The organism is Microcoleus sp. B5-D4, from assembly GCF_036705145.1.
Lineage (GTDB): Bacteria > Cyanobacteriota > Cyanobacteriia > Cyanobacteriales > Microcoleaceae > Microcoleus.
Map to the genome: position 1 here is coordinate 1 of NZ_JAUBTV010000034.1, position 57,671 is coordinate 57,671.

Here is a 57,671-nt window from a genome sequence, read left to right on the forward strand (position 1 = left end):
ACCCGTTCATCGTAACGATGGTTATAACTACTCGTTTGCATGAGATTGTCATAAAATGTCTAAAAAAGCAGTAAGAGATTTTCGATATGAAACTGCAAGCAAATTTAGTCGTTTTGAGTGCTTGCAATACTGGAGAAGGCAGAATTACCGGGGATGGCGTGATTGGCTTGTCGCGCGCTTTGATTTCAGCAGGAGTGCCGAGTGTAATTGTTTCTTTATGGGCGGTTCCCGATGCGCCGACATCGGAATTGATGCAGTCGTTTTACCAAAACTTGCAAAATAATCCCGACAAAGCACAGGCATTGCGGCAAGCGATGTTAACCACGATGAAAACTCATCCCCAGCCGCGAAATTGGGCGGCATTTACTCTTATTGGGGAATCAGAGTAAGTTTTTATCAATAGCGAATCAGCTCAATGTTTTTCTACTAAATTTTAATCGCAATCGTTTGTTTTTACAGCACTTTTGCAGGTTTATCTGAAGCTGTCATCTGCCCAGTCCTCCCGCCCACCCGGTAGTCCTTAGCGGGAATGAATTCCACGGGGCTTATAGCGAAAGTCCTCGCTATGAGGACTAATACCAAATCTAACTTAAATACCCTCTTTATTTCTTAGTCTGCGGAGGCAGACTTCGTGTGTGTAGTAGCGGTTTCAACCGCCGAATCATCAAGGGGGTGGAAAACCCGGACTTTTCTTCTGGGTCCTCATAGCGAGGACTTTCGCTTTGAGGCAGGGGTTAAAACCCCTGCCGGACTATCGGTTTAACTTTTTCTAGGGCTGGAGATTCTTCGTTTCACTCAGAAGGACAGAACTACGTCCCAATGCGTAAGTCCTGATATTCACATACGTTGCACTTTCCCGCAATCAAGTTTGCACCTGATACTTCATCAACTCTGTGGGTAGAACGAATGATTTTTTGATCTGAGCTGCTTAAGATTTAAGTAAAGAATGAATCTAATTAGAACAGAGTTTGAACCTACAATTCCTAACTTGGCACCATTAACTAACAAGAGAGTCGAACATTATGACAAGATCTGCTGGTCAAAATCACAAAATTCTGCTTGTAGAAGATGACGCCCCCGTCCGCACTCTCGTCTACCGCTTTTTGAACCAGACATATCAAGTACAAGTTGCGGCAGACGGCAAAACAGCTCTCGAAATTTTTGAGGAATTCAACCCAGTTCTGGTGATCTTGGATTGGAATTTACCTGACACAACTGGGTATAAACTCTGCCAAGAAATGCAGAGTCAAACTAATGTTTTAGTCGCGATTCTGAGCAGCCGCACCGGCCAAGAAGATCGGATTAAAATCATGAAAGCAGGTGCCGATGATTTTATTTGCAAACCGTTTACTCTTGAAGAATTGGCAGTGAGAGTAGAAGTCTTGTTGAGGCGGGCGAGATCCGTTAGTCCGCGCCGCCTTGTCTTCGGTCAACTAGCGATCGATTTAGTGAGTAGGGAGGTGAGATTGCAGGAGAAAACTTTGACTCTAACAGCCTTAGAATTTAAGCTATTAAATTTTTTGGCAACTCATGCGGGTGAATCTTGGAGCCGCCAACAGCTAATCGAAAAAGTTTGGGGCTGGAAATCTAATTATGCAGCAGAAGAACGAGTGGTGGACGTGCATATCGGCCACATTCGCAGGAAAATGGCTAAAGTCGATGGGGCTGTTCCGAATTTTATTAAAACTATTCGGGGATACGGTTACACTTTCGCTCCGAGCGCTCGGAGTAACAAGGTAGTTTGTAATTGAAACAGTCCTGCCTTAAGAAGGAGGACTTTGAACCATCTTCCCCTCTTTATTAAGGGGGCAAGGGGAGATATAAGGGCTAATTAAAAGACAGTTACTCGCTTTCTTGAACTTTGAAATATTCGCAATAGAGTCAAAAATTATGACGATATCTACCGCTCGAACTTCCAAAATTCTGGTTGTAGAGGATGACGCCCCCGTCTACAATCTTGTCTTCGGTGAACTAGCGATCGATTTAATGAGTAGAGAGGTGAGATTGAAAGAGAAAACTTTAGCTCTCACACCTTTAGAATTTCAGCTATTGCATTTTTTAGCCATTCATTCGGGTAAAGCCTGGAGTCGCCAACAGCTAATCGAAAAAGTTTGGGGATGGAAATGCAATGACGCACGAGACGAGCAAGTGGTGGACGTGTATATCCGTCTGATTCGCAGGAAAATGGCTAAAGTCGATGCCGCAGTGCCGAATTTCATTAAAACTACTCAAGGATACGGTTACATTTTCAATCCGATCGCTCGGAATCACACGGTAGTTTCTAATTGAAGAATCATCATTATGAGATCATGTAAATTGAACACCGCTATAGTCTGGTCAATTTACCTACTGTATTTTTATGCCGACCGATGAAAGCAAAGCCACGATCGCGACAAGCAGATTACAGAGTACGATCGGGATACTAACCCTTACCGCGAAACTGGCGGCTGCAAAACTTTAGCATCCTTTGCTATTTCCGCTGACTCCAAAACCTCCTCTAAAACCGGAGAAGGAATCGGCACTTCTTCAACTACCTGATGCTTTTCCAAAGTCAAGCGAGACTGCGACGAACCAGACAATCTTTTCAACAATTTCGGTGTCGGATCGTACAGCAAATAAATAATTCGATCGCCTGCTTGCCAAATCTGGGTTGCCGACACTACTTGCAAATACCCCTGCCTTTCCAGCAGCAGCGGCACCAACTCCCCGGCTTGAACCAAAGCTTGCAAGTGAGCAATCTGAAACTGCAATCCCTCACTTTTTAACTCAGTTTCCCCCAATTTTACTTCGCCGTCGCTCAAATATTCGTTCCAATCCTTCAGCGACAAATCGGAGACAAAAGCTTGATTGATTTTAGCCTGATTTGCAGGCGTATTTGTTTGCGGATCTTTGGGGAATATTGCCAAAACTCTCGGCGGTGCAAACTCTTCGGCTGCTCGCTGAGCTAACACTAAGTTTACCTCGCCATTGTTAGTCATTGCCAAAAAAGTTCCCATCGATTCCAGTCCGGCTTCTTCTAACACGCTGTGGTCGAGAGCACTGCTCAAAAACACCCGCAAACCCTCTCGTTCTGCTTGTTCGCAAGCTTCGGGATTTGTGTCGATAATTGCCACCGATTCTCCGCGTTCTTGAAACAAGCGAGCAATTAATCTGCTCAAAGGATTTGACCCTACAATTGCTGCACCAGTTGCCGATTTTGAGGTGATGCCCAACAGTTGAGCGATCCGGCCGGCGGTTAGTCCCTGGACGAAAACTGTCATAATAATTGTTAGGAAAACTAAGGCTTTAATCGAGTCGCCACCGTTGATTCCCCGCTGGGTGAGCAAAATTGCAAATAAAGATGCGATCGACGCTGAGACAATTCCCCTCGGCGCTACCCAACAAACAAATAATTTCTGTCGCCAATTTAGTCCGCTGTTCCAAGTACACAACCAAACATTGATCGGCCGCACTACCCACATTAAAGCTAAAACTGTAAACAAACTTCCCCAACCGAGGGCGACCACACTAGCGAGGGATAAATCGGCCGCCAGCAGCACGAACAGCATGGAAATAGCCAGGACTGTGAGTTGCCCTTTAAACCTCCTCAGCAGCCTTTCTTCGGGCACAGCAGCGGCTCTGAGGACGATGCCGGAGAGGACTGTTGCCATCAGTCCCGATTCGCTGCGGATTTCTTCTGCTAAGCCGAAAAATCCCCACAAACCGGCTAAAACTACTAAGTTTTTGAGGTCTTCTGAGAGAAATTGCGATCGCTTGAGAATGAATCCCAGCAGCCAACCTCCCGTAACTCCGATGACTGCGCCAACTAATAGTCGCACGATTAAATCTCGGAACAAAACCAGCAAATCAGCATTGCCGTTCAAAATAATATTCAGCACCAATACTGCCAGAATTGCCCCGACAGGATCGATTAAAACGCCTTCTGCTTCTAGCAAGGCGGCAACTTGTTTGTCAACGGATACTTGTTTGAGCAAAGGGCCGATTACTGTCGGGCCTGTGACGACTACTAGAGAAGCATACAGAAATGCGATCGGCCAGGGAAATTCTCCCAACCAGTGTGCGGCCATTCCGCCGCCTATGAGCGTAATTAAAGTGCCTACCGTAACTAAATTGCGGATGCTGCCGGAAAGTTTGCCTAAATCTCGCAATTCCAAATTCAAGCCGCCTTCAAAGAGAATTAAAGCTACGCAAAGGGATACCATAACTTCCAAACCGCTGCCCAGCAGATTCGGGTGCAGCACTCCCAAGCAGTCTGGGCCGGCTAAAATGCCAAACAACAGCAAAAAGACGATCGCCGGAACTTTCAGATAAGCGGCCAGAACTTGAGCGCTGATGCCACAGATGACGGTCATGACCATCAACAGGGTGATGTTAAAGGAGATTTCCATAGATATAATTGTTACAGGCTGCCCGCTTAGTTTTAAATGTGCGATCGCGGGTAATTTGAGTGCAGGCGCTATTTTCGGCGCAGCTTACAAACTCGGCACGGCCCTGGATTTTTCCCAATAAGATTAAAAAACCTTGATAGTCGCTATAACTTTATCAGATAATTCTCTTGGCGTCAAAGATGGCAGCTAGCTGTAGCTAAGCCAGAAATTGTCTGTTATTTTCCAGAGTCCGATGGGGATGCGGGCACAGAGGGAGAGGATTTGACGAATTTTGATGGGGAGTCAATCGATTTTAGATTTTAGATTTTAGATTTTAGATTTTAGAATTGAAGTATTGACCCCACGGATAAATTCGGGGGGCAAGTTTCATCGGATAAGCTGTTGCGGCATTTAAATGGTATGTCAAAAATTTTTAAAGTCTTGTGGGGTGGGCGTCCCGCCCGCCCTCAATCTACAATTTAAATGCGCGACAGCTTACAGGTTTTTTATTTCACCGGTCCTGAGTCTGCTTTCGGAATGAATCCGGGGGCTTGTATCCTAGATGCTTGATTGTCAATCTCCAATCAAAAAGCTCACATCTCAAATCGATCGCCGCCAGACTCATCTTTAGAGTAGTTTCCATCTAAAAAACTCTAAAATCCCAAGATTCATCTGTAGAGTCAATCTAAAATCTAAAATCTAATCGATCGCCCTCAGACTCATCTTTAGAGTAGAGTTCCCATCTAATATTATGTCCGGTCGATTACCCCTAATAAGGTAGGGGCGGGTTCACCAACAATACCGGCCAATAATTGACCATCTCAAAAACCCGCCCTTTTAATCGCGGTCACTCGATCGGACATGATATAAAATCTAAAATCGCAAGATTCATCTGTAGAGTCAATCTAAAATTTCAAATCTATAATCGAGTGGCATTCTGCCACCTGCGAAAAAACTCCGATAGAATGGTCGGCGAAATTCGCCCTTCCAGCCAATCTAAAGCCTGGTTTTGGTTTGGTGCTGCCCGATAAAATTTGCACGCATCTATCAGCCGAATCGGAGAATTAGTGACTATAGATTGAGAGCGCCATTTTTGTGCAAACTCGTTAATAATAGCCGGAGAAATTTGTTTTTGCAGCCAATCTAAAGCTTGGTCTTGTTGTGCTAAACCGCGATAAAATTTGCCCACATCTATCAATCGCAAATTACTGTCTTGAGGTAAGGTAGTTGCCCGCCATTTTTGAGCAAAGTCCGCTAAAACAGAGGTAGGAACCTGACTTTGCAGCCAAATTAAGGCAGTATCTTGGGTAGCCTTAGCTTGATAAGACGAAAATATCTGAGTCAGCCGCACGTCTGATATGGGAGTGGGAGTCGGAGTGGGAGTCGGCTGCGGAGTGGGTGTCGGCGCTGGAGGGGGGACAACTACTTTGGGAGATTTTCGCATCAAAGCGGCCCAGGTTTTGAGGCTGGCAATGCCGTCTGGATTCAGACCTTGAGATTTCTGAAACGAGATGAGCGCCGCTGTGGTGTTGGCTCCAAATTTACCGTCCATCGCGCCTTGATAGAAACCTTTAATTCTTAATTCCCTCTGGATGTCTGCAACTTTATAACTTACGGCGCCTTCTCGGACGCTTTCATAAATATTGGTGTCTACATTGCCCGATACGCCGGAGACGCTGCCGCTGTCGCTGTACTGCCAAAAAGTCCAAGTTTTCCAGCCGCCGGGAACCCAAGGTTCCTCAGCAGTGGTATAGTGAGCAATCCACAGCGGGTAATCGGCAAACCGTTTTGTCCCCAAGTTGTCCCAGAAAGCGGGGTAAGTGTAGATAATCGGCCGCATCAAGGTGGCTTTTTCGACTGCTTCTAACCAAATTGCGGCTCGATCGCACAATTGATCCACACTCAAACCGCCTGTAGTTTCGATATCCAAGACTGCGGGCAAATCCCCCGCTTCGAGTTTTACAGTTTTCAAGAACAAATCTATTTGTCCTTGAATGCTGCTTGCAGGTCGAAAAAAGTGGTAAGCACCGCGTTGAATCCCCGCCGCTTTCATCGCCGCCCAATTGCGAGCGAAAGTTTGGGCAACGAAGGTTGCACCTTCGGTCGATTTGACAAAACTGAAGGTAATACCATCCCTGGCAACTGCTTGCCAATTGACATTGGGCTGGTAGTCGGAAACATCTATACCGCGAATACTCATATTACAAAGAGTTGAGAAAAGCTGGTTTGCTCTGAAGCAGCGACTCGATTAAGGGTACATTAATTTGTAATGCTAAGTCGCTAATTGTTTTTTTTGGAGGGGAGATGGTGCACATGAACTTCGATCGAATAGAGCCCGGCCCTGGTCAAGAGTCTGTTTGGGATTACCCGCGTCCCCCTCGGCTTGAGGAATCGACCAAACACGTACAGATAATTTTTAATGGAGTGACGATCGCCGACACGCGCCGTCCTCAGCGGGTATTGGAGACCAGTCACCCTCCTGCCTACTATATCTGCCCCGATGACATCAAAATGGAATATTTGCACAAAACTTTACGGGGTTCTTGGTGCGAGTGGAAGGGACAAGCCGGTTATTACACTGTGACCGTAGAGTCGAAAGAAGTAGTCAATGCTGCTTGGTTTTATCCCAATCCTAATCAGGTTTTTGCAGCTATTAAAGATTATGTGGCTTTTTATCCGAGCAAGATGGATGCCTGTTATGTGGACGGGGAATTAGTGCAATCTCAACCAGGGGATTTTTACGGCGGCTGGATTACCAAAGATATTGTCGGCCCGTTTAAGGGAGGGCCAGGAACTTGGGGGTGGTGAGGGAGTTTTGAGTTTTGAGTTGAGGACAGGGGCAGACACCGAGTTTTTTTACCCAAAACCTCGTTACAGCCTCGACCCCGGTTTAAAAACCTGGTTTTTTGAGTTTTTGTGCCCCGTGAATGAGTTGAGGACTCGTGCAGAAACTGGTTTGTTTTACGGCGCAAAAAACCAAGAGTCAAAAATTGAGTAATAATTCAATAAATATAAATCTATAATTGAGTGAGGATGAATCAATACAATGCAGGCACGGCAGAAACTAACGCAGCTTAAATAAATAGTGTAGTAAAGAATACGGTCACTGGTAATAAATAAATAATTATATAATTTAATAGCTGACACTAGCTTTGTTGCTGGTTTATTGTTTATTCGGATCTGCGCTGTGTCTGTTGAATTTATTGAGCCGTCTAACTCGGCAGAAAACTCACCCCAAAATTTATCTTTAGAGTCTACCCTTAAGGATCTGGCTCTATTCAATTTTCAGGTTGACTCCTCATATCTCGCCAAAGAAGTAGCTCGGTTGTTTCAATCTCACCCGCTGCTTCCGGGAGTTATCTTGACCGTAAATGGGGAATTTTTAGGGATGATATCGCGTCGGCGATTTATGGAACGCATGAGCCGCCCTTACGGAGTAGATATATTTGCTTGCAGACCGATTATAGCCTTGTATCAAATAGCTCAAACCGATATTTTGATTTTACCAGGAGTAGCCTTAATTGTCATGGCCGCTCAGCGCTCCGTGCAGCGACCGCCGGAACTGCTTTACGAGCCGATTGTTGTGCAGTTAGAACCTCAAGTTTACCGACTTTTAGACGTGCATCAACTGTGGGTAGCTTTATCCCAAATTCACCAACAAGCTACTTGGTCTATGAGCGAACTTTATTACAATTTATCCCTCACGCAATCCGAGTTAGAAGCAGCTAACTCTCAATTAAAAGCAGCTAATTCCGAATTGTATCGCCTTGCCAACTTAGATGGCTTAACTCAGATTGCCAACCGCCACTGTTTTAACGAATACTTAGAGAAAAAATGGCAAGAATTGGGAGAAGCAGCAGCAGAACTATCTTTGATTTTATGCGATGTTGACTTTTTTAAGACATACAACGATACTTACGGGCATCAGGCGGGAGATGCTTGTTTGCAACAGGTAGCCAAAACTATTGTTGAGGCTGTACATTACTCAGCAGGGGCAGTTTCGGGGGAGACTCTGGTAGCTCGTTACGGAGGTGAAGAATTTGCGGTAATTTTACCCCGCACTTCGTCAGAAATAGCTGTTTGGATTGCAGAGCAAATTCGAGTTTGGGTAAAAGAACTAGAAATCGAACACCTTAATTCAGCGGTGTGTTCTTTCGTGACGCTGAGTTTGGGGGTAGCGAGCACGTTTCCTCAGCCCGAAACTTCCCCGGAAAAACTGCTTGCGGCGGCAGACCGTTCGCTTTATCAAGCTAAAGACCGAGGGCGCGATCGAGTGATTTTAGATTTTAGATTTTAGATTTTAGATTGGAAAAAGTGATCCACGGATTTATCCGTGGGCTGGTTTAATGGTTTCGATCACAGATTGTCTGGCAAATCCCCGATCGACCTGCCGATGCTAGCGAGCAATTTCTCCAAAGCTTTCATCTGCTTGACGGTGAACGTCGGCACATTCTTCCCCAACTCCCAACGGCTGATGGTTTGCGACGAAACGCCAAGCTCTCGGGCCAAATCTTCTTGACTCATCTCCAGTTCTTCCCTGAGCTTCTTCAAATGCGACTCTTCATCTTCAGGTCGCGGAACGGGCTTTTTCGGCATATCCTCGATCGCACATTTTTTATATAAGATGCTTAAGCATCTTGACTAAACAATAAATTGATTAGACAATATGTTTAATAGCCAGTCCAGAACCGTGGAAAGTACAAGGACTGGCTCTAATACCCCTTTGGAAAGGAGCATGAATCGATTATGCCTTACAAACAGCGTCTGAATTCCTGGATTATTGTTCGCCTGCTTCCCAATTTACAAAGAAGCGTCGTGGGTCGGTTTCGCAGTTGGTCGGATGCAGACGGTCAGATCCGCATTTTGCGACAGTTGTTGCCGGAAGCTCGCCTAATAGTCGTGTTCGATCCGGGCGATCGCTCGTAAATTAGTTTTGAGTTTGGAAGCGATCGCCCAACGGTAAGGCGCATAGCTCGAAAGGCGCGATCGCTCCTATTCTCATTTGAAATTTTATCGGACGATCGTCCCGTGCCTACAAAGACTCGCACCAAGCACGTTCTGCCGTCCAGTGTCTGTCCGAAGATTCATAAATCCTCAACCCATCCAACCCGGCATTTTGGATCATCTCCTCAACTTCATCCAGCGTAAATGCTGCTTGCAACGAATCGCTGAATAACTGTTTCTGATGCGCGTTGCAATCTCCTGCATACAGATTGACTAAATTATCCCTGATTTCCGCTTTTTCCGGTCGCAGCAAATCCCGCAAAAAAATTGCTCCCTGCGGCTTCAACACCCGCTTGATTTCCTGCAAAAACGGCAGCGGATCGGGCAAATGGTGGATAATGCTGTTGGAAATCACCATGTCAAAATAACTGTCTGGATACGGCATTGCCTTAGCATCAATTAATTCGAGACTGATTTGCGATCGCACGCCCGCCTTTTCCACATTTTGGGCCCCGACTTTCAGCATATTTGGCGACAAATCAATGCAAGTCAATTTCCATGCTGGCCGGAGTTGACAAAGGGCGATCGGAATTCTCGCCGTACCCGTCCCCGCATCCAAAACGTTTCCAAAAACCGGCCCCAACGCCGCAGCACTCTGAGCAAAAGCAGCATTAACGTCAGCAAAGTCCATCGAATCGTATTCGATCGCCTCTTCCAAGGAATCCATCACTTCCGGTTCCAAAACTCGCTGCATAAAATTTATCTCGTTCTCTGGCATTTCCATATAGAGGCTGAGCTTCGCCTGCAAAAGCTCGACTAACTCCGGTTCCATATATTTGTAATTGTCCGGGATTTGCAGGCAAATAACTTTCTTGCCTTCGAGACTTTCGGGAAATTTGCTGCGAAGTCGATCGCCATGCTTCTTCTCCATCACAAATATCAAATCCGCCCAGCCCAGCAAACCCTCAGTTACTCTAATTCTTGCACCTTTTTCCGTTCCCGCCGATCGCACACTGTAGCCACTAACATTCTCGCATATCTTCTCGGCAGTCAAACTTCTCCACTTATTCTGACTGCACACAAACAATATCTTGGTTTTATCCATCTAGACACAATTACAAAATTCTATGTTTATCGTGGCACGGGCGTCCCGCCTGTGCTTCCAAAGCGGTTAAAAATTTCCTTCTAATTTCCCCCCGCTTGCACCTTGCATACCACAAATACTGTATTTTGTCAAATCTGGCAAAATCTGCGTTACAATTCTTAAACCATAAAATACGGATTTTGCATAAATAATTGTACTTATTACATTTGCGAATTCGTTAATTTTACGATTTTAAAAGCTTTCAGCGTCAAAAAGTAAAATTAGTCATAATGCCCCTGGATTATGAAAATCGTACCACAAGCCTCAAAACAAGTAAATAGGTAAAATAATTGAGAATGAAGTCAATAATTTTGGTCGTCTTTAGATTTGCTTAACAATTGAGAGGTCAAAATAGATCGAACATTTAAAACTAAATCGACTTTTAGATTGTTTTTGCTTATTAAAGTAGCCGGAATTGCCCCGAAGACCGATCGACCCTCAACAATAGATACAGATGCTCGATCGCACAATGGCATCAAACCAAACTTGCTCGAACTCTGCTAGAATTAGTAAAACGAAGTCGTTATGAGTTTGAATAAATAGCTATGACCGAACAAACCGTAGAAAACTTAGTAATTATCGGCTCAGGCCCAGCAGGCTACACCGCAGCAATCTACGCCGGGAGGGCAAACCTGAAACCCGTAGTCTTTGAAGGCTACCAAGCGGGAGGCGTCCCCGGCGGTCAACTGATGACCACCACAGAAGTCGAAAACTTTCCCGGCTTTCCCGAAGGCATCACCGGGCCGCAACTGATGGATCGGATGAAAGCTCAAGCAGCGCGCTGGGGTGCCGAATTATACACAGAAGATGTAATTTCGGTGGATTTGACCAAGCGTCCGTTTACAGTGCGATCAGAAGATAGAGAAATCAAAACCCACACGATAGTAATCGCTACAGGCGCGACGGCGAAAAGGCTGGGGCTGCCTAGCGAACACGTATTTTGGAGTCACGGCATTTCTGCCTGTGCGATTTGCGACGGTGCTACCCCAATTTTTAAAGGAGTAGATTTAGCTGTCATCGGCGCGGGCGACACAGCAGCGGAAGAATCTATTTATTTGACAAAATACGGCTCTCACGTACATATGCTGGTGCGGCGCGATCAAATGCGCGCCAGCAAAGCCATGCAAGACCGAGTGCTGAGCAATCCCAAAATTACCGTGCACTGGAACACCGAAGCAGTGGATATTTTGGGCGAAGCGGGTGGCAAAATGGACGGGGTGAGACTTAGAAATATCGTGACCGGCACTGAGAGCGATTTGCTGGTGAAAGGATTGTTTTACGCGATCGGTCACACTCCCAACACTCAACTGTTCCAAGGTCAGTTAGAACTCGACGAAGTAGGCTATATCGTTACCAAACACGGTTCGGTAGAAACCAGCGTCGAGGGAGTTTACGCCGTCGGCGACGTGCAAGACCACGAGTTTCGCCAAGCAATCACCGCCGCCGGTAGCGGTTGTATGGGGGCGATGCTGGCAGAACGTTGGCTGTCAGTTAACGGTTTAACGCAGGAATTCCATCAAACCGAGGCATCCGAGCAACCCACAGCAGCGCCGGAAGCTCCAAAAGTACGCAAAACCAGCGAGAACTTTGATATCCAAGACACGCGCCACGAAGGAGGTTATGCTTTGCGGAAGTTGTTCCACGATAGCGATCGACTGATTGTGGTCAAATATTCCGCTCCGACTTGCGGCCCTTGCCACAGCCTTAAGCCGATTTTGAGCAAAGTAGTAGATGAGTTCGAGGGCAAAATCCACTACGTGGAAATTGACATCGAAGAAGATCCAGAAATTGCTGAAAATGCTGGCGTAATTGGTACGCCGACGATTCAGTATTTCAAAGACAAAGCTTTGGTGACTGAGCTCAAGGGAGTTAAGCCGAAAAGCCAGTACCGCGAGTTAATTGCTAGTAATTTGTAGAAAGGCAAATTAGTGAAGACTTTTTAACCGCAGATATCAGCGGATGAACACAGATAAACGCAGATAAGATTACATCTGCGTTTATCTGCGTTCATCTCCGGTTAAAAAGTCTTCCTATGGTTTTCGGTAAATATTGATATGCTGATGAAAACAAATCTGACGCACGAATTATCAATTATGGCTCAAAGCCGCCTCCGACTGCCGCGATTTCTCAACAGTGCCTCACCGTCAAGCCTGTCAATGAAAATGATGTGGGCAGGTTTGACAATAACTGCCGTGTTTATATTGGTAGCAACCTTGTCTCCAGCTATGCAAGCTTGGGGATGGCTGCAAAATCCTACCGAGGCTTTGAGTAACCCCATCCACGAACCGCCGTCGGCGAATTATTGGTTTGGTACTAGCCGCAGCGGCTACGATGTGTTTTCCCGCACGCTGTTTGCTTCTCGCGCTGCTTGGCAAGTGGTAATTTTAGCCACATCTTTGAGTTTGTTTATCGGTGTGCCGCTGGGTTTGGTTAGCGGTTATTTGGGCGGTAAGCTCGATCGAGTGTTGTTATTTTTAATGGATACAATTTATACTTTGCCGGGGCTGCTGCTGTCTTTGACGTTAGCGTTTGTAGTGGGAAAAGGAGTTTTGAATGCTGCGATCGCCCTGAGCATTTCCTACATCCCTCAATACTACCGCGTCGTCAGGAATCACACCGTCAGCGTCAAAACCGAATTGTTTGTCGAAGCCGCGCGAGCAATGGGTGCTGACACTTGGACAGTGCTTTCGCGCTACCTGTTTCTGAATGTGATTCAGAGCGTACCGGTGCTGTTTGCGCTCAACGCTGCCGATGCAATTTTAACATTAGGAGGTTTGGGATTTCTCGGATTAGGACTTCCAGAAGCAACTCCCGAATGGGGCCACGACTTGCGTTTAGCTTTAGATGCGCTACCTACTGGCATTTGGTGGACAGCTTTGTTTCCCGGTTTGGCGATGACTTTAATGGTAGTGGGATTGTCTTTGGTGGGAGAAGGATTAAACGAGTTTGTGAATCCTCGCCTGCGGAATCAGCAGTAATTTTTCTGTAGCACAATCTCAAAAAACCAAACACCCAGATTCCGGACTTCTTTGAGAAGTCGGGAATCTAACGAAAAAGCGTTTTAGGTTTAATGAAAACGACCTACTTATCCAAGAAACACCAAGTATAGTTAAGGAGGCGAAATCATGAAAAATGTTCCACGCATAGAATATCTAAAAGTCCAAAATTACCGAGCTTTACATAATCTAGAACTTAAAAATATTACTCCATTAACCGTCTTCTTAGGACCAAATGGCAGCGGAAAATCAACTATTTTTGATGTTTTCGCTTTCCTGTCCGAATGTTTCACCGAAAGCCTCAGAAAAGCATGGGATAGACGAGGCAGATTTCGAGAATTACGCACCAGAGATAGTACAGGCTGTATCATCATTGAATTAAAATATCGAGAGACATCAAAATCACCGTTAATCACCTATTATCTCGCCATAGATGAAGAAAATAATCGTCCTTTTATCGCTGAAGAATGGTTACAGTGGAGACGAGGAGGTCAAGGTAAACCTTTTCGCTTTTTAGATTTCAAAAAAGGCGAAGGACAAGTCATTAGTGGCGCAACTCCTGATGAAGAAGGCGAAAGGATAACCGAACAACTAGCATCATCTGAATTATTAGCAGTAAATACATTAGGACAATTTGCCAAACATCCTCGCGTCAGCGCATTAAGACGCTTTATTACAGGTTGGTATTTATCCTATTTAACCGCAGATAATACCCGCAGCCTTCCCGAAGCAGGTGCACAGGAAAGATTGTCCCCCACTGGTGACAATTTACCTAATGTTATCCAATACCTAAAAGAACAACATCCCCAACGGTTAGAACAAATACTAAAAACCCTTTCTGCTCGTATTCCACGCCTCGAAAAAGTCGAGGCTCTTGTCATGCAGGATGGCAGACTTTTGTTGGAAATTAAAGATGCTCCTTTTTCTCATCCCATTTTGGCAAAATATGCCTCCGATGGTACGTTAAAACTCTTAGCTTATTTGACAGTTTTATTCGATCCCAATCCCCCGCAATTAGTGGGAATAGAAGAACCAGAAAATCATTTGCATCCGCAATTATTACCTCAGCTTGCAGAAGAATGTCGTTCGGCTTCGGCGAATACTCAATTAATGATAACAACCCATTCTCCCTTTTTTGTAGATCGTTTAAAACCAGAAGAATTATGGGTATTATATAGAGATGAAAAAGGTTATACTCAAGCCAAAAAAACCGCCGATATGCCGGGAATCAAACAATTCATAGAAAACGGTTCGTTACTCGGATCGCTGTGGATGGAAGATTTCTTTGATGTGGGAAATCCCCTCAAAAATGCGGGTGTACCGCAATGATTTTAACCTGAAACTTATGAGGAGGCGAGCATTTTGCATCTTGAGTTTTTAGTGGAAGAAGCATCCCTAGAATCAGCTTTAACCCAGCTTTTGCCCAAAATTTTGCCATCGACTGTTACCTATAAAATTCATGCTTTTCGAGGGAAAACAGATTTACTGGCTAAATTGCCTAACCGTTTGAAAGGTTATCAAGCATGGCTTCCGCCTGATTGGAAAATTGTTATTTTAATAGATGAAGATCGAGAAGATTGTCTCAAATTAAAACAACAACTAGAAATAATGGCAATATCATCGGGATTAATCACTAAATCTTCCTGTCAAAAAGATAAATCATTCCAAGTCTTAAATCGAATTGTAGTTGAAGAATTAGAAGCGTGGTTTTTCGGCGATGTTGAAGCAATTCGCCAAGCTTACCCTAAAGTCTCTCCCAATTTAGCTAATCAAAAAAAATATCGAGAGCCTGATGCTATCAAAGGAGGCACCTGGGAGGCTTTAGAAAGAGTATTACGGAACGCTGGATACCATCAGGGAGGACTAGAAAAATATAAAGCCTCTAGCGAAATTTCTAAATATATGAATCCTGAATCAAATCTCTCTAAAAGCTTCAAAGTCTTTTATCAAGGTTTATTAGAAATCATCAATAGTAAGCAGGTATAATCAACTTTATAGACAATTTTCGCTCTCGTCATTGCTGACCTAGGAGGGCGATAAATAATTTAGAGCTCAAACCTAGATCCGCGCTTTCGGAGGACACGCTGTAAATAAATGTAACAAAAGTTTTAGCGATCGCACCAGCGTCCTACCCTTCCCTTGTTTAAGCCTCCTGCAGTTTATGCCCTCTCTAACAATAGCAAGCACATCGCTAACTGGATAAGTTTTTCTTCCCTGGGGGAGTTATCATCGGCCGACAGTTGCAGCAACGCCCGCTGTGGCTTTTGTTTCGTCTGCTTGAAATTATCCAGACAATTCGGGAATGCTATCTAAATTTAATTAAAGGGGTTTATCGAATCTTCACACTGTCACGATATATTTAAAGGAATCGTGAAGTTATACTTCCGGGAGATGGCTAATTGTATTGTTTGTGAGAGAAACGTGCGATCGCGCAAGTGCGAACCGAAAGCCAAAAAATTTAGAGAAGTCCGCAGCCGAGAGTGGCGCGGTGGCTTAACTCTCAGTAGAATTTATCCTGGTGGTTTTTGCCACTGACGCGACAAACTCGTGTCGAACTGCTTAAATAAGAATGTGACGTTAAGAACTTAATGTGATTTAACGTCAAAATTAAAGCCAATTTCTGAGATTTGAGCTAACTTAACAATTAAAGCCCCTGTTGCACTACTCAACCCGCAACGCTTCATAGGGGGTCAGAGTCGGTCTCTAATCCAGAGTGGCCGGCTTAAAACTAAAGCTACGAGCTTTATTCAATCGCAGATTGCGTATGATTCAATTCAGGGAAACAGGGTAATGATGGGTGTATCTACACGGATTGTATTGGTTCCAATTTGGGCAACTCAAAAATTGTCTGCTAACTGTCTGGCCAACTACGCCGCAGCCGTTCACCCAGATATACGCAGAAAACAGCGCCGTTCGATCGTGCCAAAGTTTTTGCGGGCCGTTCTCAGGATTTAGCAGAGCCGGACATGAGTTAGTATTGTCAAGCTAAGCTGACAGAGTTTTCCTAGTTCTTGATAAACAATGGAAAACAACTTCCATTTTTTGTGAGAAAGGCTACAATCGGGAAGGTCTTGGCAAGATCCGATTCTCCCCTTTTGGTGCTTCAACCCTCTGCTGTTGCATTTGAGGCAGCAGACCGACATCCAAGGTGGCGAAAATTTGCCGTGCAACTGTCATGTCTGACAACCAGAGTGAAAGCAAGGCGAATCAAAAGTTCGATACCTCCAATACAAAAGTTAGAGGGTTCCGTGCGGGAAAACTTGTACGGGTAAAAGCTCGAAGTACCGAGTAAAAAAGCCAGTATTTTTGGAAGTGCGATCGATCGCACTTCATGGTTTGCTTCTGTGGGCAAGGTATCGCAGATGATGTGGTAACTCGTTCCGAAAGAAAAAGCCGCTAGCTCAATTCAAGGTCGCGATGTTAAAATTTGCGATCGATTGAATGCGTTGCCTGCTTCAAGCCAGAACTCGAACTGTGACTCATAAAACAGGTGCTGTTTCGGTAACAGATTCAGCTAGCAGACCGAAAATCCCACTATTTTTTCCTGCGGGAATGTCAATACTGGCTAACTTGTCTAAACTACAAACAGACACTATTCCACTGTTATTTATTCTTTAATTCAGGAGCATGAGGAAGACGGCATGATCCAGGCTAACACCGTACTCGAAACCACAATTACACCGGAAATGGAAACAATCGAGTTGCTTCGGGGCGCCGAAAGCGTTCTACCTGAGAGCGAGTTAGAGCTCTTTATCGACGAAGAAGACGATCGAGAAGAATTCTTAGACTCTCAATCTGAGGAAGACCCTAAATCTGGCAAAGGCGCCAAAGCCCGCCGTCGGGCACAGGCAAAGAAAAAGCATTATACTGAAGACTCTATTCGTCTTTACCTGCAAGAAATCGGTCGGATTCGACTGCTGCGAGCTGACGAAGAGATTGAACTAGCGCGCAAAATTGCAGATTTGCTGGAATTAGAGCGAGTTCGAGAACAACTTCTCGAAGAGTATAACCGCGAACCCAAAGACAGCGAATGGGCTAATGCTGTAGATATGGCACTTCCTGCATTCCGTCACCGACTCCACGTCGGCCGTCGGGCCAAGGAGAAAATGGTGCAATCTAACCTGCGTTTGGTGGTGTCGATCGCCAAAAAATACATGAATCGCGGTTTGTCTTTCCAAGATTTGATTCAGGAAGGCTCTTTGGGTCTGATCCGGGCTGCTGAAAAATTCGATCACGAAAAAGGCTACAAGTTTTCTACCTACGCAACTTGGTGGATACGTCAAGCCATCACCCGGGCAATCGCCGACCAATCCCGCACTATCCGCCTACCGGTTCACCTTTACGAAACCATCTCGCGGATCAAGAAAACTACCAAACTCCTGTCTCAGGAAATGGGTCGCAAGCCTACGGAAGAAGAAATTGCTACCCGCATGGAAATGACGATCGAGAAGTTGCGGTTTATCGCTAAGTCCGCACAGTTGCCCATCTCTCTAGAAACTCCGATCGGCAAAGAGGAAGATTCGCGTCTGGGAGACTTTATTGAATCTGACGGGGAAACACCAGAAGATCAAGTCTCGAAAAACTTGCTCAGGGAAGACTTGGAAAGCGTTTTGGATACTCTCAGCCCCCGAGAACGAGATGTACTGCGGCTGCGTTACGGCTTAGATGACGGACGGATGAAGACCTTGGAGGAAATTGGTCAAATCTTTAACGTCACTCGTGAGCGGATTCGCCAAATCGAGGCTAAAGCTCTGCGGAAGTTGCGCCATCCCAACCGGAACAGCATCTTGAAAGAATATATCCGCTAGAGTAATTTGCTAGCATCACCCGAAAGAGTGATTATCACTCTTTTGGGGGGGGGGGAACCCCCCGACCCGGTTTGAGCTAGAGCTGTTAAATTTTGTGCTGCTAACTGCAGGGAGCAATTGGCTATTTGTGGCCCAAATCGCGCTGCCAAAATTTAGGGAGTCCGTTACGGAACTCCCAAGCTTTGCATTGTCACAAAAGTCTTAACTAGAAAATTACATCAGGCCCCAAAAGTGAAGCACGCCTTGACCGGAAACCAATTCGATGATGACAGCGGCAGAGAAACCAATCATCGCCAAACGACCGTTCCAATTTTCGGCTCCTTCGCTGAAGCCCCAGTTCCAAGCGTTGCGTTTTTGTTCTTGCATAGTGCGAACTCCTTTCGTTAACTTTTGTAAGGCTTATGTAAATAAATATAACAGTGACTTGAAAAAAGTGCAAGCTTGTGATGAGTGATATCGGTCACAACGGTCGATCGACCTTGATGATTTTGCCTAACGAGGAAAAATAGCCAACTCGGTATCAGGGTCAAACAAGTGAATCTTGTCGTGGGCGATAGCCAACCAAAGCTCCTCGCCAACTCGGATCGATCGCTCAGGAGGAACCCGCACTTGCATCCGCACGGCTGGAGCATCCGTCAAACAAACCCCCAAATAAGTTTCGTGTCCCAAAGCCTCTACAATTTCCACTTGTACCGAAATATTTTTGGTAGCCGGAGGGTTAATGCTCAGATGTTCCGGCCGAATGCCCAAAATCAGCCTTCGCCCGTCATATTGTTGTAGACTTTTTGCCCAAATATCGGGTAAAGTAAAGCGAAATTGCGGGTGAGAAATCAACAGCGGAGCACTAAATTCCACAGACAAAAAATTCATCGGCGGAGAACCGATAAACTCAGCCACAAACAGATTAGCCGGCTTGTTGTAAAGCTCTAGAGGTTGAGCTACTTGCTGAATCTGGCCGACCTTCATAATAGCAATGCGATCGCCCATAGTCATCGCCTCAGTTTGGTCGTGAGTTACATAAATAGTTGTAGTTCCCAACTGTCGCTGCAACTGCACAATTTGCGATCTCGTTTGGGCCCTCAATTTCGCATCCAGATTCGATAACGGTTCGTCCATCAAAAAAACTTCAGGATTTCTAGCCATCGCCCTACCCAAAGCTACCCGCTGCTTTTGCCCTCCCGAAAGTTGTTTTGGCAAGCGATTTAAAAGAGATTCTATTTGCAATAATTCAGCTACCTCCCGCACTCGTTTTCCTACAGCCTTTTCCCGTTCCGACAAATAGCGCAAACCGGGAGGCAACTTGCGAGTCGCTCCTACCAAAAAATCCTCCCATAAAGCATATATTCGCTCGTTGTTTAAAGTATTAGAAGCTAAATAATTAATAAGCTCTTTTACCTGATTCCTGATTTTTTCTGCCTTCTCCTTGCTTCCTTTTTCTTTTTCTGTCTCTTCTCCCTTCTCTCTGCTCCCTTCTAGCTGCTTCCTTCTAGCTGCTCCCTTTTCCCTTGTTCCTTGTTCCTTCTTCCTTCTATCAGTTACATCCGTTACATCCGTTACAGAATCCGTTGCCGAACTTCCTTCTTCCTTCTCCCTTTCAGAGCGGCGCAATCCAAAGGCGAGATTATCGTAAACTGTTAAGTGAGGATAGAGAGCATAATTTTGAAATACCATAGCGATATTTCGGTCTTTAGGAGGCAAATCGTTAAGGAGCCGATCGCCAACCCAAATATTGCCGGCCGTCAAAACTTCCAAACCGGCGATCGATCGCAGCAAAGTGCTTTTTCCGCAGCCAGAAGGCCCCACCAGCACCATGAATTCCCCATCTTCGACCGTCAGGTTAATGCGCCGCAAAACGCTGTTAGACGCAGGGCGATCGGCTATAGGTGAGACACTTTCTGCGACGGTGTTTGCTTCTTTTTCCTGTTCTCCTTGGCGGAGCGGAAAACTTTTGTAGATATTTTCTAATACAACTTGCGCCATTAAACAATTTTAGATTTTAGATTTTAGATTTTAGATTGGGGAATTGGGAATTGGGAATTGGGCATTGGGCATTGGTAATTGAGATATTCAAGGAAGGAGGAAGTTGGGGAACGAGCAGTGTAAAGGATTTAAATGATTTAACGGATGGATGTTGAAGTCAGAAGTCAGATGGAAGAAGTCAGATTAATTCCTCAATGCCCTGTTTGGCCCATGCCCCATGCCCCATGCCCCATGCCCCATGCCCCATGCCCCATGCCCCATGACTATTGACTGCTGATAACTTTGATGATTCTTTCACCCGGATTGAGGTCAAAAACTCGATCGCCCGCAGCATCTTTCCCCCAAAAAGCTATAGCATCAATAGTCGATCGCAGCAGGCGGCCAGAATTAGTAAAAAGTTTGACATCCGTACCCGGAACAGCCTGCAGCAAGCCAACTAAAGCATCTTTAGGCTCTGCGAAGCGAAAAGCTTGAGTGCCAATTTCCCCCCGGTTAGTAAGTCTGACAGAACCTGCCGGCATTCGTTTTGCCCAACCCAACTCGGAAAATAGTACCAGACTGTCGTCCGGGTAAAGAGTGATGCAACCCACCAACTCTTCCTGCTTCCGCAACCTGGTGACTTGAGAACCCTGGGCCGCGCGGCCCATTGGTGGCAGTTGTTCATCATCAATCTCAAACCGGAGGACTCTGCCTCCTGAAGTTGCGATCGCCACTTGCTCGCCAACTTTACCCAGACTCGCACAGCGCAGCCGATCGTCCTCCTTGAGTTTAACAACAGTAACCCCACGATTAGTCAAATCAGCAAATTCCTGCATCGCCAAGCGCTTAATTTTTCCTTGCTGAGTCAGAGTTACTAAATCTGCGGCTTCCGAATTTTCCGGCAAAATAAAGTGTGCAACTGTGATTTCCGACAAAGCGCGATCGGCACTGTCTTTAGTAGCACTCGGCGACAACAAACTAACGATCGGCGTTCCCCGGTCTTTGGCACTACTACTAGGAATATCGGCCACTTTCAGCGGGTAAGCTTTGCCGTTAGGAGTTAAAACGACCAAAGTGCGATCGGTTTTCGTCAGATTTGCCGTCACAATAAAATCTTCATTTTTTTCTAAAGCTGAAACCGATTTTTCGCGACTTTTCGAGCGTGGCTTTTCCCCAACCGGCAAGCGCCGCACGTACTGCTTGTGCGAAAATTCAACAATAGTTTCCTCTGGCTCTAGAACTGGCAATAAGTTCGGCTGAATCGTTGCCGGCGACAACTGCTTCACCCCAGAATTTTTCTTACCAGCAAATTGTGATTCGGCGTTTGCTGCGCGTGCAGTTCCATTGGCGAATTTAGTGCGGCGGGGGTCAGCGTACTTGCGTTTTAGCGATCGAAATTCCTTCTTTAAAGCCTTCAAAAGTTCGCGCCTGTCGCTCAACAACCGCTGCAATTCTTGAATATTAGCCATCAACTCATCAAACTCAGACTGCAAATTTTGCCTTTCCAAACCAGTCAGCCTACGCATAGGCATCGCCAAAATCGCATCAGCTTGACTTTCGCTCAAATTGAGGCGAACTTGGAAAGTTTGCTTAGCAGTAGAGCCGTCAGGAGAATTTCTGAGAATGTCGATCGCTGTATCGAGATTTGTCAAAGCCAACATTAAGCCTTGGACAATATGACACCGGCGTTCTGCAGCCTGCAACTCGTAATTGTAGCGGCGGGTAAGAGTCACTTCCCGGAAATCCAGAAATTCCTGCAACAATTGTCTGAGCGTCAACTGTCGCGGTTGACCGTTGACAATTGCCAGCAAAATCGCCCCAAAATTTGTTTGTAGGTCAGTTTGTTGGTAAAGGCGAGCGAGAACCGCTTCTGGAGTAAATTCCCGCTTGAGTTCAATCACCACTCGAATGCCTTCGCGATCGCTCTCGTCACGCAAATCAGAAATACCGTCAAGGCGACCAGCATTGACCAACTCCGCCACCTTTTCAATCCAAGCCGCCTTATTTACCTGAAACGGAAACTCCGTCACCACGATCGCCGTTTTAGTACGCACCTTGCGATTACCAGGCACCTCTTCCACCCCGGCCACACCCCTGACCGCAATGCTGCCTCGACCCTTAGTGTAGGCGTCAACAATGCCCTCTGTAGCGACGATTTCCCCTCCGGTTGGAAAATCCGGGCCCGGAATCAGTTCTATCAACTTCTCGTCGGATAGTTCCGGGTTTTCAATCAAAGCAATTAAACCGTCTACCACCTCCCCCAAATTGTGCGGCGGGATATTAGTTGCCATCCCCACAGCAATGCCCGTACAGCCGTTGAGTAACAGAAACGGCAACTGAGCAGGCAGCGCCGTCGGTTCCTGCTGCGAACTGTCAAAGTTAGCAGTAAAATCAACAGTTGCATCGCCTACTTGGGTTAGCATAGCTTCGTGGGCGATCGGTGCTAACCTAGTTTCCGTATAGCGCATAGCAGCCGCCGGATCATTGTCCACCGAACCGAAATTGCCGTGACCCGCCAGTAAAGGATAGCGGCTCGAAAACTCCTGAACCATGCGTACCAGAGCGTCGTAAACCGATTGGTCGCCGTGGGGGTGATATTTTCCCAAAACATCTCCAACTACCCGGGCGCACTTACGGTAAGGTCGGTCTGGCGTCAGACCGAGTTCGTGCATCGCATATAAAATTCGACGGTGAACAGGTTTTAAACCGTCGCGGACATCAGGCAAAGCTCGCCCGACGATCACACTCATGGCATATTCGAGGTACGATTGCTGCATCTCGGCGTGCAGAGGCGTAGAAATTACTTGCCCGGAAAGTAGGTTGAGTTGTTTAGCCATGAGTCCTTGTGTCCGTTAATTCCTGAGTGAAAACAGCCTCTGTCAATAATGCCGAGGTTCCCTGTCTCGATTTAAAAGCCTTTGCCGCAGGCGAACCGAAAGTTCGACCCAACCGCCCAGTTGAAGAATAAAAATAAACTTAACTTGTGAAAGCAGAATCAGAGTCCCGAAGACGGGCAACACTTGCCTCTTACTCTCCACTCTTACCCTAACCTCTATGTTGCCTTCATTTGTGCCTACCTGTCTATTTACCTTCTGCCGTGAGAAGGTTGATTCACAGGAGAACACGGAATGCCCGAAACTCAGAACCTAGTGAGGCTTTAGCTTTTCCTAGGAAAGCGTCACGAGGGACTTGAGTCCCCGTCAATCCATGATAGAATTTAATTGCAATTAGGAATAACCATCTACACGAAGAAATATTCTCTTCAGGAGAAACCCCGCATTGAGCTCGTCTCGGTACAGCCGTAGCGTGGATCAAGCAGCAATGGTTGAAGATCGAGCTTACCGTATTTTGGCAAGCGTGATGAACTCCGAAACTATTAAAAAAGAAAAGTAAGCGGAATTTGAATACCTCTGGTACTGGTACTTGTTCTGAGCGTGTAGAGGCGACTGGACTATGAGTGAAGTCCAAGTTTTGGGCTTATTCAACCATAGAGCGTGGCCCTGACTCGCTGAGAGTGTCAAAAATGCCGATATTGATGAATTCATCACTCAAAAGCTCTCCTGGCGATATCTCCTAGTCTGACATCCCCTTGATGAACGCAAGCATCGATATTTTAAGCCGTTTTTGAGGGGTTAAAACTGAGAATTAGGAATCTCCAACAATCCCCACCAATCCCCGCTAGATTCGCTACTCCGAATGCTGTGGCGACGGGAGTACGTGAATAAACATGGCTTGATTCTAATGAGGAAGAAGGAAAATAATTATCACACATTCCCGACTCTAATCCCAGTTCAAAAAATAATGCAACTGTAGGCCCGTGATCCAAACTGATATCCAGTCAATCAGTTCCCATCTAAAATCTAAAATCTAAAATCTAAAATCTAAAATCTAAAATCTAAAATGGTAGAAGCCGGAGGCTTTACCGAAAGAGAGGATATTATAAGTCCAGGACGCACGGGTAGTCAGAAACCGGGTTTTTTCATAGCAATAGTTCGTTATAGCCGGCCGAAACGAGCAAAAACCGGGTTGCGAGGCGTCGTCCCTGCGTCCTAGATTGTACTAGAAACCTGCTACCTGAGAATCTTGAGGCTCTCACCAGTGCCAGGTGTAGTTATAAAAAACAACTAAACTGTCTGTGTGTAGTAGTCTAAATGATGGTACTGGATGCTTCTAGGCATCTGTAAACCCTCTCACAGCTAGTGGCTCAAGGATATACATACGGGTTTTGCAGGGTTCCCGGCTGATGGCGCTAAAAACTCTGCATTTTTGACGGGGAATGTAGTCCCCGTGTCGTGTTCCTCTTTGGACTAAAGTCACAAAGTTTCTATACTTCCCATATTTATTTATGAAAACCGTTCTGATTGTAGAGGACGATTTGGTTAATGCTCGGGTTTTTTCCAAAATTCTGACTAAGCGGGGGGGCTTAGCCGTGAAGCACACGGAAAATGTTGAAGAGGTGATGCAAATTGCTGCCAACGGCGAAGCTGATTTGATTTTAATGGATGTGTCTCTTTCCCGCAGCGTGTACCAGGGCAAATCTGTTGACGGCATTAAGATTACTCAACTGCTCAAAGCTGACCCGCAAACGGCATCGCTGCCGATTATTTTGGTGACTGCTCACGCGATGGCTGGTGATAAAGAAACATTTCTGGATCAAAGCGGTGCCGACGGTTACATCTCTAAACCTGTGGTAGACCATCAAGAGTTTGTTAATCAAATCAAGGCTTTGCTGCCTGATTGAGTGAACCATATATGCAGAAGGAATAAGAAGAAAGAAGGAAAAAGGAAGAAGGAAGAAAGAATTGTTCGTTTGAACCAACAAACAATTAAAACTCTCTTATTTACAAAGTTTGCTTAAACTCTGAATCTTCCTTCTTCCTTCTTCCTTTCGATGTCCCGATTACACAATGCTATGAGTTCGGACTTGTAATTTCTGAGGAAAAATTTGAGATTTTTATGACGAGTGACATAGGAGTGTGCGTTGCGACGAGGAACGAAATTATTCGATCGCCCTGTGCAACACCATTCACTCACTTCATGCAGCCCCAAGACTGCGATTAGTCTTCGTCCTCATCGAAGTCAAAACCGATATCATCATCATCGTCAGCATCTGGGCCCAAGGCATCATCCTCAGCCTCAGCGACAAACTCGTCTTCATCCACCTCAACTTCCTCAAAGTCCTCATCGGGCTCAAGATCGGCTCCGCGGCCAATTTCATAACCGCTTTCGATCGTATAAGCACGACGGGCAGTGCGATCGTCAAGTACAACATCTTCCTGTAAGTCGTGGATGTCGTCATCAAATACGGCGCCGTCAAAGCCTGCGTCCTGAACCCCAGCGTCTTCGTAGGCGTTGAACCCTGTACCGGCTGGAATCAGGCGGCCGATAATTACGTTTTCCTTGAGGCCCCGCAGCCAGTCAGATTTGCCTTCGATCGCAGCCTCAGTCAACACCCGCGTTGTCTCCTGGAACGAAGCAGCGGAAATAAAGCTATCAGTATTCAGCGAAGCCTTAGTAATCCCCAGCAACACGGGAGTATAGTCCGCCGGCGCCCCGCCAGTAATAGACATGGCTTCGTTCACCTGCTCCACCTGCCGCAACTCCACTAACTCGCCCGGGAGCATAGTGGTATCGCCGCCATCCTCCATCCTGACTTTGTTGGTCATCTGGCGGACAATCACCTCAATGTGCTTATCAGAAATATCCACGCCCTGAGACTGATAAACCGACTGCACCTCATTCACCAAAAACGTCTGCACCTGCTGGAAACTCTCCAAGGCAGCCTCAAAAGTAGACTGCCGCTCCTTCAGCACGTGGAAGAACACCTCCAGAATTTCGTGGGGGTTGGCAGGCCCGTCGGTCAAGGCTTCGGCGACGCCTACGCGCTGGCCGTCGGATACGATGGGGTTTTGGCCGGGTAATAAGGGGTATTCTTCAATCCGGCCGTCGTCTTCGATTACTGCGAGCTCTACAACGTCGTCGTCTGTAACTACGCGGGCTGTGCCGGGTCGCTTGGCTAAAATGCAGGCTTCCTTCGGCTTCCGCCCTTCCAGAAGTTCCTCAATCCGTGGCAAACCCTGAATGATATCCCCAGTCTTTGCCCGCTCAAACACCAGAATCACCAAATTGTCGCCCCGCTGCACTAAGTCGCCGTCGTCTACGTGCAGGACGGCACCGGCGGAAACCCGGTAAGGGCGAGCTACCCTGAGCAAAAGTTTCGCCGGTTCTGTCTCCGACGCAGGCACAACCTTCACAACTTGGCCCGACTCTTCCAGAACAACTCCGGGAGCTATTTCGGTACCAGCTACCAGCAGTTGACCCGGACTGACATCGGGGGTACCGGCTACAGAGATGGAAATAGAGTCGGCATCTCGCATTACCAAGAGTCGGCGCACTGGTTCGCCTAGCCCCTCACGGATGCCTCGAACGATGCCGGCTTCTTTGCAGAGAATTTCGGTGCGGGCGACTACTGCTCCGGGGGCGATCGACTGCCCATCTTCGACCAGCAGCCGCGTGTGGGTGCTTCCCTGAGTCGGGTCGGCGGAGACATCCCGCCGAATCACCAGCGACTCCAAAATCACCAACTGCAAGCGGAAAGTCTTGGAAACTCGATCGCCCCCATCATCCACAGCCACCGCCAACTCCTGCGACGCACTAACATCTTCAGCCGAACCCCAAGCCGGCCCCGAGCCGTCCGCCCCAAAAGCTGCAGCATCTTCCTCATCCGGCAACAGCTCGATATCTGCGGCCAGTTGCGGAGCCCCCGAACCAATTTCCAAGATAAGCTGAGTCCGCAGCAGTTCCAATCCCTCGACAGATTTGACGCGCTCTCCATCCTTATAAGGAAGCCGCTGCACCGCTTTCAAAGAGATGGACTCGTTCAGCGCTGTCTGAGAAGGCACGGGTGGCTTATCGGGCACTGGAAACTCCACGACTGGCCGCAGCAACAAGGCGGGGCCTTCGGGGGTTTCGATATACTCGGCATAGCCCAATTCTTCGGCAACCAAGCCTGGGAAAATTTCTTGACCGGCGTTGACGATTTGACCTTCCCCTAATGTTAGGGGCGGGCGGTCAACTACATGGAGTGTGCCCGGCTTGATGACAATTTCCCGGAGGATGTCATTTTTCTGAGTGATTTCTACTGCCCCGCTGGTTTGGCAGAAAATATCTTTAACGACTTCTGTACCGGCTTCTACGTACTGGCCGTCTTCCACCAGCAGCAGAGAAATATCCTTATTCACCTCATGGCACTCCTCCGGTATCCACAGCAGAGTCCCACCCTTGACAACCTCGTAGCCAAGTTTAGCCTTGCCGCGCTTGTGGACTTCCACTCCCCCGTACTTGACAATCCCCCCTGTAGTCGTGCGGTAGCTGTCGTCCAGCAGTTCCGCCACCACTTCCCCGTTAATCACCTTGCTCCCAGGAGCAGTCTTCAGGGAAAACCGCTGCTTAGAAGATGTTTCGATCGTGTAATGGTCGCGGCCCCCCGCACTTTCGGCCCGCACGACTGCTTGGTCGAGCAGGACTTGGGCGGTGATAATTTCGATTTCTCTGGGGTCAGCGATGCGGACTACGCCGCCATGTTCCGAGACAAGCTTGGTTTCAGCAATCACGCTTTCGGCCGGAATGCGATCGCCATTTTTCACTGCTGGTTCGGCGCCGGGGGGCAGGTTGTAGACTTCTCCTGAGAGTATCCAAATCAGCCCGCCTTTGCTGGCTGTGCGCGTCGTGTTCCCTTGGCGATCGGTTTTTTCTTCCGGCACCAAATCAGCAAACTTCGCTTCTCCCGCTAAGTCAGAAGCCACATCTGTAGTCACTTTTTCCGTAGTCTTGCGCGCAGCCCGACCGACGATCGGCACCTCAGCCAAAACTTGACCCGGAATCGCCCGCTGTCCGTCTTTGACCATCAGAGTAGAACCCTGGACAATCGCCAACTCGATTTTCAGTTTTTGATTCTTAGCCCCGGATTTCCCCTCCTCAAAACCATCCCCCTCAAACACAAGCTTGCCGTTGTTTTCTGCCACGAGTGCTTCTTCGCCATGTCTGGTGCGGAAGGAGCGAGTACGTAGGTTTTTGAATTTCACTACGCCGGGGAAGGGGGCGCGTTCTTGTTTGGCGACTTCTCCGGTGAATACGCCGCCTGTGTGGAAGGTACGCATCGTCAGTTGGGTTCCCGGTTCCCCGATCGACTGAGCTGCAATAATCCCGATCGCTTCTCCCATGTCTACCATTTTCAAGTGGGCGAGACTCCAGCCATAGCAGTGCTGACACACCGATCGAGTCGATTCACAAGTCAGGGGCGATCGTAAATACACCTCTCCCACGCCAGAATTACCAATTTCCGTCGCCAACTCTTCGGTAATTGGCTGATTTCGGATGGCTTTTTCGTCGCGATAAGCTACGATTTCCCCGGTTTTGGGGTGTACCACGTCTCTGGCGAACACGCGCCCTAGCAGTCTGTCTTTGAGGGGAATCAGGACTGTTGCTCCGTCGGTCATGGGCCGGACTCGAATTCCCCGCTGGGTGCCGCAGTCCACTTCCCGCACAATTACGTCTTGGGATACGTCCACTAAGCGACGTGTAAGATAGCCTGAGTCTGCTGTCCGTAGGGCTGTATCTACTAAGCCTTTGCGGGCGCCGTAGGAGGAGATGATGTATTCGGTGACGGTGAGTCCTTCGCGGAAGTTGGTTTTAATTGGCAAGTCGATGATTTCGCCTTGGGGGTCTGCCATCAGTCCGCGCATTCCGACTAGCTGCCGCACTTGGGAGATGTTTCCCCGTGCTCCGGAGAAGGCCATCATGTAGACGGAGTTTAGGGGGTCTGTGGCTCGGAAGTTTTTGACTACTTCGTCTTTGAGGTCTTCTGAGGTGCTGTTCCAGGTGTCGATTACTTTTTGGAAGCGTTCGACTTCGGTGATTTCGCCTCTGGTGTATTTTTGTTCGGTGATGCGGATTTCTTCTTCGGCGGCATCGAGGAGCGATCGTTTTGACGGGGGCACTTGCAAGTCGTCTACGCTAATCGAAACTCCCGCTCGTGTCGCAAAGCGGAAACCCAAGTCTTTGAGTTTGTCGGCCATTTGCGCTGTACGGGCCGTTCCGTAGTGCATGAAAGACCAAGAGATTAATTTTTTGAGCTGACCTTTGTCAACAACTCGATTGCGAAAAACAATTTCTTTATTTTCTGTCATTTTTCTGAGTAGTGGTAATTGGTAACTTTTACTGCTGTTCGACTTCGGCTCCCCTGAGCTAAGCCCAAGGTTTCAGAACGTAGCCGAAGGATTGGTAATTGGTAAGTGGTAATTGGTAATTGGTAATTGGTAATTGATAAGTACAGCGGGGTAAAAAACCACGAGCCTTTTGTAAGGGCTGATTTAGCGTATAAGGAAGAGAGCTAAGCTAGGAGATGAATCGACTCACCTGCCCTTCCCATAATAAAGTTTATTTGCACTTACCTACTTAGTTGGTAGTTGGTAGCTTTTTCTACCCTTAGACTTTGCTCAGTCACCGCGTCGCTGAAAGTATTTGTAAGTAGTAATGGGTAAATTTTCTGGTTTTAATCACTATTATTTATTAGCGATCATTTATCAGTTATTACCCATTACCTCTTACCCATTACCTCTTATCCCTTACCTCTTACCCTTACCCATTTCTAATTGTTAATTACCGATTCGATGGTTTGGTGATAGATAATCCGGCCCGGGGTAGTGCGAATGAACTGGTTGAGAGTGTTGCCCTCTGGGTCTTCCCGAACCCGGCGGAACTTGTATTCTTTTGTCACGATGCCGTCGGTAGAGCGTTCTACTTTCAGTGGTTCTCCTTCGGGTTCTGCGTTTTCTATGGCGCCTTGAAACCTCACCCACACATAGGAGTGCAAGTCAACGATTCCTTGTTCGTAAGCTACAACGGCGTCGGTAAGGTTGGAGAAGTAGTGGCCGGCTCCTTTTTGAGCGTCAGGGTTTTCGGCTGTCAAGTAATAGCAACCGAGCACCATGTCTTGGGAAGGGGTAACGATCGGTCTTCCGGTTGCTGGCGACATGATGTTGTTAGAGGCCAGCATCAGCAAGCGTGCTTCTGCCTGAGATTCCAGAGATAAGGGGACGTGTACTGCCATTTGGTCTCCGTCAAAGTCGGCGTTAAAAGCGGGACAGACTAGCGGGTGAAGTTGAATTGCTCTGCCATCCACCAAAATCGGCTCAAAGGCTTGAATCCCCAAACGGTGGAGGGTGGGGGCCCGGTTCAGCATTACCGGGTGTCCTTCAATCACTTCTTGAAGCACGTCCCAAACACTGGGATCGTTGCGCTGGATTAGTTTTTTGGCTGCTTTGATGTTGTTGACTAGTCCTTGGCGGATCAGGCGGTGGATGACGAAAGGCTGGAAAAGTTCGATCGCCATTTCTCTTGGCAAGCCGCACTGATGAATTTTCAGTTTCGGCCCTACCACAATCACTGAGCGTCCGGAGTAGTCAACCCGTTTACCCAGCAAGTTTTGCCGGAAGCGACCTTGTTTCCCTTCGATGATGTCTGAGAGTGACTTCAGCGGGCGGTTGTTGGCCCCCACCACTGTCCGGCCCCGGCGACCGTTGTCAATCAGCGCATCCACAGCTTCTTGCAGCATCCGCTTTTCGTTGCGGATGATAATCTCCGGCGCCAGAATTTCTTGCAGTCTCGCTAACCGATTATTCCGGTTGATTACTCTCCGGTAAAGGTCGTTGAGGTCGCTGGTTGCAAAACGCCCGCCGTCTAGCTGTACCATTGGCCGCAAGTCGGGGGGAATCACCGGAATCACATTGAGCACCATCCAATCGGGTTGAGATCCCGTAGCGATGAAGTTGTCAATTACCCGCAAACGTTTAATTAACTTCGCCCGTTTTTGACCTTTAGCATTGGCAATATCTTCCCGCAACTTTTCCGCTTCACTTTCTAGCGGAATATTTTGCAGCAAAACTTGCAAAGCTTCAGCACCTATCCCCACTTCTACACCTGTGAGTGTGGAATCTTCGCTGTAAAGTTCGTCCTCTATTTCCAGCCAAGCATCTTCCGTGAGCAATTGCTTGTATTGCAGCTTCTCTGCATTACCTGCATTTAGGACAACGTATGCATTGAAATAGACGATTTGTTCGACATCTCGCAGCGGCATATCTAACAGAATAGCCATGTAACTCGGGATGCCTTTGAGATACCAAACGTGAGCTACGGGAGCCGCTAATTTGATAAATCCCATCCGGTGACGGCGGACGCGAGATTCAGTGACTTCAACACCGCATCTTTCGCAAACAATGCCTCTATGGCGAACTCGTTTGTACTTCCCACAATGACATTCCCAGTCTTTTGCAGGCCCAAAAATGCGCTCGCAAAACAAGCCATCCATTTCAGGTTTTAATGTCCGGTAATTTATTGTTTCGGGTTTTGTCACTTCACCGGTTATCTGACCGTTGGGTAAAGTTCTCTCTCCCCACTGTCGAATTCTTTCTGGTGAAGCTAATCCTATCTTGACGTAATCAAAGCGTTGTTCTATTTTAGCCATTTTGACTCCAATTGATTATTTACTGTCGATTAGTGCTGGCAATTTATATTTTTTGTTTGCTTCGTTTTGAACTCAAATCAATATTACGCTCCTCTATAGGTGATGTTTCTTTTAATATCAGAAATGATATTTCTGGATACTCCAAATTCCTGAGCTATTTTAGCAAGGGATTCTCCGGCTTGGATTCGTTCTCGGATCTCAATAGCTTGAGCAAAAGTTAGCTTGCGTTCGAGATGTCCACCCATGCGGGGAACTGGAACCTCTTGACCTTCTTCTTTCCAAGTGACGTGATACTTAATATCGTGTATGGTTTTGCGGTCGACACTGTATTCCTGTGCTACATCCTTCATCCTCTTTCCGGCTGCTAGCTTTTGCCTAATTTCTCGCACATTTTCCCAGTCTAATTTGGCATTGGAAAGGGGATGACTTTTGCCTTGAGTGCGTCCTTTCTTAGAAGCATCTAATGAATTTTGAGTGCGAGTACCACCCCAAAGGTGTTCTGGATTAATACAACTGGGATTGTCGCAGGTATGACAAGCATCTATCGAAGTCGGAATTTCACATCCTAATTTCTCAGCTAAAACAGCACGAGTAACTGATTTCGATTTCCCATTTTTCCAGTATCTGCCATAGCCTTGACCGTCCTTTGAGCCTTGAAAAATGATGCAGCCGTTGTCTTGAATTTCTCCTAAAAAACCGGGCAAAACTGTAGTGAAGTTATCGGGAATATTTGTCTGAAGTATCTTAGTAATAGTTTCATGTTGTACTCCATACTCTTTTGCTAGGTGGTTTTTGACTGTTCCAGATAAATATTTAGTCTGAATTTCCCGGAGTTGTGCGATCGACAATATGCCAATACCGGGAATACTTTTGCGTCTGGGAGTTTTGCGATCGCGCTCGATCATCTGCCCGGTATTTTCCGCCGCAGTTCCCGCTACGAGATGTGCTGGGTTGATGCAGCTTCGATTGTCACAGGTGTGGCAAGCAAAATAACCGGAACCAAGGAATCCTGCTATTTTTGATTCGAGGACTAATCGGTGGACTAATACCGTTTTGCCATCGAGCCACTTGCGCCCGTAACCGTTGCCAAACTTGCTCCCTTGCCAGTTAATACAGCCTGTCGCCCGGTCAAATTCTCCTTCTATTCCTGGGACAACTGTTACAATAGTCATGTCAGCGTCTCTCCTCTTAAGAGCGTTGATTCGCCTCACCAGTGTTCGTACCACTGCTGAGGCATTTTAATTGGGACTTCTCGATTTTAGATGTGAGATGTGAGATGTAAGATTGAATGCTGTCAAACAATTCTTCAATCTAAAATCTAAAATCTAAAATCTAAAATCCCTAATCCTCGTCAAGTTCGTCACGAGAAAGCGATTCGTAAGTAGGCCGGGAGGGCGATCGCTTGCCCCCAGCATCCGCCATCAAATCCACCTCAACGTGTTCGCTGCCCTCGTCGGACGTATTCACCTTGTGCACGGCAATATCCAAGCACAAAGACTGCAACTCCCGCATCAGCACCTTGAAAGATTCCGGCGTACCGGGGCGCGGAATAGCTTTGCCTTTGACAATGGCATTCAGCGCTTCATTCCGCCCCTGCATATCGTCCGACTTCACAGTCAGCAACTCTTGCAAAGTATAAGCGGCGCCGAACGCTTCCAGCGCCCAGACTTCCATTTCTCCGAACCGCTGACCCCCCTGCTGCGCTTTGCCGCCCAAAGGCTGCTGCGTTACCAGCGAGTAAGGGCCTGTGCTACGGGCGTGGATCTTATCGTCTACTAAGTGAACCAGCTTCAGCATATAGGCGATGCCGACTGTGATCGGGCGATCGAACGGTTCCCCAGTTCGGCCATCGTAGACAATAGTCTTACCGGGGTGCTTTTCATTAAACACCCAAGGCTTGCCGGTTTTTTCGCGTGCCTCCTGTAGCTTGCCGTGTACGGTTTCGCGCGACTTTTCAGCCCCGTGCATTTCATCAAAAGGCACCATCTTGAACCGCATCGACAGATTTTCGCCCGCCCATCCTAGCAAGCACTCAAAAATCTGACCCACGTTCATCCGCGACGGTACGCCCAAGGGATTGAGCACTATGTCAACGGGAGTTCCGTCGGGCAAATAAGGCATATCCTCCATCGGCAGAATGCGGGACACAATACCCTTATTTCCGTGGCGGCCGGCCATTTTGTCGCCGACTTGAATCTTGCGCTTTTGAGCCACGTAGACGCGGACGACCATGTTGGCGCCGGGGGGCAGTTCGTCGCCCTGTTCGCGGGTAAACACCCGCACGTCCACCACGCGGCCTTTTTCGCCGTTAGGGACGCGGAGGGAATTGTCGCGCACGTCGCGGGCTTTTTCGCCGAAGATTGCCCTCAGCAGTTTTTCTTCCGGCGGTTGGTCGGATTCGCCTTTGGGGGTGACTTTGCCCACTAGGATGTCGCTGGCTTCTACCCAAGCACCTTTGCGGATAATGCCCTGTTCGTCTAGCTGACGCAGCGCGTCTTCGCCGACGTTAGGAATTTCACGGGTGATTTCTTCGGGGCCGAGTTTGGTTTGGCGGGCTTCGATTTCGTATTTTTCAATGTGGATCGATGTGTAGACATCTTCGTACACCAAACGCTCGCTAATTAGCATGGCGTCTTCGTAGTTGTAGCCTTCCCAGGGCATATAAGCTACGAGGATGTTGTGACCCAGAGCGAGTTCTGCCCCTTCGGTGGAGGAACCGTCGGCGAGCACTTGACCTGCTACGACGCGATCGCCCTCATAAATCAGCGGACGCTGGTTTAAGCAAGTATCCTGGTTAGAACGCTGATATTTTTGCAGTTCGTGTTCGATGCAGCCAGCATATTTTTGCTTCCAAACCGAGGGCTGTTTGACTTTGAGATCGTCGTATTCCTTAATCAGGAAATGTTCTTCGCTGGAATTCGATTCGGCATCTACAGCCAGGGGTTTGACAATAATCCGGGTAGCGTCGATGTAAATCACCTCGCCGTCGATCCGGGAAACCACAACCATCCCGGAATCTCTGGCCGCCTGAGCTTCCAAGCCCGTACCGACTAGGGGCCGTTCTGGTTTCAGTAGCGGCACAGCTTGCCGCTGCATATTCGATCCCATCAGAGCTCGGTTGGCGTCGTCGTGTTCCAAGAACGGAATCAGCGATGTCGCGACGGAGACGATTTGCACGGGCGAAATCGCCATGTAGTCCACCTGCATCGGAGTGGTGGTAGTGAATTCTTGGCGGTAGCGGACGGCTACGGTTTCGCCCAAGAGGTTGTTGTTTTCGTCGAGGCTGATGTCTCCGGGGGCGACGCGCAAATCGTCTTCTTCATCGGCTGTCATGTAAACAGGGGCTTTGTCGCGCAGCACCCGTCCTTTTTCTACTGGATAAAAAGGAGTTTCGATGAAGCCGTAGGGGTTGACGCGGGCGTGGGTTGCTAAGGAACCGATCAGACCGGCGTTGGGGCCTTCTGGTGTTTCGATCGGGCAAATCCGGCCGTAGTGGGACGGGTGAATGTCCCGTACTGCAAACCCGGCGCGTTCCCGAGTCAGACCTCCAGGGCCCAAGGCGGAAAGCCGACGTTTGTGCGTCAGTTCTGCCAGAGGGTTGGTTTGATCCATGAACTGGGATAGCTGGGAGGAACCGAAGAATTCCTTGATTGCTGCTACCAGCGGTTTGGGGTTGACCAGAGAAGCGGGGCTGAGGGAGTCGGCATCCGAGACGGTCATTCTTTCGCGGATAATCCGTTCTAAGCGGTTGAGTCCGACTCGGACTTGGTTTTGCAGCAGTTCTCCGACACTGCGGACGCGACGGTTGCCTAAGTGGTCGATGTCGTCGGTGGAGCCGATGTCGAATTCGAGGTTAATTAAGTAGTCGATCGCCGTCAAGATATCTTGGGATGTCAGCACCCGCATGGTATCGGGGACTGTCAAGCGCAATTTTTTGTTGAGTTTGTAGCGGCCGACTCGGCCCAAATCGTAGCGTTTGGGGTCGAAAAAGCGCGAGTTAAGGAGCTGTTCGCCGCCCGCTACGGTGGGGGGTTCACCTGGACGGAGTTTGCGGTAGAGCTCCATCAAAGCTTCTTCTTCGCCGAATTGTCCTTCTTTCTCGATCGTCTTTTGGAAGTATTCCGGGTGCCGCAGGGAGTCGTAGATTTCGCCGTCGGTGAGGCCGAGGGCTTTGAGCAGCACCTGAGCCGATAGTTTGCGGGTTTTGTCGATTCTGACCCAGACTAAATCGTTTTTGTCTGTTTCAAACTTGAGCCAAGCGCCTCGGTTGGGGATGAGCGAGGCGTTATAGGAACGGCGACCGTTTTTGTCGGTTTCCGATTTGTAGTAGACGCCGGGGGAACGCACGATTTGGTTGACAATCACCCGTTCCGCGCCGTTGATGATGAAAGTGCCGCGCTCGGTCATCAAGGGCAAATCGCCGATGAAGACTTCTTGTTCTTTGATTTCCCCTGTTTCTTTGTTAATCAGGCGGGTGGGGACGTACATTTGCACCGAGTAGGTGCTGTCCCTGCGCTTGGCTTCGTCCACGTCGTATTTTGGGCGCTTGAGTTTGAAGTCTTTGCCCATGAAGTGAAGTTCCAGCTTCCCGGTGTAGTCTGTAATCGGGGAGAAGCTGTCGAGTTCTTCGATCAGCCCGGCTTCTAGGAACCAGCGAAAACTTGCCCGCTGGATTTCGATCAAATCGGGCAAGGTGAAGGCGAATTCTGTGTAATCTTTAGTGGTCATGGGTGTCCTTTTTCCGCAGTGGCTCTAGCTTTTTACATGGCGCCAAGGCTGGGCTTTTTTACCTTGTTGCGTTTTTTTGATTGATTGTGTGAGAGAATTTATATGATGTTTTCGATCGCCTACCAACTGCTGCAACGGTTATTTTTTCGGGTTGCTCGCAGTATTTTTGTGCGGATTTTGGTTTCGATCGAGATGCTTTTAGCTCCGATCTCGTGGTGTTCCAGGGTAAATCCCCTACACTTTTGACTCCTAAAATTGACTGGACAGCTATTGCCAAATTGCTGAGGTTCCAAGTTTCTTCGCTATGTGTAAGTTTGAGGTATTGCGTGAAGTTTTTGGCGATCCCGAAGGTTGGCGTACTCGCGTTGTGTTGGCCTCAAGCGGGCGACATCGCAGTCGCGGATACTAAGCCAACGCCCGATCGGTTGGTTCTTTTATTATAGGACGCAAATCCCATCGCAGCAGGCAACGCCAAAAGAATCTCACACAAAGGATGAATCCGGTTTTTCTGGCAGGATAGAAATGGGATTATCCCTATAGCTTGCCCCTAAATCGACCTGTTTTCCTCGTTTCTCTGTTCTGCTATAACTAAACTGAAAAGCCGAATAGCTGACAGGCATTTTCGGTTGTCTGCTGGGACAAAGTTAAGAGAGAAACTCCTCTCAATTTAGCAACTTGCTCGGCTACGTAGTAGACGTAGGCTGGTTCGTTGCGTTTTCCCCGCTGGGGTACGGGGGCGAGAAAAGGGCAATCTGTCTCGACTAGGATGCGATCGCTATTTACCATACAAGCTGATTCTTGTATTTGCAAGGCTTTTTTAAAGGTGACTGTTCCGCTAAAACTGATGTAGAAACCTAGGTCTAAAAACCACTGGGTTTCTTCGGGTGTGCCTCCCCAGCAGTGCATGACCCCGCGCACTGGCCCCCGTGTTTGCCAAAAGTTCCTCAGCATTTCGGCCATTGGGGCGGCGGCGTCGCGACAGTGGATAATGACTGGTTTGTCAAGTTCCTGGGCGATTGAAAGCTGTGCCTCAAACACTTTAAACTGGTGTTCTCGATCGTCAGCTTTAAAAAAGTCCAGTCCGGTTTCGCCGATCGCCACTACCCTAGAGTCCGAACTTGCTAATTCCCTAATCTGGCTGGCAGTCTCGTCTTTCCACTTGTCCGCATCTAGGGGGTGGAGTCCAACCGCAAAGGACACTTCTGCAAACTGGTTGGCGATTGCTTGAATACCGGCAAACTCTTCTGGCTCTACACAAGAATGAACCAGCCGAACTACACCAGCTTCGCGCCAGCGTTCTCGAATGGCTTCTAACTCAGATTTGTAGATTTCAAAGTTGATATGAACGTGAGTGTCGATGAGCTGCATGGGGGAAGCAGATTAGAGGTGATACGGGAGAGTCTTGGTGGGATAGGGCGGGGGGGGAGTGAGAGAGTCTGGGAGTGGGAGTGGCAGAGAGTGTGCGGGAAAAATCTTCCGTCTTCTTTCTTCCTTCTTCCTGCTTCACGCTTGACAATCAAGCATCCAGGATACCCGCCACGTGATTCATCCGTCCAGAAATAAAAAACCTGTATCCGATGAAACTTGCCGAACGTATTTATCCGTGGGGTCAATGCTTCAATCGAAAATCGAAAATCGAAAATCGAAAATCGAAAATCGATTGACTTCTTCCCTCAACATCCATCCCTTCAATCTTGTACACTGCTTCGTTGCCGAACTTTCTGCTTCCTTAAGACGCTACCGAGGATGTTTCGTGTGGCTTGAGGGTTCTTGCCAAGCGGGACTTTTTGCGAGCGCCGTTGTTGCGGTGGAGTACACCTTTTTTGACAGCTTTGTCAATTTTGCTGTATGCCTCAGACATTCGCTGTTGGACTTCTTGCATTAATTCCGGGCTCGGAGCTGCTGCGTACTTGTCTACGGCAGCGAAATACTTCTTCATCAAAGTTTTGACCGCTGACTTGTAAGATTTGTTGTACAAGCGGTTACGTTCGGCGATTTTGACTCGTTTGACGGCGGACTTAATATTTGCCATAGTTCAGTTGCTGGAAGTAGGTATTCATTGATACACCCTAGTCTCAAGACAGTCCCAAGACAGGGGGATTTTGAAGGACAACCTTTTCGGGATCGATCCGCAAAAAGCTTGATTTTTAAGAGCGGAGTGAGACAGCCACTCTCGATTCGCTCAGATTGAGATTCAGATTGAGCTGAATCTGTGGCTACTTTTTGGCGAGGCCCGCGCAATAATTTTTTATTGACTCATTTAACTGCCTGTTTTTTACCCCTGACAATACCCACAGGTATGACACGGGTGTTACGGAGGCGTTTTGCGGTGTTTCCACCGTCACGAGTTAAAGTCACGGTTTCTTGCGCGCAATTTTCAAGTATACAATAATTTGGCGTTTTTTTATAAAAAAAATATCAGGTGTTGGAAAAACTAATATAGCACCTATTTTGCTTAAAATCCAATTCTCGGAAAAATCCAAGTTAAGCTATAACAAAGAATACGGGTTATTTGGGCTTCGGCAAGAAGCACTTACCGAAGGTAGAAGGTAAAAAGCTGAAGGTAGAAGGTAGAAGGTAGAAGACAGCCGGATCAGAAGGTAGAAGGTAGAAGGCAGAATCAAAATTCTCCCCCTCGAACACTCTCCCTCTCGGATATTATCGGGGTCGGACACTCTCCCCCTCTGCGTTCCCACCCTCTCCCTCCGCAACCGGTTCTCTGGCGGGCAATTCAAGAGAGAAGGTCGTGACTTGTCCTCAGTGTTGCAAAATCCTCGACAGAGATTTAAATGCTGCACTGAAGCCTTGGAAAATGCCGCGACTCTCGCGGTTTAAGCTTGTGGACTGGTGGTGGCCTACTTCTCTAGGAGATCGCCACAAAAATCCCCAATTGTCAAGCAAATGTTAGTGAAGTTATAGACGGCATTCCTAATCTCCATGCTGCGAATCATTACTCAGTGGGTTGAGGCACAAGCTGAACTGCGACGGATCTGCGATCGCACCCATGACGAACTTGTCGTTCACAAAGAAGCCACCGTGCGGGAGGTGCTGCAAGCTGTAAGGCGCAGAGGCGATCAGGCTGTGCTGCACTACACTGCTGAATTTGACCGCATGACCCTAAATGTGGAAGATTTACGGGTGAGTGGCGCCGAATTGGATGCTGCTTACCAACAGGTGTCGAAAGAATTATTAAATGCAATCCGGCTGGCTTGCAAACAGGTAGAGGCGTTTCACCGACAGCGCGTACCCAAGTCTTGGGTGCAGTTTGGCGATGACGAGATTGTTTTGGGCAAGCGCTACACGCCGGTCGATCGAGCGGGAATCTACATTCCTGGCGGCCAGGCTTCCTATCCAAGCTCGGTGATCATGAATGCGGTTCCTGCGAAGGTCGCCAAGGTGCCGAGACTGGTGATGTGTACTCCCCCCGGACAGGAGAAGAAAATGAATCCTGCGGTGCTGGTAGCGGCTCAGGAAGCGGGAGTTGATGAGATTTATCGGGTAGGCGGGGCGCAGGCGATCGCGGCTTTGGCTTACGGTACGGAAACTATTCCGAAGGTGGATTTAATTACTGGGCCGGGGAATATTTACGTCACCCTCGCTAAAAAACTGGTTTACGGGACTGTGGGGATCGATTCTCTGGCTGGCCCGTCGGAAGTGCTGATTATTGCGGATGGTTCGGCGAATCCTGTACACGTGGCTGCGGATATGTTGGCTCAAGCTGAGCACGATTCGATGGCGTCGGCAATTCTGCTGACGGCGGATTCGGTGCTGGCTAGGAAGGTGGTAGCTGAGGTAGACAGACAGTTGGCAAATCACCCGCGCCGAACTTTAACAGAAAAGGCGATCGCCAACTATGGTTTAGTCGTAGTAGTTGACTCGATCAAAGCGGCGGCGGAACTCTCTAACGAGTTTGCCCCGGAACACTTGGAATTGCAAGTTGCAGATCCCTGGGCTTTGCTCGACCAAATTCGCCACGCTGGGGCGATTTTCTTGGGCTGCTCAACGCCGGAAGCTGTAGGTGATTATTTGGCTGGCCCGAATCACACTTTGCCGACTTCTGGGGCTCCGCGCTATGCGTCGCCACTGGGTGTCGAAACTTTTATGAAGCATTCGAGTTTGATTCAATATTCGCCGGCTGCACTTAAGAAGGTGAGTAGGGCGATTAATGTGTTAGCCGAAGCAGAGGGGCTTCCTTCTCACGCTGATTCGGTGCGGCTGCGGACTGAAAATGAGGGAAAAACTGAGTTTTAGATGGTAAATTTGAGATGGGCGATCGGCAAAATACATAGGTAGTCCAAAACAAGTGAAATGCAATGAAAGGAAGCAATTCTCTTGCGATTATGGTAGCTTTACATTCTCTGACAAGCGGCCCAGTTTATTTGCACCTACCTACTTACGCACTGCGGGCTTAAGAAACCCGGTTTCTTCAAGTATCTTGCTGAAATGACGCAATTATGTTAAGAAATCGGGTTTCGGGGTAGGTAATAATGATGTTGGTGGGAAGCGCGAAATTGTGGAAAGTAGGCGACAATCAGCGAAAAGTTAAAGTCTAAATATCTGAAATTTAAAGGTGCATGGTATTGAATACTGTTTTGGTAGCGATCGACAATTCAGAGTTAGCGACTCAGGTATTGCAAGTTGTAGGACAATTTCAGCTAGAACCGACGGCAAAGGTGATTCTAGTTCATGTTGTCAGTTCTGGTAGGTCGGATTTTGACGCGGTTGTCGATCGACCTCACGCTCAGGGAGATGAGATTGCTTACCGAGAGGTGGAGAAGTTACTGCAATCTTATCAGGAAAAGTTGCCTTGCCAGAGCGAATTGGAGATTGTTTCGGGACAACCTGCCGAAGAAATTGTGCGTTTGGCTCATATTTATAAGGCCGATTTAATTGCGATAGGCTGTCGGGGTTTGACGGGTTTAAAGCGGATTTTGGAGGGTTCGGTGAGTGCGGAGGTTGTGGCTGAGGCTCCTTGTTCGGTGTTAGTGGTGCGGGCGAAGTAAGTAGGCTGGTAAATGCGATCGACTATTGCATTCACATAAACCAAGACATAGCCTTTCTCAGAAAGATGAGGTACTATCCGGCATAGGGCATAGGGCATAGGGCATAGGGCATAGGGCATAGGGCATAGGGCATACCTCACTTTTTTGAGAAAGGCTATAGCTATTAATATCATTTGTTAGTTGAATGCAAAAATTAACGAATTATCAAATATATGCTATTTTGTCAATTTACCGACCAACGGAAAAATAAAAAACTTCCCGTAAGCGATCGCTTTTAACCGCAGATTAACGGGGCTACAAAAAGGGCGATTCACGATCGGGATAGCTCCGCTTCAGGCTCCTTTGAGGAATTGATATTATGATAGACAAAGAACCAATGGCTAAGCATTATCATCTATGCCTCCAACTGCGAATTGTCTAAAAATTCCTCTGCGCGGTGTTCTGGTTGTTCCATTTGTTCTACAAATCTTTACAGCAGTGAGCATAACAGGCTGGCTTTCCTTACGCAATGGACAAAAAGCGGTTAACGATGTGGCGGCTCAACTTCGTCAGGAACTAATAGCACGCATTGAAGGAGAACTCAAGCAATATATCAACAAACCTCATGATATCAATCGTGTGAATTCAGTCGCTTTTGCACAGGGCCACATGGACATGGTGAATGGCCGCAACGCTAAGCAACTTTTAACCCAAGTGCAAATATCCCCTTTTGTTTTTTCATCCTATTGTGGCGATGCTCAAGGATATTATCTTGGTGCGACTCGTCGAGGGTCAAAAATCGCGATGACTGCGAGTAATAAAGAAACAAACTATCATTTTTCTTTTTATGAAATGGATAATTGGGGCGATCGGCAAAAATTCCTAGAACAGATAAACTCTTCTTACGATCCTCGCCAACGCCCCTGGTATCTTTCTGCTGTGAAAGCAGGGAGGCCTACTTGGAGCAATATTTTTGTGAATATTGTCAACAATGGTAAGCCGGCAATTACTGCCAGCGAACCTGTCTATGACTCAGAAGGTAAACTTGTGGGTGTCTGTGCCACTCTTGTTGTCCTCTCAGAAAATTTAAGGGAATTTCTGGGAAGTTTGTCTATTGGTAAAACAGGTAAGGCTTTTGTGATGGAGCGATCGGGTTCAATGATTTCTAGTTCAACAAAAGAGCCACTAATCAAAGGACAAGGTAAAGCTCAGAAGATGATTGACGCCGTGGAAAGTAGCGAACCATTTGTGCGGGAGACAGCTAAATATTTGCAGAAATATTTTGGTAACTTTGACCAAATTCATAAATCAGAACAGTTAGAATTCACCCTCAACAGTGAACGGCAGTTTGTTCAGTTGCTACCGCTGAATGATGGTAGAGGCATGGATTGGCTAATTGTAGTCGTCGTGCCTGAATCGGATTTTATGGAGCAAATAAATTATAATAGAAATACGACGATTATCCTTTGTCTGTTATCACTGGTAATCGCAACAGGATTAGCAATTATCACTTCACAATGGATAGCTAAACCTATTCGGCAATTGAGTCAAGCCAGTCAGGCGATCGCCAGTGGAAATTTCGAGCAAAATGCTCCCGACACTCTCGTAGAGGAATTGGTAACTTTATCAGTATCTTTTAATCAAATGAGTCACGAATTAAAGAACTCTTACCACACCCTTGAACAAAAAGTAGAAGAACGCACTCAAGAACTACGGGAAACTCAAGCCCAACTCATCCAAAGTGAGAAAATGTCATCTCTGGGGCAACTGGTAGCCGGGATTGCCCATGAAGTGAATAATCCCGCGAATTTTATTCACGGTAATTTATCTCATCTTAGCCAATATACCCAAGATTTACTAGAGCTAGTACAGCTTTATCAAAAGTATTATCCCCAGCCGGTATCGGAGATTCAAGCCAAGTCGGAAGATATTGAAATCGAATTTTTGAGCGAAGACTTATCAAAAATGCTCAAGTCTATGAAAGTAGGTTCTGAACGTATCCGCGATATTGTTAAATCTCTACGGAATTTTTCTCGATTGGACGAAGCAGATTTCAAAGCTGTCGATATCCATGAAGGCATTGAAAGCACCCTGATGATTCTGCAAAATCGTCTCAAGCCCAGACACACACATCCAGAGATTGAAGTGATCAAAGAGTACGGTACTCTGCCGCAGATCGAATGTTATGCAGGACAACTTAACCAGGTATTTATGAATATTCTGACAAATGCTCTGGATGCTTTAGATGAGCGAGATCGGGGGGAGAAAAAGACAATTCGGATTAGTACGAGTCTGTATAACTCAAAATTGGTCAGAATTTGTATTGCTGATAATGGGTGTGGCATCACAGAGGAAGTCAAAAAACGGCTATTTGACCCATTTTTTACAACCAAGCCCGTAGGAAAAGGTACGGGAATGGGGATGTCTATTAGTTATCAAATTGTGAGCAAAAAGCATAAAGGGAAACTTTGGTGTACATCAGAACCCGGAGAAAGAACAGAGTTTTGGATCGAAATTCCCCTAAATCAAAGTGTTATTTAGTTGAGGATATTCGCGAACTGTGGCATTATCTTGCCGAACCCCATGAATCGGGTCTATCGATTTTAGATTTTAGATTTTAGATTTTAGATTGAAGCATGGACCCCACGGATAAATTCGGGGGCAAGTTTATCGGATAAGCTGTCGCGCATTTAAATTGTAGGTTCAGGGCGGGCGGGACGCTAGGGCCCCTACTCCCCACAATAGTTTGATTATTTTTTGACATACAATTTAAATGCCGCAACAGCTTACAGGTTTTTTATTTCTCCACGGATGAATCCGGGGGCTTGTATCCTCGATGCTTTCGGTTACTTCAAAGCTGTGGAACCTTCAATTTTGATTTTTGATGGCCCGTTTCCCGATATCACCGAACCGCGCGAGATGAGCGGGAAAACCGCATAACCGCTGCAATCTGTAGAGTAGATATTAACCCTATTGCTGCAATCCCTTACTGTGCAAATTCTGCTCGATGTGGTGCATTTCCTTCATATCCTCACCAGCAACTATCCCGTAAATTTCCGTGTAGATTTTCCCGTATTTAACCTTCTCTAAAGCCGACAGGATTATCAAGTCCTTGCGATCGATTTCTGGTTTCAGGGTGACAAGAATGGATTCCAAAGTCCCATCCATTCGGCAGTCACTGGAATATTTAGCCACCTCCTTTCCCCGCCCCAGTAAGGTATGGCGCTGTAAGCAAAGCGGAGTCGATCCATTAACTCGGAAATTGGCATCAATGGCATACAACTCTCCCTCCGAGTCTTCCAGCACGTCGAAGCCAATAACGCCGAAATAACCCTGTTGGTGAGCATATTTACCAATAGCGGCAATCATCTCAAAAAACCTACTCATGTCGGTTTCGCGGTAGTGAATTAGTCCGCCTAAATAGCTGCCCTCTGGAGTGACAAGTTGGCCGGTAGTGCCGATAAGCGTGATATTTCCCGTTTTGCTTACATAGAACTGCACGCAATAGTTCTGGACTTCATTCTTGACGAATTCCGAGACAATAATCGTATCCAGCAACTTAATATCGAGATATTTCCTCACTTCCTGCAAGCAGTAGTTCAGATCGCTGGCGCTTTTGATAATATAAGTGCCTTCTCCAGAAAGTCCGTGGGATGTTTTAATCAAGTAGGGGAATTGCTCTGGTAACTGAATGCTTTCGAGATTGACTTCGTGCAGATTGTAGGTTTGGTATTTCGGACATTGCACCCCTAATTCTGCTAGGGTTGCTTTGCTGAGCAAGTGGTAGTGGATGTCGGGATGGACGGCGTGTTTTTCGGGTTTGAGATTGTCGAAGGGAAATAGAGTCAGGAGTTTGTCAAAGCGATCGCTTACGCTGAGATCTTCGAGATAAGTTGAGCAGTCTATCATCTCCATACTGCTGTTGCTGAAGCCAAAATGCTCCCGCCAATAGTCAATCAGCGAGTTTGGCGGCTCATTAATTACAATCCCTGGGATGGCATCGCCTAACACAGCCAGATTTTTCCAAGGTTCCTTCTGGCCAATCTTGTCGAAAGAAGTTTTGGTGGCTTCACTGCTGCCGTCTTGAATAAAGTATTTTTTCCTGTTGGGGTAAGCAGCCCAACTGGCAGTTGCAGGATAATTTAGGATGAACGCATAACATCCATCTGTGATGTCTGGAGCAAACAAATCGGAAAGAGAATTACCCTGAAAGTAAGGAAAGTCGTATGTTGAGTTCATAGAAACATCCAAGTCTAGTTTGAATTGAACTGTTTTTCCGGCCACTAAGTAGCTCGACATAATTAAAAGTAGGGTGGGCAATGCCCGCCCTACAAATTGAAAAAATGTTTATTGATGTCCAGCTAGTTAATACCTAGGAAACAAGATATTAGTTGCGGAATTTTAACTCTCTCCAACTAGAGAGAATGCAACCTCAATAACTTCAACGATGGACGAGTTGTTTTTTCTTAGTGAACACAGCCACCTTGTCCATTCCTTCGGTTCTATAAGCACAAGCCATGTCCGTTGAGTTATGCGCCCAGCCAACCCGCCCTTGAGGGTCAATGAGGATGCACCCAGCTTCTCCTGCTACCTTAGAGGCCAGAGTCTCAATTGCCATCTTCGCTGCTTCGTCTGGGTGCTTGCCGGACGCTAGAATGTCGATCGCCCTCTTAGCTAGAACTACTGGCATAATCGACTCGCCATCGCCTGTGGTCGAGCAACCGCCCTGTTCATTTTCTGCAAACAAGCCTGAGCCGATAATGGCGCTGTCGCCGACGCGACCGGCGGGCTTATTCATAGTGCCGCCTGTTGAGGTACCGGCAACTAAGGTGCCACTACTATCTAAAGCTACACAACCAACGGTATTGGGGCGGTCAATAACTTCTTTTTCCTCCTCCCACTCTTCCTGTTGCTCATCCGCGATTAAGTCTTCTTTTGCAGACATCTCGGCTCCATTTTCTGCTGCAAAATGTTCGGCGTGATCCGCTACTAAGAACATGGGTTTTTTATCCATAATCTTTCGGGCCACTGAGATGGGATGGCGCACGCCTTGAACATTGGCGAGGGCTCCCCAAGCTAATGAACGGCCTTCCATGATCGCTGCGTCTAGCTCTACCTCTCCCTGGTTGTTGAGAACCGATCCAAAGCCTGCGTTAAATGTCTGGTCAGCTTCGAGAACCCGGATAGCTGCCTCAACAGCTTCTGCTGCTGTACCCCCGCTTGTGAGCACTGCCCAACCAGCTTCGGCTGCTGCGGTACAGCCTGCATTGTTGGCTGCAACCTTCTCTTCTGAGATGGTTTTTGCTCCACCATGAACAATAATACTCAGTACCATAAATTTCCTTTGTTTTTATCTTAAGCTCTACTTAAAAATTTATTACATTAATCAATTTTTAAGTAGTTTTTTCTCCCTCATAGTTTTATAGATTAGCGGTGTTTAATTTGGGGTTCTTCTATCTTCAGAGATAATTATTTTTGTCGAGCTTGGTGTTCCTTCAGACCTGGCTATTTACAAATTATTAATAGATATCTGACCAAAGTTATGTCAATAGTGTGAGGCAATTTGGCTTCGAGTTAGTTAGGGAAATTGAAAGATTTAGGGAGTAAAAAGGGGGTAAAATTTAAGGCGATGCACTACACATTAACAGGCAAAATTGGTAAAGGTGAAGAAGGAGACTTTGAGAGACAATAAGTGCGATCGGGCTTCACCTTACTCTGAGCCTTTATACTTACCCGCCAAAAACTCCCGCAGCCGCAACAAACTAGCCGTTTGCCCCAAATTCAGTGGCAGCAGCCACACTCCCTCCAACCGAGACTGCACCCAACCGTCGCCCCCATACCACTGGTGAAAAATCAAAATGATCTCCCGCTCAAAGAATGTAGCGATCGAGCTTTGGGCTTTTATGATTAATCTAAATTGTGTAGCCTGTCTTTGATTTTTGTGCGAGTCCTTAAAGTAGACTGACAGCGTTCCCAGTAAATTTTAGCGACGGCATCGCCCGGATTCTGACGCCAACACTCGGCAAACAGCCGCGCTGCCTCACCAAACTTCCTTTCCGAGTAAATTTCCAAAGCTTCGGCAAACAATTGCAGCGTAGCTAACTTGCCCTGTTTGATTTCGGGCCCATCAGCATCAAACACCTCATAAACTGTTACTAATTCCGATTTTCCCTTAACTTTTACTGTGTCGAGAGTGCGGATTGCGTACTTGGATGGATTTTCTAAACGCGAGTAAGTTTCCTGGGTGATTAACAGCGACACCCCATAATTTTTTGTCAACCCTTCTACGCGAGAGGCTAAATTAACCGCATCGCTGATTACCGTACCATCCATGCGATTTTGTCCGCCTACCGTTCCCAACATCAAAGAACCCGTATTAATGCCAATCCCAATTTGAATCGGCGCATTGCCAGAATTAGCCCGAATTTGATTGTATTCAACGAGGCGATGCAGCATGGCAATTCCCGCGTTCACAGCATTGTCAGCTTCACCGCTAAACAGCGCCATAATCGCATCGCCAATATATTTATCAATAAACCCATTATTTGTATTAATGACGGGTTCCATGCGACTGAGATAAGAATTAATAAACTTGAAATTGTCCTCCGGCGTCATTGTTTCTGAAAGCGTGGTGAAGTCGCGAATATCGGAAAATAGTACCGACATTTCTAACTGCACTTGGTCGCCCAATTCCACATCAATAATACTTGATTTCTCTAAAAACTGGAGGAATTGACTGGGGACGAAGCGCTCGTAAGCTTTGTTAAGTTGAGCCAACCTCGTTTCATTTTCGCGGACTTCGGTGTAAAGCTTAGAATTTTGAATCGAAATAGCAGCCTGTCCAGATAACACTTTTAATAGTTCCACTCTTTCTGGCGTAAAAGCTCCGGCTGTCAGATTATTTTCTAGGTAAACAATACTGACGATTTGAGATTGGTTAATCAGGGGTACACATAAAATTGATTTGGGCTGATTTTTTTGGATGTAGGGGTCGTTAGTAAATTGTCCCTCTCGAACTGCATCATCTAATACCACGCTTTCTTGAGTGCGGGCCACATAATTGACAATTGCGGAGGAAAGTTCTTGACAGGTTTCAACGGAGATTGACTGCAACACGGTAACTTGTTCTGAATTTATTGTCCCTTCAGCTTCAATTAACAGCGTTCCCTGGTATGACAAAATCAGATATCCTCTTTGCGCCCCTGCACTTTCCATCAAAATTTTCATTAAGCTAGACATTAGGTGATCGAGCCTTATTTCACCTGAAATCGCCTGAGAAGCTTTCATAACTGTGGTGATATCTAGATTACTACCCGAACCAGTAGTCGTCACTGTTGCGGTAGTTTTAGTGTTTTTATTTGGCGATTGAATAGGTTTCAATAACTGGGGATATCGCGTTTCTAAATCCCTTACTTTAGCAGTGGCTCCCCATTGAACATAACAATAATACGCCTCAATCATGTAGAGTTGGGCAAATTTTTCTTTGCCCCATTCTAGGTAAAATTTGGCGGCTAGTTCGTTGGCAAGGGCTTCTTCGTTGAGGAATAGATTTTCTTTGGCAAGGGAGATGGCGCGATCGTACATTTCAATGGCCTCAGCTTTATTGCCCAAAACTCGATAGCGTTCTGCCTCAACTAAATACCATTTATGCAGATAATTCATGGGAGCATTTTCCGCCCACTGTTGTAAAGTGGTTTGATGTGTTTGTACCTGAGCGATAATTTCTACTTGCTCAATTTCTAGCTGTGTGGGAAATAGCGCCAAGTGTGTTAGGGCGGCATAGAAAGGGAAAATGGGAAAATAAACACTTCCCGATACTGCCATCAAATACGAATTAACTTGGGTAATGTGGTATATGGCAGCCGAATAATTCCCAAACGAGTAAGCAAGAAGTAGTTTGTTGATGTAGATAAAAGCGAGCGCTGTGAATTCATTGTTATGATAGCGCTTAGGAATAATTACAGTTTCATCGTATGCAGTTCCTATTAAGCAATCCGGTTGACTCACACATTCCGTCAAATTCTGCACCGTCTGCCGCATCATATCCAAATCATCCTGAGCAGAATATTGCTTCACCCGATCTAAGGCAGTGCTGTAATCTGCTAGTTCGGCTCCCCAATTGTCTAGTTCTACCCCACCGAAAAAGTTGGCATAAAAGTAAATAGTTATGTTGTAGCCAGCGTATAGAAAATCGCCCGTTTCCATGCCCGCCGTGTAGCCATCTTTCAGCGTCGGTACCGTTGCCCAGAGAGCTTCTTGGTGATGCTGAATAAAGCAACTAAACACAAACAGAATCATGGACTTTAATTCGGGCACATTGAACCGATCGAGCAATGAAAGTGCCAATTTACCAAAGGCATAACCCGTTTCCCCCTTTCCTAAAAAGGCACACAGAACCATCCCGTGCATGGCATACCCCACCGTCGATGCGGGTGCATTCCCAAAGGAGAGCGATAAACTCACCATCGTGGAGGTAACTAGGGGCAGCAAACCGGGCATTGCTTGAAAAACGGGTGCACCTAACATTCTTAAGAGTTGCATAGCTGCCCGATTCTGTGGATTTGTCATCAAAGGCAAGTCAAGCAGTTGCTCGATCTGTCGGCCCTGAAGTTGGCTAGCCAGGGCTTGCAGCGCTTTACCAATCGTGGCTTTGTCAGGTTCGCTGGGGAGATCGATCCCCAGTAGTCGCAGGGCATCTCTACCCACTGCGATCGCCTCCAACATCTTGCCCTGGGCTGCATGAGTAGCGATTTGAATTTCGTAAATTTTAATTTTGTCTAAAATCGTCTTAGCTTCTTGCAATACCAATGCTGCCATCTGTTCCATACCCTCAAAGTCAGCATTCAAATAGGCAGCTTCGGTAGCAGCAACATAGAGATTCAGGGTCAATTCATACTGAAGAAGCCAGCAGTTGGCTGTTAGTAGCTCAATCCCTGTTTGCAGATAGACCATTGCGGCTGCGTAGGCGGTAGAATTTCTGGCCTTACCTCCCGCTTCTAAGTTGAGTAGGGCTAAGGCTTCTCGTTCGCTTAATTGATTGATTAACTCAATTCCTTGATTTAAATGCCCCACAATATCAAAGAGTTTTTCTTCTCTTTCTATGTCCGAATATTTGTGTAGGAGTAACTGTCCAATTTTGAGATGAGTAGCTTTTTTTTTGTTTTCTGGTATTAGGGAATAAGCTGCTTGCTGGACGCGATCGTGCAGGAACTTATAAATTGGGTTAGCCACAGACTCAGTAGGGTATTGAGCATCTGTCTGAAGGAAGTTATAGCCTTCTTTTATCAGTCTAATAAGTCCTTCTTGCAAGGCTTTCCAGAGTGCTGATGCCGTTTGTTCTGGTAATTGTTCGCTGACTATTGCCAATGTATCTAAATCAAACTGTGCCCCAATGCAAGCCGCCAACTTGAGAACATTCTGAGTTTCTTTCGGCAACTTCTGCAATTGCGCCGCCATAAACTCCACCACATCCGAGGCGTGGGTAAGTCTAGCTTGAGCAATATCGCACTGCCAATGCCCTAGATCCCAGTCAAAGATAATTTGACCATCTTCATACAGCGACTTGAGGAATTGAGTAGAGAAAAAGGGATTACCTTTGGTTTTTTGATAAACCAGTTCTGTCAATGGCCCGGCAAAGGATAAATTACAAATCAGTGTATCTGCTACCAACTGATTGAGATAGGCTAAACTCAACGGTTGCAAGGTAATCGTATTCACTACTGCCCCAGACTTCACAATCTCATCCACAGTCAACATAAACGGATGAGCCGGTGATACCTCATTATCCCGATAAGCACCCAATACTAACAGATGCCCCGTATCTTCCATCAATAGTTGTAATAACTTCAAAGATGCTGAATCTGCCCACTGCAAATCGTCCAGAAACATCACTAAGGGATGTTCTGCTTGGGTAAATACTTGCACAAATTTCTGCATCAGCAGATTGAAGCGATTTTGGGCGGCACTCCCGGACAATTCTAGTGCAGGACTTTGAGCGCCAATGATGTGTTCTAACTCAGGAATCACCTCAATCAGCACTTGCCCACGGGAGCCTACTGCGGTGAGAATCATGGTTTTCCATCTGTGTAACTGAGCGTCACTTTCTGATAATAATTGTCCCATCAATTCGCGAAAAGCTTGCACAAATGCTGAGAAAGGAATATTGCGTTGAAATTGGTCGTATTTGCCTTTGATAAAATAGCCACGCTGTCTGGCGATCGGCTTGTGGACTTCGTTAACTACGGCGGTTTTACCAATCCCAGATAAGCCAGCCACCAGCATCATTTCGGCGCTACCTGTACTCACTCGTTCAAAGGCTGCTAATAGGTCATCAACTTCAGTTTCTCTGCCGTAGAGTTTTTCGGGAATCAGGAAACGGTCTGTAATATCCCGCGTTCCCAAGCCAAACAGCTCAATATTACCCGTTGCTTGTAATAGAACTAGACATCTCTCTAAATCGTGCTTGAGCCCTAATGCCGTTTGATAGCGGTTTTCCGCATTTTTCGCCATCAGTTTGCTGACAATTTGGGAGACGATTAGGGGAATTTCTGGCTTGATTTCGTGCGGGGTAAGTGGCTGTCTAGCAATGTGGCAGTGAACAAGTTCTAAAGGATCTTCAGTCTCGAAAGGTAGTTTTCCTGTCAGCAATTCGTAGAAGGTGATGCCGAGCGAGTAAAAGTCAGTCCGGTAATCGAGAGTGCGATTCATTCTCCCCGTTTGTTCGGGTGAAATATAGGCTAATGTGCCTTCTAAAATGTTGGGGTTTTTCAGGGTTGGCGTTTCTCGGGTTAGCTGAGTGGAAATACCAAAGTCGATAATTTTTAATTGTTTCGTTTCGGCGTTGTAAACAATATTTGAGGGGTTAATATCTTTATGAATGATGTTGGCGCTGTGAATTTTGCCTAATGCTTCCGTGGTGGCGATCGCAATTTGCAGAAACTCCTTTAGGCTAAACTTTCGCTGCTGCATCCAAATTGTCAAGGATTCCCCGCCAAAGTCCTCGACAAACATCACGAGGCTGTTTTGGTATTTTTGCAAGTCATAGACTTGCACAACTCCAGCCTCTTTCAACTCTTGGGTGATGCGGTATTCGGTGCGGTAGCGCACCAATTCTTGAGGTGTGGGGTAGCTTTCTTTGAGCAGTTTGAGGATAATTGGCCCTTTATCTGCTTCCCGAATCGCCCGGTAAACCAGAGAGTTGACACTTTCGTAAAGCAGCGTCTGGACAGCAACGCCTGGAATAGAGAGCATATTGATTTTTATGGTAAAAATTAAAGCTAACTCAAAACGCACTAGCTTTGTGTATACAATAGCGCGTTTGAAAGGAAAAAAAAATCTTTTTGTAACAAATGTTTAGTTTGTCCGGTAGCAGCCTGCAAATACTTTGTGGTTGCCCCGATCGCGATCGCCTAATTTGTAGGATGCCTCAACAGTCGATCGCACTTTTGCTTTCATTTTCAGCCCACATTACGCAGCCTGGAGTATCACACAGCATAATTACGCATAAAACTCTATTTTTAAAATAATAAATTATAGCTTTAAAAAGTTTTTTATCAGTCAATGTACGGTAGAAAACTATAAATTATAGCTTTATTGCTGGCTAAAAATAAGTAAAAACCGATCGTGACAGTTGAGGGTGCAGAATTTAGGTTTCAGGTAAAGCAACCGCCCTGATGGTGACGACGTTCTTAATAGCTAAGCCTGGGTCGCAGTTGACCGCACTTAGCAGCCAATACCTTAAAATTATAATTGTCAGATACGTGCTCTGCCAGCTAAAAGCTAATGAAACTAGCCTTATTTTCTATACATGGTGCTGCAATGCTAGCGCTCGCAGCCACTATTTTGAGTACAGCGGTGGTACAAGCACAACCCATTGTTCCTGCAGCCGATCGCACTGGCACTACTGTCACGCCTAGCGGCGATCGCTTGAATATTACAGGCGGCCAAACTTCTAGAGATGGAGCGAATCTTTTCCACAGTTTTCAACAGTTTGGGCTTAGCGAAGGGCAGATTGCTAATTTTATCTCTAATCACGCTATTCGCAACATTCTGGGTCGGGTAGTAGGCGGCAATCCTTCTATTATTAATGGTTTGATTCAAGTAAGTGGCGGCAATTCCAACCTGTTTTTAATAAATCCTTCGGGCATTATCTTTGGCCCTAATGCTAGCTTGAATCTTCCGGCAGCCTTTACAGCTACTACTGCTACTAACATCGGTTTTGATTCCGGTTTATTCAATGTGGCTGGAGCGAATGATTACAGTAAGCTGATAGGAACTCCGAACACTTTTTACTTTAATCTCAGCCAACCGGGAAGTATCCTCAATGCAGGTAATTTAGCTGTTATGCCGGGAAAAAGTATAACTTTAATCGGCGGTACTGTCGTCAGCACTGGTTCTCTCCATGCTCCCCAAGGTAATATTATTGTCGCTGCTGTCCCCGGTAAGAATGCTATTCGGCTTAGTCAAGAAGGACATTTATTAAGTTTAGAAATTGGGGTTGTTGGCGGGGAATTGTTGGCACAGAATGGGCAATTATCTCTGCCTTTGTCTCTTCCGCAATTGCTTGCGGGCCCAGGTGGGAACTCTGCTACTGGCGTCTCCGTTAACGGTGCAGGAGAAGTGGTTTTGACGGCGGGTTTGAGGGTGGAAAGCGGGGATGTGGCGATCGCTAGTTCTACTGTTAATAGTCAGAATGGTACACTCTCGGCTGCACGTAATCTCACTTTGGTAGAAAGCCAGCTACTTACGGAGAACAATTTGTTTCTGTTGGCAGGAGATACGGTGCGGGTGCGGGATGGCAGTTATCCTTTCAGGGCGATCGCAGGTGGCAATCTTACTATACAAGGTCATCAAAATATTGATATCTTCGCGCTAAATTACCCTAGCCCTGCATTCCAATCCGCAGGGGATATCACATTATTGAGCAATGGCACTGTTTCGGGTGATGCTCACTTCGCTGCGCGTGGTAATTTTTCTATTCTCACATTGTCTGGCAACGGCGGCAGTTTTCTGAGTTTGTACGACCCGATTATTAGCTCGGATGGAGATGTGAGATTTGGGGATTATACTGGAACCTCACTTAAGGTAGAAGCAAAAGGCGCGATCGCGGCGGGAGATATTACCATCAATGGGCCAGATACTACTTTGTCAGGTTCCGCCGATCCAGATGCGGCGGTGCTTTCAGGTAGTGCAGCTTTAATTTTGCGATCGGGGGTTTCGACTCTGGCGAATGCTGCCAATTTGCCGCCGAATGTCACCGAAGGGGAGACATTTTTTGCTTCACCGGGTGTTGCTTCGGGCAATAGCATCGGAGTGGGAGCGATTTCGACAGTAGGCGGGCCTGTGATTTTGGAATCAGCAGGGGACATGGCGTTGGATGCGATCGCCTCTTCTGGGGGTAATATTACTCTCAAAGCGGCCAGCGACATCGCCGTTACAGGCACTCTTCAGTCTACTGGCGGCAGTATTGACCTCACGGCTGGCAATCTTCTCACAGTCAGCGGCACTTTTACAGATAGCAGCGGTGTAAATGCGAGCATTTCCAGCGCTAATGGCACGGGTGGCGGCGCGATTACTCTTCGCCACGCGGGGGGCACTACTACACCTTTTATTGTCGGCGATGCGACAACGAATGGGACGGCGGGAGCCATTACATCAGGTTCGGAGACTATTTCGCCACAATTCCCGGTGCCAGTGCCGCCCAGCACTTACACTCAGGGCAATATTGCGATCAGTTCTTCCGCGCCATCTCCAACACCGGAACCAACACCATCGCCGACACCGGAACCGACACCGGAACCAACGCCGGAACCAACGCCGGAACCGACACCGGAACCAACACCATCTCCAACACCGGAACCAACGCCGGAACCAACGCCGGAACCGACACCGGAACCAACACCATCTCCAACACCGGAACCAACACCATCTCCAACACCGGAACCAACACCGGAACCAACGCCGGAACCAACACCATCTCCAACACCGGAACCTACACCACAACCGACACCACAACCGACACCACAACCGACACCATCTCCAACCCCACTACCAACGCCGGAACCGACACCACAACCGACACCTTCTCCAACCCCACTACCAACGCCGGAACCGACACCATCTCCAACACCTTCTCCAACCCCACTACCAACGCCGGAACCAACACCATCTCCAACACCATCTCCAACACCATCTCCAACACCATCTCCAACACCATCTTCAACACCACCACCAACACCATCTCCAACACCATCACCAACACCATCACCAACACCATCTTCAACACCACCACCAACACCATCCTCAACACCACCACCAACACCATCTTCAACACCACCACCAACACCATCTTCAACACCACCTCCAATATCAGAACAAACACCATCTCCAATATCAGAACAAACACCATCTCCAATATCAGAACAAACACCATCTCCAATATCAGAACAAACGACATTACCGGATATTTCAATTACCAATGCGATCGCTCAATCTGGCAATTTGAATATCATTAATAGAATTGAATCTCTTTTTAACTACAGATCCGATTGGGTAAGCGAAATTGTCCAAACGGCATCGCCTCTAAATATAGTTAGCCGCAGCGATATCACACGGCTAATCGATAGAGGCGATATCCCACAAGCCATTTTCTTTATCGATATCTTCTACAGTGAACAAGTGGGCTCATACATTAATCAGGAAATCAGGCGCGATTTGCAATCTTTTACGGCCATACAGAAAAGAACTAGAATCATCGCCAGCCAAACTGGTAAAAAACCAGCCATTATCTACGCCTTCTCCCGCCCTGAACAATTAGACCTGATCGTAGTCCCCCCTAGCGGCATCCCTATTCATAAAGCCATCCCCGCCGCCCGGCGCGAAACTTTGATGCAAGTCGCAGCCAATTTCAGCTCTGAACTCACTACTTCCAGAAACATCAATACTGAGAGCTATTTGCCAGCATCCCAACAACTTTACCAGTGGATAATTGCGCCCTTGGAAGCTGATTTGAAAGCTCAGGGCATCGATACGCTAGTTTTTAGTATGGATGCAGGGTTGCGATTGCTCCCCTTAGCCGCCCTCCATGACGGTTCTCAATTTCTAGTAGAAAAGTACAGCATCGGACTCATTCCCAGCGTCAACTTAACCGATACTAGCTATGCAAGTGTTAAAAATGCTGAAGTTTTAGCAATGGGAGCCTCACAATTTACTAATAACCCACCCTTGCCAGCAGTGCCTGCAGAACTTAACGCTATTGCCTCCGAATGGAAAGGCGAATCCTTCCTCAACCAAACCTTTACTCTCAACAATCTTAGGTCACAGCGCAAAGACAGACCCTATGGGATTATTCACCTCGCCACTCACGGATACTTTAACCCAGGATCACCGAGCAATTCTTACATTCAGTTATCAGATAGCAGGTTAACACTCGATCGCGTGCGGCAACTAGGGTGGAATCAGCCACCTAAAGTTGAGCTATTGGTGTTGAGCGCTTGCCAAACTGCTGTGGGTGATGATGACACCGAATTAGGTTTTGCGGGGTTAGCTGTGCAAGCGGGGGTGAAGTCAGTTTTGGCGAGTCTTTGGTATGTCAGCGATGAAGGTACTTTAGGGTTAATGGCTGAATTTTACCATCAGTTAAAGGTCGCGCCGATTAAAGCCGAAGCCTTACGGCAAGCTCAAATCGCCATGATCAAAGGTCAAGTTCGCATTAAAAATGGTCGTTTAATTTTGTCAAACTTAAATAAGGAGTTAGAATTACCGCCAGAATTAGCTCAACTGACTAATGAAAATCTCTCCCATCCTTATTATTGGTCTGCCTTCACGATGATTGGGAGTCCTTGGTAATGTCATTGCGAGGAACAAAGCAATCGTAATACCAATTTAATGTGAAGTTGCACATATCTCGATCCCCCTAAATCCCCCTGGTTGTTGGGGGACTTTGATAAGACTCTTATCCCCCCCTTCTTAAGGGGGGCTAGGGGGGATCTGGCCCTAATCGTCAAACAACAGTCTCTGACTGGGTTTGAGCTTAAGTTGACACTAATGGGCTTTTGGAGTGTCCCTACGGGGATAGAACGATAGGCGGGGCTACTTCATAAAGGTGGAATTTGCTGTAAGTTATATTTTAGTGAAATATATAAAGTTTAACAATTAAAGAGGTTGCATAATGATACAGCAAAAATTTGTTTCAATTCTAGTTTTTATTGACTCAAATGTT

38 protein-coding genes and 1 pseudogene (1 of these 39 running past the window's edge) are annotated in these 57,671 nt (G+C 47.0%); 21 read left to right on the forward strand and 18 right to left on the reverse strand.

What is annotated here, in order from left to right:
- Positions 1–74 precede the first annotated feature (74 nt).
- From QUB10_RS17120 to QUB10_RS17130, 3 genes and pseudogenes are all read left to right on the forward strand, one after another.
- Positions 75–389: pseudogene (locus QUB10_RS17120) on the forward strand (CHAT domain-containing protein); the annotation flags it as partial.
- Positions 390–1,022: 633 nt separating this feature from the next.
- Positions 1,023–1,751, forward strand: coding sequence for a response regulator transcription factor (locus QUB10_RS17125; RefSeq protein ID WP_333203900.1), 729 nt, complete (start codon positions 1,023–1,025; stop codon positions 1,749–1,751).
- A gap of 139 nt (positions 1,752–1,890) precedes the next feature.
- A complete protein-coding gene (locus QUB10_RS17130; protein ID WP_333203902.1) occupies positions 1,891–2,289 on the forward strand; it encodes a response regulator transcription factor in 399 nt (132 codons plus the stop codon).
- 140 nt (positions 2,290–2,429) lie between these two features.
- On the opposite strand, the gene QUB10_RS17135 is transcribed toward QUB10_RS17130, so the two are convergent.
- On the reverse strand, positions 2,430–4,388 hold the full coding sequence (locus QUB10_RS17135) for a cation:proton antiporter domain-containing protein (protein WP_333203904.1): 1,959 nt from the start codon (positions 4,386–4,388) through the stop codon (positions 2,430–2,432).
- A gap of 898 nt (positions 4,389–5,286) precedes the next feature.
- Positions 5,287–6,567 (reverse strand): GH25 family lysozyme, encoded by a 1,281-nt coding sequence (locus QUB10_RS17140; protein ID WP_333203906.1) that lies wholly within the window; start codon positions 6,565–6,567, stop codon positions 5,287–5,289.
- A 113-nt stretch (positions 6,568–6,680) separates the two neighbouring features.
- Between QUB10_RS17140 and QUB10_RS17145 the strand changes: the two genes are divergently transcribed.
- On the forward strand, positions 6,681–7,175 hold the full coding sequence (locus tag QUB10_RS17145; RefSeq protein WP_333203908.1) for a DUF427 domain-containing protein: 495 nt from the start codon (positions 6,681–6,683) through the stop codon (positions 7,173–7,175).
- Positions 7,176–7,554: 379 nt separating this feature from the next.
- The gene (locus tag QUB10_RS17150) at positions 7,555–8,664 is read left to right on the forward strand and encodes a diguanylate cyclase domain-containing protein (RefSeq protein ID WP_333203910.1); all 1,110 of its coding nucleotides are present in this window, start codon (positions 7,555–7,557) and stop codon (positions 8,662–8,664) included.
- Between the two features lie 59 nt (positions 8,665–8,723).
- Here QUB10_RS17150 and QUB10_RS17155 read toward each other — a convergent pair whose 3' ends face one another.
- The gene (locus QUB10_RS17155) at positions 8,724–8,963 is read right to left on the reverse strand and encodes a helix-turn-helix transcriptional regulator (RefSeq protein WP_172186452.1); all 240 of its coding nucleotides are present in this window, start codon (positions 8,961–8,963) and stop codon (positions 8,724–8,726) included.
- Between the two features lie 150 nt (positions 8,964–9,113).
- Here QUB10_RS17155 and QUB10_RS17160 point away from each other — a divergent pair, with 150 nt between their 5' ends.
- Complete coding sequence (locus QUB10_RS17160; protein ID WP_333203912.1) at positions 9,114–9,293, forward strand: hypothetical protein; 180 nt, start codon at positions 9,114–9,116, stop codon at positions 9,291–9,293.
- A 106-nt stretch (positions 9,294–9,399) separates the two neighbouring features.
- Here QUB10_RS17160 and QUB10_RS17165 read toward each other — a convergent pair whose 3' ends face one another.
- Entirely contained in the window at positions 9,400–10,416 is a 1,017-nt protein-coding gene (locus QUB10_RS17165) for a methyltransferase domain-containing protein (protein ID WP_333203914.1), read from the reverse strand.
- Between the two features lie 584 nt (positions 10,417–11,000).
- Between QUB10_RS17165 and trxB the strand changes: the two genes are divergently transcribed.
- The 6 genes from trxB to QUB10_RS17195 all read left to right on the forward strand — a co-directional run bounded on the left by trxB (position 11,001) and on the right by QUB10_RS17195 (position 16,406).
- Positions 11,001–12,371 carry a thioredoxin-disulfide reductase gene (gene trxB / locus QUB10_RS17170; RefSeq protein WP_333203916.1) on the forward strand — a complete coding sequence of 457 codons (1,371 nt, stop codon included), beginning with the start codon at positions 11,001–11,003 and terminating at the stop codon, positions 12,369–12,371.
- A 177-nt stretch (positions 12,372–12,548) separates the two neighbouring features.
- Positions 12,549–13,433, forward strand: a complete 885-nt coding sequence (locus tag QUB10_RS17175; RefSeq protein WP_333203959.1) for an ABC transporter permease — start codon at positions 12,549–12,551, stop codon at positions 13,431–13,433.
- Between the two features lie 147 nt (positions 13,434–13,580).
- Positions 13,581–14,780, forward strand: a complete 1,200-nt coding sequence (locus tag QUB10_RS17180) for an AAA family ATPase (RefSeq protein WP_333203918.1) — start codon at positions 13,581–13,583, stop codon at positions 14,778–14,780.
- Between the two features lie 33 nt (positions 14,781–14,813).
- Positions 14,814–15,437 carry a DUF4276 family protein gene (locus QUB10_RS17185; protein ID WP_333203920.1) on the forward strand — a complete coding sequence of 208 codons (624 nt, stop codon included), beginning with the start codon at positions 14,814–14,816 and terminating at the stop codon, positions 15,435–15,437.
- Between the two features lie 405 nt (positions 15,438–15,842).
- A complete protein-coding gene (locus tag QUB10_RS17190) occupies positions 15,843–15,986 on the forward strand; it encodes a hypothetical protein (RefSeq protein ID WP_333203922.1) in 144 nt (47 codons plus the stop codon).
- A gap of 255 nt (positions 15,987–16,241) precedes the next feature.
- Positions 16,242–16,406, forward strand: coding sequence for a hypothetical protein (locus QUB10_RS17195; protein ID WP_223300711.1), 165 nt, complete (start codon positions 16,242–16,244; stop codon positions 16,404–16,406).
- 148 nt (positions 16,407–16,554) lie between these two features.
- Here QUB10_RS17195 and QUB10_RS17200 read toward each other — a convergent pair whose 3' ends face one another.
- Positions 16,555–16,803, reverse strand: a complete 249-nt coding sequence (locus tag QUB10_RS17200) for a hypothetical protein (protein ID WP_333054807.1) — start codon at positions 16,801–16,803, stop codon at positions 16,555–16,557.
- Positions 16,804–17,092: 289 nt separating this feature from the next.
- Here QUB10_RS17200 and rpoD point away from each other — a divergent pair, with 289 nt between their 5' ends.
- Positions 17,093–18,259: an RNA polymerase sigma factor RpoD gene (rpoD, locus tag QUB10_RS17205; RefSeq protein ID WP_190735350.1), complete on the forward strand. Its 1,167-nt coding sequence runs from the start codon at positions 17,093–17,095 to the stop codon at positions 18,257–18,259.
- 213 nt (positions 18,260–18,472) lie between these two features.
- Here rpoD and QUB10_RS17210 read toward each other — a convergent pair whose 3' ends face one another.
- The 3 genes from QUB10_RS17210 to QUB10_RS17220 form a co-directional block, all read right to left on the reverse strand.
- Positions 18,473–18,625 (reverse strand): chlorophyll A-B binding protein, encoded by a 153-nt coding sequence (locus tag QUB10_RS17210; RefSeq protein ID WP_194063436.1) that lies wholly within the window; start codon positions 18,623–18,625, stop codon positions 18,473–18,475.
- A gap of 126 nt (positions 18,626–18,751) precedes the next feature.
- Positions 18,752–20,239 (reverse strand): ATP-binding cassette domain-containing protein, encoded by a 1,488-nt coding sequence (locus QUB10_RS17215; protein WP_333203925.1) that lies wholly within the window; start codon positions 20,237–20,239, stop codon positions 18,752–18,754.
- 263 nt (positions 20,240–20,502) lie between these two features.
- Positions 20,503–23,055: a DNA topoisomerase (ATP-hydrolyzing) gene (locus QUB10_RS17220; RefSeq protein WP_333203927.1), complete on the reverse strand. Its 2,553-nt coding sequence runs from the start codon at positions 23,053–23,055 to the stop codon at positions 20,503–20,505.
- 1,508 nt (positions 23,056–24,563) lie between these two features.
- Between QUB10_RS17220 and QUB10_RS17225 the strand changes: the two genes are divergently transcribed.
- Positions 24,564–24,959: a response regulator gene (locus tag QUB10_RS17225; RefSeq protein ID WP_006632892.1), complete on the forward strand. Its 396-nt coding sequence runs from the start codon at positions 24,564–24,566 to the stop codon at positions 24,957–24,959.
- Between the two features lie 316 nt (positions 24,960–25,275).
- On the opposite strand, the gene QUB10_RS17230 is transcribed toward QUB10_RS17225, so the two are convergent.
- The 4 genes from QUB10_RS17230 to rpoB all read right to left on the reverse strand — a co-directional run bounded on the left by QUB10_RS17230 (position 25,276) and on the right by rpoB (position 36,470).
- A complete protein-coding gene (locus QUB10_RS17230) occupies positions 25,276–29,406 on the reverse strand; it encodes a DNA-directed RNA polymerase subunit beta'' (protein WP_333203930.1) in 4,131 nt (1,376 codons plus the stop codon).
- A gap of 461 nt (positions 29,407–29,867) precedes the next feature.
- Positions 29,868–31,742 carry a DNA-directed RNA polymerase subunit gamma gene (locus tag QUB10_RS17235; protein WP_333203932.1) on the reverse strand — a complete coding sequence of 625 codons (1,875 nt, stop codon included), beginning with the start codon at positions 31,740–31,742 and terminating at the stop codon, positions 29,868–29,870.
- An 83-nt stretch (positions 31,743–31,825) separates the two neighbouring features.
- A complete protein-coding gene (locus QUB10_RS17240; protein WP_333203934.1) occupies positions 31,826–32,914 on the reverse strand; it encodes an HNH endonuclease in 1,089 nt (362 codons plus the stop codon).
- A gap of 169 nt (positions 32,915–33,083) precedes the next feature.
- Positions 33,084–36,470, reverse strand: coding sequence for a DNA-directed RNA polymerase subunit beta (rpoB, locus tag QUB10_RS17245; RefSeq protein WP_333041547.1), 3,387 nt, complete (start codon positions 36,468–36,470; stop codon positions 33,084–33,086).
- 102 nt (positions 36,471–36,572) lie between these two features.
- Between rpoB and QUB10_RS17250 the strand changes: the two genes are divergently transcribed.
- A complete protein-coding gene (locus QUB10_RS17250; RefSeq protein ID WP_333203936.1) occupies positions 36,573–36,716 on the forward strand; it encodes a hypothetical protein in 144 nt (47 codons plus the stop codon).
- 342 nt (positions 36,717–37,058) lie between these two features.
- Here QUB10_RS17250 and QUB10_RS17255 read toward each other — a convergent pair whose 3' ends face one another.
- A complete protein-coding gene (locus QUB10_RS17255) occupies positions 37,059–37,838 on the reverse strand; it encodes a TatD family hydrolase (protein WP_333203938.1) in 780 nt (259 codons plus the stop codon).
- A 361-nt stretch (positions 37,839–38,199) separates the two neighbouring features.
- Positions 38,200–38,502, reverse strand: a complete 303-nt coding sequence (rpsT, locus tag QUB10_RS17260) for a 30S ribosomal protein S20 (RefSeq protein WP_333066838.1) — start codon at positions 38,500–38,502, stop codon at positions 38,200–38,202.
- A 905-nt stretch (positions 38,503–39,407) separates the two neighbouring features.
- Here rpsT and hisD point away from each other — a divergent pair.
- The 4 genes from hisD to QUB10_RS17280 all read left to right on the forward strand — a co-directional run bounded on the left by hisD (position 39,408) and on the right by QUB10_RS17280 (position 44,392).
- On the forward strand, positions 39,408–40,721 hold the full coding sequence (gene hisD, locus QUB10_RS17265) for a histidinol dehydrogenase (RefSeq protein ID WP_333203940.1): 1,314 nt from the start codon (positions 39,408–39,410) through the stop codon (positions 40,719–40,721).
- A gap of 323 nt (positions 40,722–41,044) precedes the next feature.
- Complete coding sequence (locus QUB10_RS17270; RefSeq protein WP_333107034.1) at positions 41,045–41,473, forward strand: universal stress protein; 429 nt, start codon at positions 41,045–41,047, stop codon at positions 41,471–41,473.
- A 477-nt stretch (positions 41,474–41,950) separates the two neighbouring features.
- Positions 41,951–43,993 carry an ATP-binding protein gene (locus QUB10_RS17275; protein WP_333203942.1) on the forward strand — a complete coding sequence of 681 codons (2,043 nt, stop codon included), beginning with the start codon at positions 41,951–41,953 and terminating at the stop codon, positions 43,991–43,993.
- A 216-nt stretch (positions 43,994–44,209) separates the two neighbouring features.
- Positions 44,210–44,392, forward strand: coding sequence for a hypothetical protein (locus tag QUB10_RS17280; protein ID WP_333203944.1), 183 nt, complete (start codon positions 44,210–44,212; stop codon positions 44,390–44,392).
- A gap of 30 nt (positions 44,393–44,422) precedes the next feature.
- Here the strand turns inward: QUB10_RS17280 and QUB10_RS17285 are convergent, their stop codons facing one another.
- From QUB10_RS17285 to QUB10_RS17300, 4 genes are all read right to left on the reverse strand, one after another.
- Positions 44,423–45,751: a carbamoylphosphate synthase large subunit gene (locus tag QUB10_RS17285; RefSeq protein ID WP_333203945.1), complete on the reverse strand. Its 1,329-nt coding sequence runs from the start codon at positions 45,749–45,751 to the stop codon at positions 44,423–44,425.
- A 142-nt stretch (positions 45,752–45,893) separates the two neighbouring features.
- Positions 45,894–46,787, reverse strand: coding sequence for an isoaspartyl peptidase/L-asparaginase family protein (locus QUB10_RS17290; protein ID WP_333203947.1), 894 nt, complete (start codon positions 46,785–46,787; stop codon positions 45,894–45,896).
- Positions 46,788–47,162: 375 nt separating this feature from the next.
- On the reverse strand, positions 47,163–47,309 hold the full coding sequence (locus tag QUB10_RS17295) for a hypothetical protein (protein ID WP_333203961.1): 147 nt from the start codon (positions 47,307–47,309) through the stop codon (positions 47,163–47,165).
- Between the two features lie 50 nt (positions 47,310–47,359).
- Positions 47,360–52,702, reverse strand: coding sequence for an AAA family ATPase (locus tag QUB10_RS17300; protein WP_333203949.1), 5,343 nt, complete (start codon positions 52,700–52,702; stop codon positions 47,360–47,362).
- A gap of 567 nt (positions 52,703–53,269) precedes the next feature.
- Between QUB10_RS17300 and QUB10_RS17305 the strand changes: the two genes are divergently transcribed.
- Positions 53,270–57,298 (forward strand): CHAT domain-containing protein, encoded by a 4,029-nt coding sequence (locus QUB10_RS17305; RefSeq protein WP_445300775.1) that lies wholly within the window; start codon positions 53,270–53,272, stop codon positions 57,296–57,298.
- Between the two features lie 322 nt (positions 57,299–57,620).
- Positions 57,621–57,671, forward strand: part of the annotated coding region (locus QUB10_RS17310; RefSeq protein ID WP_333203953.1) for a DUF4347 domain-containing protein (this coding region is incomplete at its 3' end). The annotated region continues 2,793 nt past the right edge of the window; 51 of its 2,844 annotated nt are in view.

Bases quoted from the DNA above. Each gene is read 5' to 3' on its own strand.
- QUB10_RS17125 (WP_333203900.1), top strand. From the start codon at position 1,023: ATGACAAGATCTGCTGGTCAAAATCACAAAATTCTGCTTGTAGAAGAT.
- QUB10_RS17130 (WP_333203902.1), top strand. From the start codon at position 1,891: ATGACGATATCTACCGCTCGAACTTCCAAAATTCTGGTTGTAGAGGAT.
- QUB10_RS17135 (WP_333203904.1), bottom strand. From the start codon at position 4,388: ATGGAAATCTCCTTTAACATCACCCTGTTGATGGTCATGACCGTCATC.
- QUB10_RS17140 (WP_333203906.1), bottom strand. From the start codon at position 6,567: ATGAGTATTCGCGGTATAGATGTTTCCGACTACCAGCCCAATGTCAAT.
- QUB10_RS17145 (WP_333203908.1), top strand. From the start codon at position 6,681: ATGAACTTCGATCGAATAGAGCCCGGCCCTGGTCAAGAGTCTGTTTGG.
- QUB10_RS17155 (WP_172186452.1), bottom strand. From the start codon at position 8,963: ATGCCGAAAAAGCCCGTTCCGCGACCTGAAGATGAAGAGTCGCATTTG.
- QUB10_RS17160 (WP_333203912.1), top strand. From the start codon at position 9,114: ATGCCTTACAAACAGCGTCTGAATTCCTGGATTATTGTTCGCCTGCTT.
- QUB10_RS17165 (WP_333203914.1), bottom strand. From the start codon at position 10,416: ATGGATAAAACCAAGATATTGTTTGTGTGCAGTCAGAATAAGTGGAGA.
- trxB (WP_333203916.1), top strand. From the start codon at position 11,001: ATGACCGAACAAACCGTAGAAAACTTAGTAATTATCGGCTCAGGCCCA.
- QUB10_RS17175 (WP_333203959.1), top strand. From the start codon at position 12,549: ATGGCTCAAAGCCGCCTCCGACTGCCGCGATTTCTCAACAGTGCCTCA.
- QUB10_RS17180 (WP_333203918.1), top strand. From the start codon at position 13,581: ATGAAAAATGTTCCACGCATAGAATATCTAAAAGTCCAAAATTACCGA.
- QUB10_RS17190 (WP_333203922.1), top strand. From the start codon at position 15,843: ATGGCTAATTGTATTGTTTGTGAGAGAAACGTGCGATCGCGCAAGTGC.
- QUB10_RS17195 (WP_223300711.1), top strand. From the start codon at position 16,242: ATGATGGGTGTATCTACACGGATTGTATTGGTTCCAATTTGGGCAACT.
- rpoD (WP_190735350.1), top strand. From the start codon at position 17,093: ATGATCCAGGCTAACACCGTACTCGAAACCACAATTACACCGGAAATG.
- QUB10_RS17210 (WP_194063436.1), bottom strand. From the start codon at position 18,625: ATGCAAGAACAAAAACGCAACGCTTGGAACTGGGGCTTCAGCGAAGGA.
- QUB10_RS17215 (WP_333203925.1), bottom strand. From the start codon at position 20,239: ATGGCGCAAGTTGTATTAGAAAATATCTACAAAAGTTTTCCGCTCCGC.
- QUB10_RS17220 (WP_333203927.1), bottom strand. From the start codon at position 23,055: ATGGCTAAACAACTCAACCTACTTTCCGGGCAAGTAATTTCTACGCCT.
- QUB10_RS17225 (WP_006632892.1), top strand. From the start codon at position 24,564: ATGAAAACCGTTCTGATTGTAGAGGACGATTTGGTTAATGCTCGGGTT.
- QUB10_RS17230 (WP_333203930.1), bottom strand. From the start codon at position 29,406: ATGACAGAAAATAAAGAAATTGTTTTTCGCAATCGAGTTGTTGACAAA.
- QUB10_RS17235 (WP_333203932.1), bottom strand. From the start codon at position 31,742: ATGGCTAAAATAGAACAACGCTTTGATTACGTCAAGATAGGATTAGCT.
- QUB10_RS17240 (WP_333203934.1), bottom strand. From the start codon at position 32,914: ATGACTATTGTAACAGTTGTCCCAGGAATAGAAGGAGAATTTGACCGG.
- rpoB (WP_333041547.1), bottom strand. From the start codon at position 36,470: ATGACCACTAAAGATTACACAGAATTCGCCTTCACCTTGCCCGATTTG.
- QUB10_RS17250 (WP_333203936.1), top strand. From the start codon at position 36,573: ATGATGTTTTCGATCGCCTACCAACTGCTGCAACGGTTATTTTTTCGG.
- QUB10_RS17255 (WP_333203938.1), bottom strand. From the start codon at position 37,838: ATGCAGCTCATCGACACTCACGTTCATATCAACTTTGAAATCTACAAA.
- rpsT (WP_333066838.1), bottom strand. From the start codon at position 38,502: ATGGCAAATATTAAGTCCGCCGTCAAACGAGTCAAAATCGCCGAACGT.
- hisD (WP_333203940.1), top strand. From the start codon at position 39,408: ATGCTGCGAATCATTACTCAGTGGGTTGAGGCACAAGCTGAACTGCGA.
- QUB10_RS17270 (WP_333107034.1), top strand. From the start codon at position 41,045: ATGGTATTGAATACTGTTTTGGTAGCGATCGACAATTCAGAGTTAGCG.
- QUB10_RS17285 (WP_333203945.1), bottom strand. From the start codon at position 45,751: ATGTCGAGCTACTTAGTGGCCGGAAAAACAGTTCAATTCAAACTAGAC.
- QUB10_RS17290 (WP_333203947.1), bottom strand. From the start codon at position 46,787: ATGGTACTGAGTATTATTGTTCATGGTGGAGCAAAAACCATCTCAGAA.
- QUB10_RS17300 (WP_333203949.1), bottom strand. From the start codon at position 52,702: ATGCTCTCTATTCCAGGCGTTGCTGTCCAGACGCTGCTTTACGAAAGT.
- QUB10_RS17305 (WP_445300775.1), top strand. From the start codon at position 53,270: ATGCTAGCGCTCGCAGCCACTATTTTGAGTACAGCGGTGGTACAAGCA.